At 54.7% G+C, this 57,671-nt stretch carries 52 protein-coding genes (1 of these 52 only partly in view); 27 read left to right on the forward strand and 25 right to left on the reverse strand.

From position 1 onward, the window contains the following. The 8 genes in view from GQF03_RS10685 to GQF03_RS10720 are tightly spaced (at most 44 nt apart) and all read right to left on the reverse strand, a layout consistent with a single transcriptional unit that may run on beyond the window. On the reverse strand, window positions 1-444 hold the start of the coding sequence (locus tag GQF03_RS10685) for an SDR family NAD(P)-dependent oxidoreductase (protein ID WP_161339255.1). 477 nt of this gene lie to the left of the window's left edge; 444 of the gene's 921 nt are visible here — the first part of the coding sequence; the start codon lies at window positions 442-444; its stop codon lies off the left edge, out of view. A gap of 2 nt (window positions 445-446) precedes the next feature. Then, window positions 447-2,591 carry an acetate--CoA ligase family protein gene (locus GQF03_RS10690; RefSeq protein ID WP_161339256.1) on the reverse strand — a complete coding sequence of 715 codons (2,145 nt, stop codon included), beginning with the start codon at window positions 2,589-2,591 and terminating at the stop codon, window positions 447-449. Further along, entirely contained in the window at window positions 2,588-2,995 is a 408-nt protein-coding gene (locus tag GQF03_RS10695) for a Zn-ribbon domain-containing OB-fold protein (protein ID WP_161339257.1), read from the reverse strand. The genes GQF03_RS10690 and GQF03_RS10695 overlap by 4 nt, the downstream gene beginning before the upstream one ends. 2 nt (window positions 2,996-2,997) lie before the next feature. Next, window positions 2,998-4,167, reverse strand: coding sequence for an acetyl-CoA acetyltransferase (locus tag GQF03_RS10700; RefSeq protein ID WP_161339258.1), 1,170 nt, complete (start codon window positions 4,165-4,167; stop codon window positions 2,998-3,000). A gap of 33 nt (window positions 4,168-4,200) precedes the next feature. Further along, entirely contained in the window at window positions 4,201-5,025 is an 825-nt protein-coding gene (locus tag GQF03_RS10705) for an enoyl-CoA hydratase/isomerase family protein (RefSeq protein ID WP_161339259.1), read from the reverse strand. Window positions 5,026-5,039: 14 nt separating this feature from the next. Then, the gene (locus GQF03_RS10710; protein ID WP_161339260.1) at window positions 5,040-5,894 is read right to left on the reverse strand and encodes a MaoC family dehydratase; all 855 of its coding nucleotides are present in this window, start codon (window positions 5,892-5,894) and stop codon (window positions 5,040-5,042) included. Between the two features lie 44 nt (window positions 5,895-5,938). Further along, window positions 5,939-7,096 (reverse strand): acyl-CoA dehydrogenase family protein, encoded by a 1,158-nt coding sequence (locus tag GQF03_RS10715; protein WP_161339261.1) that lies wholly within the window; start codon window positions 7,094-7,096, stop codon window positions 5,939-5,941. Next, on the reverse strand, window positions 7,093-8,235 hold the full coding sequence (locus tag GQF03_RS10720; protein ID WP_161339262.1) for an acyl-CoA dehydrogenase family protein: 1,143 nt from the start codon (window positions 8,233-8,235) through the stop codon (window positions 7,093-7,095). Before GQF03_RS10720 ends, GQF03_RS10715 begins: the two co-directional genes overlap by 4 nt. A 358-nt stretch (window positions 8,236-8,593) precedes the next feature. Between GQF03_RS10720 and GQF03_RS10725 the strand changes: the two genes are divergently transcribed. Then, window positions 8,594-9,421 carry an IclR family transcriptional regulator gene (locus GQF03_RS10725; protein WP_161339263.1) on the forward strand — a complete coding sequence of 276 codons (828 nt, stop codon included), beginning with the start codon at window positions 8,594-8,596 and terminating at the stop codon, window positions 9,419-9,421. Window positions 9,422-9,522: 101 nt separating this feature from the next. On the opposite strand, the gene GQF03_RS10730 is transcribed toward GQF03_RS10725, so the two are convergent. The 3 genes from GQF03_RS10730 to GQF03_RS10740 form a co-directional block, all read right to left on the reverse strand. Continuing rightward, window positions 9,523-10,809, reverse strand: coding sequence for a TRAP transporter large permease (locus GQF03_RS10730; RefSeq protein WP_161339264.1), 1,287 nt, complete (start codon window positions 10,807-10,809; stop codon window positions 9,523-9,525). Then, window positions 10,806-11,324: a TRAP transporter small permease gene (locus tag GQF03_RS10735; RefSeq protein ID WP_161339265.1), complete on the reverse strand. Its 519-nt coding sequence runs from the start codon at window positions 11,322-11,324 to the stop codon at window positions 10,806-10,808. The genes GQF03_RS10730 and GQF03_RS10735 overlap by 4 nt, the downstream gene beginning before the upstream one ends. Window positions 11,325-11,513: 189 nt before the next feature. Further along, window positions 11,514-12,536, reverse strand: a complete 1,023-nt coding sequence (locus tag GQF03_RS10740) for a TRAP transporter substrate-binding protein (protein ID WP_161339266.1) — start codon at window positions 12,534-12,536, stop codon at window positions 11,514-11,516. 367 nt (window positions 12,537-12,903) lie between these two features. Between GQF03_RS10740 and GQF03_RS10745 the strand changes: the two genes are divergently transcribed. The 8 genes from GQF03_RS10745 (at window position 12,904) to GQF03_RS10780 (ending at window position 21,991) form a co-directional block, all read left to right on the forward strand. Beyond that, entirely contained in the window at window positions 12,904-14,070 is a 1,167-nt protein-coding gene (locus GQF03_RS10745; protein ID WP_161339267.1) for an acyl-CoA dehydrogenase family protein, read from the forward strand. Window positions 14,071-14,084: 14 nt separating this feature from the next. Beyond that, a complete protein-coding gene (locus GQF03_RS10750; RefSeq protein WP_161339268.1) occupies window positions 14,085-14,960 on the forward strand; it encodes an HpcH/HpaI aldolase/citrate lyase family protein in 876 nt (291 codons plus the stop codon). A 32-nt stretch (window positions 14,961-14,992) separates the two neighbouring features. After that, window positions 14,993-15,484, forward strand: coding sequence for a MaoC family dehydratase (locus GQF03_RS10755; RefSeq protein ID WP_161339269.1), 492 nt, complete (start codon window positions 14,993-14,995; stop codon window positions 15,482-15,484). Between the two features lie 140 nt (window positions 15,485-15,624). Continuing rightward, the gene (locus GQF03_RS10760; RefSeq protein WP_161339270.1) at window positions 15,625-16,896 is read left to right on the forward strand and encodes an acetyl-CoA hydrolase/transferase C-terminal domain-containing protein; all 1,272 of its coding nucleotides are present in this window, start codon (window positions 15,625-15,627) and stop codon (window positions 16,894-16,896) included. A 22-nt stretch (window positions 16,897-16,918) separates the two neighbouring features. Continuing rightward, a complete protein-coding gene (locus GQF03_RS10765) occupies window positions 16,919-18,097 on the forward strand; it encodes a CaiB/BaiF CoA transferase family protein (protein ID WP_161339271.1) in 1,179 nt (392 codons plus the stop codon). 32 nt (window positions 18,098-18,129) lie between these two features. After that, entirely contained in the window at window positions 18,130-19,125 is a 996-nt protein-coding gene (locus tag GQF03_RS10770) for an NAD(P)H-dependent flavin oxidoreductase (RefSeq protein ID WP_161339272.1), read from the forward strand. 116 nt (window positions 19,126-19,241) lie between these two features. Next, a complete protein-coding gene (locus GQF03_RS10775; RefSeq protein ID WP_161339273.1) occupies window positions 19,242-20,051 on the forward strand; it encodes an enoyl-CoA hydratase/isomerase family protein in 810 nt (269 codons plus the stop codon). 194 nt (window positions 20,052-20,245) lie between these two features. Then, window positions 20,246-21,991 carry a phosphoenolpyruvate hydrolase family protein gene (locus GQF03_RS10780; RefSeq protein WP_161339274.1) on the forward strand — a complete coding sequence of 582 codons (1,746 nt, stop codon included), beginning with the start codon at window positions 20,246-20,248 and terminating at the stop codon, window positions 21,989-21,991. A gap of 3 nt (window positions 21,992-21,994) precedes the next feature. Here GQF03_RS10780 and GQF03_RS10785 read toward each other — a convergent pair whose 3' ends face one another. Both GQF03_RS10785 and GQF03_RS10790 read right to left on the reverse strand, forming a co-directional pair. Further along, window positions 21,995-22,696: a hypothetical protein gene (locus GQF03_RS10785; RefSeq protein WP_161339275.1), complete on the reverse strand. Its 702-nt coding sequence runs from the start codon at window positions 22,694-22,696 to the stop codon at window positions 21,995-21,997. 8 nt (window positions 22,697-22,704) lie between these two features. Further along, window positions 22,705-23,370, reverse strand: coding sequence for a FadR/GntR family transcriptional regulator (locus GQF03_RS10790; protein ID WP_161339276.1), 666 nt, complete (start codon window positions 23,368-23,370; stop codon window positions 22,705-22,707). Between the two features lie 550 nt (window positions 23,371-23,920). Between GQF03_RS10790 and GQF03_RS10795 the strand changes: the two genes are divergently transcribed. From GQF03_RS10795 to GQF03_RS10850, 12 genes are all read left to right on the forward strand, one after another. After that, window positions 23,921-24,934: a branched-chain amino acid ABC transporter permease gene (locus GQF03_RS10795; protein WP_161339277.1), complete on the forward strand. Its 1,014-nt coding sequence runs from the start codon at window positions 23,921-23,923 to the stop codon at window positions 24,932-24,934. Then, window positions 24,935-26,005: a branched-chain amino acid ABC transporter permease gene (locus tag GQF03_RS10800; protein WP_161339278.1), complete on the forward strand. Its 1,071-nt coding sequence runs from the start codon at window positions 24,935-24,937 to the stop codon at window positions 26,003-26,005. 106 nt (window positions 26,006-26,111) lie between these two features. Next, on the forward strand, window positions 26,112-27,275 hold the full coding sequence (locus GQF03_RS10805) for an ABC transporter substrate-binding protein (RefSeq protein ID WP_206376133.1): 1,164 nt from the start codon (window positions 26,112-26,114) through the stop codon (window positions 27,273-27,275). 15 nt (window positions 27,276-27,290) lie between these two features. Next, window positions 27,291-28,085 (forward strand): ABC transporter ATP-binding protein, encoded by a 795-nt coding sequence (locus GQF03_RS10810; protein WP_161339280.1) that lies wholly within the window; start codon window positions 27,291-27,293, stop codon window positions 28,083-28,085. After that, entirely contained in the window at window positions 28,078-30,330 is a 2,253-nt protein-coding gene (locus GQF03_RS10815) for an ABC transporter permease (protein ID WP_161339281.1), read from the forward strand. The genes GQF03_RS10810 and GQF03_RS10815 overlap by 8 nt, the downstream gene beginning before the upstream one ends. After that, window positions 30,317-31,150, forward strand: coding sequence for a phosphoenolpyruvate hydrolase family protein (locus GQF03_RS10820; protein WP_161339282.1), 834 nt, complete (start codon window positions 30,317-30,319; stop codon window positions 31,148-31,150). Before GQF03_RS10815 ends, GQF03_RS10820 begins: the two co-directional genes overlap by 14 nt. Before the next feature lie 14 nt (window positions 31,151-31,164). Continuing rightward, entirely contained in the window at window positions 31,165-33,222 is a 2,058-nt protein-coding gene (locus tag GQF03_RS10825; RefSeq protein WP_161339283.1) for a flotillin family protein, read from the forward strand. Between the two features lie 2 nt (window positions 33,223-33,224). Then, on the forward strand, window positions 33,225-33,662 hold the full coding sequence (locus GQF03_RS10830) for an SRPBCC family protein (RefSeq protein ID WP_161339284.1): 438 nt from the start codon (window positions 33,225-33,227) through the stop codon (window positions 33,660-33,662). Window position 33,663: 1 nt separating this feature from the next. Continuing rightward, window positions 33,664-35,169 (forward strand): SRPBCC family protein, encoded by a 1,506-nt coding sequence (locus tag GQF03_RS10835; protein ID WP_161339285.1) that lies wholly within the window; start codon window positions 33,664-33,666, stop codon window positions 35,167-35,169. Continuing rightward, window positions 35,166-36,032: a fumarylacetoacetate hydrolase family protein gene (locus tag GQF03_RS10840; RefSeq protein WP_161339286.1), complete on the forward strand. Its 867-nt coding sequence runs from the start codon at window positions 35,166-35,168 to the stop codon at window positions 36,030-36,032. The genes GQF03_RS10835 and GQF03_RS10840 overlap by 4 nt, the downstream gene beginning before the upstream one ends. A 3-nt stretch (window positions 36,033-36,035) precedes the next feature. Further along, window positions 36,036-36,806, forward strand: coding sequence for an alpha/beta fold hydrolase (locus tag GQF03_RS10845; protein ID WP_161339287.1), 771 nt, complete (start codon window positions 36,036-36,038; stop codon window positions 36,804-36,806). Window positions 36,807-36,818: 12 nt separating this feature from the next. Then, window positions 36,819-38,156: a metal-dependent hydrolase family protein gene (locus GQF03_RS10850; protein ID WP_161339288.1), complete on the forward strand. Its 1,338-nt coding sequence runs from the start codon at window positions 36,819-36,821 to the stop codon at window positions 38,154-38,156. An 89-nt stretch (window positions 38,157-38,245) separates the two neighbouring features. Here GQF03_RS10850 and GQF03_RS10855 read toward each other — a convergent pair whose 3' ends face one another. Beyond that, window positions 38,246-38,899 carry an oxidase gene (locus GQF03_RS10855; RefSeq protein ID WP_162858464.1) on the reverse strand — a complete coding sequence of 218 codons (654 nt, stop codon included), beginning with the start codon at window positions 38,897-38,899 and terminating at the stop codon, window positions 38,246-38,248. A gap of 264 nt (window positions 38,900-39,163) precedes the next feature. Between GQF03_RS10855 and GQF03_RS10860 the strand changes: the two genes are divergently transcribed. After that, on the forward strand, window positions 39,164-39,415 hold the full coding sequence (locus GQF03_RS10860) for a GlsB/YeaQ/YmgE family stress response membrane protein (protein WP_161339289.1): 252 nt from the start codon (window positions 39,164-39,166) through the stop codon (window positions 39,413-39,415). Window positions 39,416-39,441: 26 nt separating this feature from the next. On the opposite strand, the gene doeB is transcribed toward GQF03_RS10860, so the two are convergent. The 9 genes from doeB to ehuR form a co-directional block, all read right to left on the reverse strand. Further along, window positions 39,442-40,431 carry a N(2)-acetyl-L-2,4-diaminobutanoate deacetylase DoeB gene (gene doeB, locus GQF03_RS10865; protein WP_161339290.1) on the reverse strand — a complete coding sequence of 330 codons (990 nt, stop codon included), beginning with the start codon at window positions 40,429-40,431 and terminating at the stop codon, window positions 39,442-39,444. A gap of 3 nt (window positions 40,432-40,434) precedes the next feature. Beyond that, a complete protein-coding gene (gene doeA / locus GQF03_RS10870) occupies window positions 40,435-41,616 on the reverse strand; it encodes an ectoine hydrolase DoeA (RefSeq protein WP_161339291.1) in 1,182 nt (393 codons plus the stop codon). A 15-nt stretch (window positions 41,617-41,631) separates the two neighbouring features. Further along, a complete protein-coding gene (locus GQF03_RS10875; RefSeq protein WP_161339292.1) occupies window positions 41,632-42,624 on the reverse strand; it encodes a cyclodeaminase in 993 nt (330 codons plus the stop codon). After that, on the reverse strand, window positions 42,617-43,633 hold the full coding sequence (gene eutB, locus GQF03_RS10880; protein WP_161339293.1) for a hydroxyectoine utilization dehydratase EutB: 1,017 nt from the start codon (window positions 43,631-43,633) through the stop codon (window positions 42,617-42,619). The genes GQF03_RS10875 and eutB overlap by 8 nt, the downstream gene beginning before the upstream one ends. Before the next feature lie 111 nt (window positions 43,634-43,744). Continuing rightward, complete coding sequence (locus tag GQF03_RS10885) at window positions 43,745-44,233, reverse strand: universal stress protein (protein WP_161339294.1); 489 nt, start codon at window positions 44,231-44,233, stop codon at window positions 43,745-43,747. A 15-nt stretch (window positions 44,234-44,248) separates the two neighbouring features. Further along, entirely contained in the window at window positions 44,249-45,532 is a 1,284-nt protein-coding gene (locus GQF03_RS10890) for a TRAP transporter large permease (RefSeq protein WP_161339295.1), read from the reverse strand. A gap of 11 nt (window positions 45,533-45,543) precedes the next feature. Then, window positions 45,544-46,125, reverse strand: coding sequence for a TRAP transporter small permease (locus GQF03_RS10895; RefSeq protein WP_161339296.1), 582 nt, complete (start codon window positions 46,123-46,125; stop codon window positions 45,544-45,546). A gap of 79 nt (window positions 46,126-46,204) precedes the next feature. Beyond that, window positions 46,205-47,185: a TRAP transporter substrate-binding protein gene (locus tag GQF03_RS10900; RefSeq protein ID WP_380744190.1), complete on the reverse strand. Its 981-nt coding sequence runs from the start codon at window positions 47,183-47,185 to the stop codon at window positions 46,205-46,207. Between the two features lie 244 nt (window positions 47,186-47,429). After that, window positions 47,430-48,821 carry a MocR-like ectoine utilization transcription factor EhuR gene (gene ehuR / locus GQF03_RS10905; protein ID WP_161339298.1) on the reverse strand — a complete coding sequence of 464 codons (1,392 nt, stop codon included), beginning with the start codon at window positions 48,819-48,821 and terminating at the stop codon, window positions 47,430-47,432. A gap of 76 nt (window positions 48,822-48,897) precedes the next feature. Here ehuR and GQF03_RS10910 point away from each other — a divergent pair, with 76 nt between their 5' ends. The 3 genes from GQF03_RS10910 to GQF03_RS10920 all read left to right on the forward strand — a co-directional run bounded on the left by GQF03_RS10910 (window position 48,898) and on the right by GQF03_RS10920 (window position 52,402). After that, entirely contained in the window at window positions 48,898-49,383 is a 486-nt protein-coding gene (locus GQF03_RS10910; RefSeq protein WP_161339299.1) for an Lrp/AsnC family transcriptional regulator, read from the forward strand. Between the two features lie 130 nt (window positions 49,384-49,513). Continuing rightward, complete coding sequence (locus tag GQF03_RS10915; protein ID WP_161339300.1) at window positions 49,514-51,004, forward strand: NAD-dependent succinate-semialdehyde dehydrogenase; 1,491 nt, start codon at window positions 49,514-49,516, stop codon at window positions 51,002-51,004. Between the two features lie 27 nt (window positions 51,005-51,031). Then, window positions 51,032-52,402 carry an aspartate aminotransferase family protein gene (locus GQF03_RS10920; protein ID WP_161339301.1) on the forward strand — a complete coding sequence of 457 codons (1,371 nt, stop codon included), beginning with the start codon at window positions 51,032-51,034 and terminating at the stop codon, window positions 52,400-52,402. Window positions 52,403-52,558: 156 nt separating this feature from the next. Here the strand turns inward: GQF03_RS10920 and GQF03_RS10925 are convergent, their stop codons facing one another. After that, window positions 52,559-53,806 (reverse strand): acetyl-CoA C-acetyltransferase, encoded by a 1,248-nt coding sequence (locus GQF03_RS10925; RefSeq protein ID WP_161339302.1) that lies wholly within the window; start codon window positions 53,804-53,806, stop codon window positions 52,559-52,561. Between the two features lie 24 nt (window positions 53,807-53,830). After that, window positions 53,831-54,607, reverse strand: coding sequence for an SDR family NAD(P)-dependent oxidoreductase (locus tag GQF03_RS10930; RefSeq protein WP_161339303.1), 777 nt, complete (start codon window positions 54,605-54,607; stop codon window positions 53,831-53,833). A gap of 316 nt (window positions 54,608-54,923) precedes the next feature. On the opposite strand from GQF03_RS10930, the gene GQF03_RS10935 reads away from it, so the two are divergent. Both GQF03_RS10935 and GQF03_RS10940 read left to right on the forward strand, forming a co-directional pair. Further along, complete coding sequence (locus GQF03_RS10935; protein WP_161339304.1) at window positions 54,924-56,204, forward strand: acyl-CoA dehydrogenase family protein; 1,281 nt, start codon at window positions 54,924-54,926, stop codon at window positions 56,202-56,204. A 30-nt stretch (window positions 56,205-56,234) separates the two neighbouring features. After that, entirely contained in the window at window positions 56,235-57,653 is a 1,419-nt protein-coding gene (locus GQF03_RS10940) for a phosphotransferase family protein (RefSeq protein WP_161339305.1), read from the forward strand. Window positions 57,654-57,671: the final 18 nt, after the last annotated feature.

Genomic DNA, 57,671 nt, shown 5'->3' on the forward strand with positions numbered 1-57,671 from the left:
GTAGGATCCGCTATTTTGTTCGCGGAAATACTTGGCGGCGGCACTGCTGACATAGAACGATCCCATCAGGTGGACATTGATTACGGCCTCAAACTCCTCAGCGGACATTTTGTGAAAATACTTGTCTCTCAGGATACCCGCATTGTTAACGACGCAATCAACTCTGCCGAAGGTATCGACGGCTGTCGCCACAATAGCTTCGCCACCGCTCGCGCTCGCGACACTATGTAGTGAAGCAACAGCGTCGCCGCCGGCGGCTTTGATTTCCTTGACGACTTCGTCGGCAGGGCCTCCGTCTGTTCCTTCTCCCGCCACCGAGGCTCCGATATCATTCACGACGACTTTCGCGCCCTCGCTGGCCATCATAAGCGAGATGGCTCGGCCAATACCGCGCCCGCCGCCCGTGACGACAACAACTTTACCTTCTACCATTCCTTCAGACATACTTACTTTCTCCATTTATGAGTTACTTGAGCCGCGTGAGCAGCTGAAACTTGTGCATTTCTGTTTTTCAGTGCGATGACGGCATCGACGGCGACAACGCCTTTTCCTTGCGGCAGAACCAGCAGCGGATTGATATCGACGGAGTCTATCTGCGAGGCATTGGCGACGGCGAAGTCACCCAAAGCGACAATTGCATCGACGAGACCCTCGATATCCGCCGGGGGCTTGCCCCTTACGCCGTGAAGGATTTTTTGTCCGCGTAGCTCCGCAAGCATGCTTTGGGCCTCAGCCTTGGAAACCGGTGCTTTGCGGAAACTCACGTCCTGCATAATCTCAATAAAAATTCCGCCAAGGCCGACCATCAGCATGGGGCCAAATACCGCGTCATTCTGAATCCCCAGAGAAAATTCCAGACCGTCAGAGATCATCGGTGAGACGAGAACGCCGTTGATACGGGCATTCGGTGCGTTTCTGCGTATATTCTCAATGATCCGATCATAGGCCAGTCCAACCTCTTCCGGATCTTCCAACGAGAGTTCAACGCCTCCGATATCAGATTTATGCGGTAAATCAGGACTAACGATTTTCATTGCGACAGGACCCCCGATTTGCGCGGCAGCCTCCATGGCGTCAGTCCGATTTGAGACGAGCGCTTCTTTCGGGATGGGGACGCCCGCATCAGAGATAATTTTCTTGGCGGTCGTTTCGTCCAGGATTATATCGCTCGACGGGTTGGAAAACGGCTCTATCGACGATACTTCCGCAGGATGTGACGTAAAAGATTGTCCAAAGAAGCGTAGAGCAGCGAGAGGACGCATTGGCTCGGACGCATCTTCAAATACTAAATAGCCCAACTTTTCGTACCCTTCCCGGATTTCGGGGGTAGGGGACAGGACCAAGGCAACAATTGCCTCCGGATTCTTCTCGCGGAAGCTTTTCAGAACCGCATAAATCTTTGGCTGGAGCGTCGGCGAGTTGTCGAGCCCGACCAGGTAGCAGGCAAGCATGTCGCAATTGCCGGACGTTGACACAATCTCCATCGATTTTTCGACGAGAGAAAAGTCGTTGAGGAGTTGCGCCGTTGTATCAATCGGATTGCGAACACTCGAAAAGGGCAGGAGTTCGCGAAGGTTGTCCTGGACTTCTTCGGGAAGGGCCGGGACCTTCAAACCGGCGCGGGACGCGGCGTCGGCCATTAATACCCCGAAGCCACCGGATATCGTGTAAACGCAAAGGTTCCCACCTTTTGGCAATGCGGGGGCGTACAAACAGGTATAGGCGACCTGCATGGCCTCCTCCACCGTCTCCGCGCGATAAGCGCCATATTGCTTTAGCACGGCGTCATATAGCGCATCTTCTCCGGCCAATGTTGCTGTGTGCGACGCCGCAGCTATCGCGCCGGCTTCAGAGGACCCGACCTTGACGATCACCACCGGTTTTCCGTTTTCTCGCGCTTTTTTTAGCGCGTTTGCCAGTTTGTTGCCGTCTCTGATACCCTCAAGATATCCCAAAATCACTTTGGTATCTGGATCGGTCGCCAGATACTCCAGACACTCCGAAAAATCGACGTCGCACTGATTACCAAAGGCAATCCAGTGATTTAGTCCTATGTTCCGCTGTTTGAGAAGAGACAGGACAAGGGAGGCAAATCCGCCGCTTTGTGTGATCACACTGAGTTCACCGACGGGCGGCAAATGTTCGGCGCCACCGGCGAAGGTCGCCCATGAGCCAATTTTGTTGTTACCGACGCCGATGCAATTTGGCCCGATAATCCGTATTCCGCCCTCGCGCGCCGTGGCAATGATCTCGTCCTGCAATGCAGTTCCGGCCTCCCCTTCTTCCGCAAATCCGGAACTCATAATGATACAGGCGTCTATGCCCTTTTTTATGCAGTCTTTGAGGGCGTCATTAACAATCGGGGCCGGGAGGGCGATGAGTGCGAGATCGATATCCTTTTCCACGTCCAGCAAAGACGAATAGGCCTTTATTCCCTGGATTTCAGGGCGACTGAGATTAATCGGATAGATCTCACCCGAATAATTGCGTTTGAGAAGGTCAATGGGCCTTCCGCCAATACGCTTCGGATCATTCGACGCCCCGATAACCGCAATTGATCTTGGGTTCAACAAATGATGTAGGGGCGTCATTTCTGCACCTGGAATACTGGAAGTGAAATGGAGTCTGAAACGGTTATAAACTGAACGGCAACGCGCTGGCCGATTGCGACCTCCTCAGGCGCCAGTCCCACGATGTTGGAGAGCATTCTCGGTCCTTCCTCCAGATCGATGAGGGCGACAATATACGGCACGTCATCCTTGAATTCATTGCCTGCCGGGCGACGCTGCACGGTATAGGAATAAATTGTGCCGTTGCCGGAAACCTCCTTGTAGCTGAGGTCTGTCAAATGACAGTGGGGGCATAGTGTGCGCGGGTAGTAATGGAATTTGCCGCAGCTAGAGCAGTGCGGGAGCTTCAACTTCCCCGACAATCCCGAGGCCCAGAAAGGCTCTGAGTCGGAATCTACAACCGGAATAGGCTTGTTGTATTCCATGATTATGCCCTCCCAAGGATACAGGTTGCGCCGCTCGACAAATATCCCCCGGTGCCATGAACCAGCGCCAGGCGGGCGTCATCGACCTGACGGGATCCGCACTCTCCGCGAAGTTGGCGAACGGCTTCTATTATCAGGAAAATGCCGAACATCCCCGGATGCATATTCGATAACCCGCCACCGCCTGTATTGATGGGAAATGCGCCGCCTGGGGCAATTCTTCCGTTTCTGACGAATTGCGCCGCCTCTCCGCGTTTGCAAACACCAATTGCTTCAAGCGTAAGCAAGACAGTGATGGTAAAGGAGTCATATAATTGCATAACGTCGATGTCGGTAAGGGATACCCCCGCCATTTCAATGGCGCGCCGGCTCGACATTTCGGCAGGTAGAAGCCGGCACAGATCCTCCATTTCTGAAACAAGCAGGCTGGCCTGTGCTTCGCCGAAACCAAGGACGTCGATCGGTTGCGATTTCAAGTCTTTCGCGCGCTCACTTGTCGTCACGATTACGGCGCCGGCTCCGTCCGTCACAAGGCAGCAATCTGCCGCGCGGAGCGGGTCGCAGATTTGCGGGCTGTTGAGGACGTCCTCTATCGTTAAATCGTCTCGTTTGAATGCCGCGTCATTGAGTTGTGCCCAACGTCGTGCGGAAACCGCGACTTCCGCCAAATCCTCGGGCCGGGCTCCGGTTTCATGCATATACCGCATTGTGGCGAGCGCATAGGTGCCGACCGGGTTGGCAAGACCATAAGGAACGTCATACTGGAAGTTAAGATCCGTTGGCCTGCCACCGAATGATCTCGCTCGGGCGCTGCGCTGGGCGCTGCCATAAACGATCAACGCAACCTCACACTGTCCGGATTGAATGGCGAGCGATGCATGACCTAACTGGGCCTCGAACACTGATCCGCCAATATTCGTACTGTCCATATAACGTGGCGTGATGCCCAAATATTCACCGACCGTCACGGGCATAAGTATTCCCGGCCCGTTCAATCCCCATACGCCGGAGGTCAGCAGCCCGTCGACATCTGACATTTTGAGCCCGGCATCATCAAGCGCGGCCAATGCGGCCTTCGCCTGTGCTTGCAGAACGTTTTCACCACCGGCAAACTTTCCGTTCTCGAGCGGCAAATCGGCGACACCAACAATTACTGGCGTGTTATTTTTCAATTTATTTCTCCAGATCCCGCATTTTCCACTCTATTAAGTCTTCTTGCGCCAGTTTGAGCGCCCGAAGCCTGAGAAACTAAATGGCTGCTTATTAAGAAAACTGCTGACCGACGATTTATGGTCGTCGGTTCCGACGCAGGCGCCCTGAGCAAAGGCCTCCAATTCGATCATTGCGGCCTGATCCGTGTGGAATGACCGGTTGAGCAGCACTTTTGATAATCCAATCGCGGTCATGGAGGCGCCTTGGAATTTTTGTGCAAGAGTCATCGCCGCGTCGTCAATCTCATCCTCCTCTACGATGTCGTAGACGATGCCATAGGATTTGGCTTCATCCGGTTTCAGGATGCAGGACGAAAAGACGATTTCTTTGGCACGTTGAAGCCCGACAATTCTTGGCAGCAGATAAAGCGCGGCTAGATCGGGGATTAGACCCATGCGCGCAAACACCGAGCAGAACCGCGCATTTGGCGTCGCCAGGATAAAATCAGCTGCCAGGCTCAGACTGAAACCGGCCCCGAACGCGGGACCATTGACGGCAGCAATAACCGGCATTTCCAAATTTACAAGATCGGAAAACCAAGTGTGGGCCTCAGCAATTCGATTGCGGATCATGGCCGTGGTTCTTGATATTGTCATTCCCTTGACATCACCGCCGGCCGAGAAGGCGTCACCCGCTCCTTTGATTATCAGCGCTCGCACATCCAGGTTTTTAGTATCAACCCCTTCGCGCAGCCGGCGTACTACGTCGGCAATTTCAACGCGGATATCATTATCGAGCGCATTTTTTACTTCCGGGCGGTTCAATGTGAGAACGGCTATTTTATCGGATATTTCAAACTGGATTGACGCGTATTTCATTTATAACCATCCCCTCATGCAAATTTTGCGAAGCCATTGTCCAGGACCATCGCGTCGCGTTCCCGTACCCATGCCCTGAACCGCGCCTCGTTATCCGAGCGCCAGATGTCCACAGAGATCGTTTCTCCTGGAAAGACGGGCTTCGTGAACCGGCATTCGAATTGCGACAGGCGGGAAGCATCATAATCGCAGCATGCCTTGACGACAGCATGTGCCGCCATACCCCAGCTGCATAAACCATGAAGGATCGGCGCTGGAAACCCGGCTTGCGCCGCAACGGCAGGATCTGCATGAAGGGGGTTTCTGTCGGCGTTCAACCGATAGTAAAGCGCGGATTGGGGAGTTGACGGCAAGCCGACAACTATATCCGGGGTGCGCTCTGGGGGCGTTTTCGGTTCGGCGGGTTTTCCCGGTTTTCCGCCGAATCCGCCATTTGCGCGACAGAATATAGTAGATGTCAGTTTGGCCAGGAGTTCGTTATTTTGATGATTAGCTATACTTCGCTCTATGACCACCAGTGCGCCGCGGCCTTCCCCTTTATCAATAACATCGACTATCTTGTCGCGGGCACGGATCGTGCCTTCCGCGGGGAGGGGGGAGAATATCGTAAGTCCCTGCTCACCGTGAACGACTTTTGTCCGATCAATGCCGGAGTTAGGATCCGCGGTTATTGGGGTGGAGGTGCCAAGGACGGCCGCCATGGTAGGAAAGCTGACCAGATTATTTTCATAGACATATTGAAGCTGATTAACGTCGGTAGGGATATAACCTAGTCCGATGCTCAAGGCATAGAAAATCGAATTGTCTTTAGTATAGGTCTGAATCACGTCCTCGAAAGGCCAGTTCAATAATGTTTCTTGATTAATCAATTTTCTTCATCCCGTTTATTAGTATTGTTGCTGGGCGGGGAGATTTATTGCGATGGCATTTCCAAAACGGCCTTCGCAAGAATGTTCCGCTGAATTTCATTGCTTCCGGCGTAAATTGTCCCGGGGCGGGAGAAAAAATAATACCCGAGCGGATCAATCGAGGCGTTGCCGAAATTGCTCGGCCCTAAATGAGGTCCTTGCTCGCCGGCCACCTCCAACATTAATTCCGTGACACGTTGATAGAGTTCGGATGATACTATTTTGAGGATCGACATTTCCGGTCCAAGAGAGCCGCCGTGTTTAAGCGCGTCTGCATATCGACGATAGGTTCCCACATGATCGTCAATATCCATCTTCAACTTTATGAAGTCATTGACGAATACGGGATCGTCAAAAAGACCCTTTTCCCTCGCAAGCTCCTTAAGGCTGCCAAACGCTATCATCGCAAATTTAGGGCTGCCAATTGTCAGGCGTTCGAAACCAAGCAGGGTTTTCGCCATCGTCCAGCCTTCGTTGATGTTACCGACAATGTTTTCCTTGGGAATTCGGACATCATCGAAAAACACTTCACAGAATTCTTCCTCACCACCCAAAGTCCGAATTGGCCGAACCGTAATTCCAGGCGTATCCATTCGGGCCAGAAGAAAACTGATGCCCTCCTGTTTTTTTGCAGTTGGGTCAGTGCGAACGAGCATGAATATATCTGTCGCGTCCTGAGCGACCGTAGTCCAGATTTTCTGTCCGTTGACGACCCAGTGGTCCCCGTCCAGTATCGCTTTTGTACGCAACGAGGCGAGATCGGATCCAGAACCAGGCTCGGAATAGCCCTGGCACCAGATGTCTTCGCAGGCCAGAATTCTTGGCAAATAATATTTCTTCTGGGCGTCTGATCCGAACCGGATAAGCAGCATGCCAATCATCACGATGCCCATATCGGGGGCCCTTGAAACACCAGCGGAATCGAAAATGTCATGGTAGGCTACCATCTTTTCGATATCGAGCCCCATGCCTCCGTGCTCAACCGGCCACGCCGGGGCGAGCCATCCTTTTTTCGAAAGTTTGAGCGTCCAGGGTTTGATTTCTTTCCATCTCACCCGACGACCTTGATACCTGAGGCTGGCCGGACATTCCTTTTCGATGAAATTTCGCAGCATGTCGCGAAATTCTTCGTCCGGCATTGCGTTGTAATCTACTTCGGTCATGATTTGCCCTCACTGGAAATGAACAATTTCGCATAACGAGCGCGATGGGCCCGTGCGTTTCCAAGAAAAGTCGCCAGAACGATAGTTCGGTGAACATATAGGCTGAGATCGTATTCATCGGTGTATCCGATCGCGCCATGGAACTGAATTCCCTGCTGGACGACGGATAGCCCGGCTTCGGAGCATCGCCATTTCGCCGCAGAAACAGTCATTGCACGGGCATTTGGGTCTGCTCCCGCCTCTATTGTCTCAACCGCCCGCCAAAGAGCCGTGCGCGCCAGTTCAATCTGAATATAGAGATCTACTGCCTTGTGTTGCAGGACCTGAAACGATCCGATTGACCGGCCGAACTGCTCGCGTTGCCGTAAATAGGTGAGGGACATATCCAGCACTTGCTGCATGTTTCCAAGCAACTCTGCACTTACCGCGACACGAGCGATATCTAATAGGTCGTCGAGCAGGGATGAGCCATGTTCTGGATCTGCAATAACAGACTCAGGGGGCACCGTCAGTCCGTCGAATGTCAGGTTTCCTTGGGACGTCCCGTCTGACAACGCTGCAGAATCAATTGAAACATGCGTCAGGTCGTCCAGAAAAAACAACAGGATGCCGTCTGAACTTCTGGCCGCGACGATATAGGCGTCCACACTATTAGCGAGGGGGACATATCGTGCGGTCCCGGAAATTTGCCAACCGCTGTCGCTGCGGACGGCGACGGGGCCGACATTGGTGGTATCAAGACCCGTGCTTTCCCCCAGCCATGCCAATGTAGCGGTCAGGTTTCCGGAGATTATTCCTGGCAATTTTTCTGTTCTAAGTCGGTCGTTATGGCCTAACGCGACCGCCCGTGCCGCCAGCAGGGCCGTGACGACCAGTGGTTCCCGAATTGAGGCCCGGCCGATTTCTTCATGTAATGCGGCGACTTCGCCAAGACACAGTCCTAATCCTGCGGCCTCTTCCGGAATCAACAACCCGGTCCATCCAAGCTCGGCCATCGACTTCCACCTGTCGCGAGAATATCCTTCAGATGCTTGTGAATTTTTTCTAATCGAATCTGGGGAAGCTTCTTTGCGGACGAAAAGTGCGACACTGTCCCGGAGTTGTCGTCGATCTTCGTTTTCAATTAATTTTTGATACAACCTATTCTCCCAAGCGGATTATCTCTTGCGGCCAATTTACAATTCTGCGGATGATATCGCAACAACATTTTGACTATCGAAATTAAATTTCATTATTATAGAACATAGTTTCATCGATATTGCGTAGGCCGCACAGAGTATTTTATGCGGTTCGATGATGTTGACTGTTCTTATCTATGCACATTAATGGGTTACGGAGTATCGTAAAAATGCTATATCAATTATTAAATCAAAATAATAAACTGCATAATGAAATTAGATTTTTCAATACAACCTGTTTGCTTTTTTTGCGGTGATCCCTTAAATCAGGTTAGTTATGCGTCCATGTTAATGGTGATTACGAAATTGGAGATTGAACTTGGCAAAGCCATTTAGAACAATGCTTGCTCTTCCGGGTCCTGCCGATGAAAAAATTGATAGGCAATTTATTACGGCGCTGGCCAGAGGGCTTGAAGTTCTGAGGGTGTTTGAGCCGGGTGAAAATTTCCTAGGAAATCAGGAAATAGCAGAACGGGCGAATTTACCCAAGCCAACGATTACGCGGATAACCCGGACGTTAACGATGCTCGGCTATCTGGAATATAACGGACGTTTGGAGAAATACTCGCTTGGTACCCCGGTACTTTCCCTTGGCTACGCCTGCCTGGCCAATCTTGGTGTGACACGTGCGGCCCGGCGGCATATGCAGGAGTTGGCGGATTTCGCCGGAGCTTCGGTAACCGTCGCAAGCCAAGACAGGCTGGACATGACCTATATCGAAATCGTTCATGGCGGTAGCGGCGGACATCTGCGGCTGGATGTCGGAGCCAGATTTCCTATTTGGCGCACAGCCATGGGAATGGCGTATTTGCATGCCTTGCCGCAAGACGAACGCGAATTCATGATTGAGCAGATAGAAAAGCAAATTCCCGAAGAAAGTGCAGACTTCCGCGATCGTCTTGATGACGCGTTTCAACAGTTGGATACTAAAGGTTATTATAGTACTTCTGGCATATTTGAGCGGGGGCTAAACGGGGCTGCGACGGCGATTGTGCTGCCAGATAGTGGTACTATCTACAGTATTACGATCCTCGGTCCGGCGTATCAGCTGCCACACGATCGCATCGATGAAGAAATCGGTTATCGCCTGGTTTCAACGGCACGGAATATCGAGTCGGAACTCCATAACCGTCCATTGGCAATTTAGCCCCTTCCGCAATAATCAGGCTTGACGCCCGCCTTGTGAAGACGGACGTCCAGTTCAAACAAACTCCGGATAGAAGGCTCCCCTGTTTTAGAGTAGCCCAGTTAATGCATATTGTTGGGAAGCCAAAGGGTCAGTGCGGGGAACAGCAGCAAAATTCCGATTGCAATTATATGCGTCAGAACATGCGGCAACACGCCAATAAAAATTTCTCTGAGCGGCAGGCCTGAATATTTCGACACAATAAAGCAGTTCAGTCCCATCGGCGGCGTCACCATGCCGAGCTCTGCTGAAATGATGACGATAACACCAAACCAAACCAGGTCAAACCCCAGCGCGTGAACGAGAGGCGCTGCGATAGGGACGGTAAGCACCAATATGGCCAATTGGTCCATAACGCAGCCAAGGACAATATACAACAGAACTAATCCAAGGATCACCATCCATGGTTCAACGTCCAGCGTGCCAATAAAGGTTACGACATGCTGGGTTACGTTGGTAACCGCAAAAAACGTTGAAAAAATGTGAGCGCCTAAAACGATAACAGCAATCATGCAGGATGTCTTTACCGATCGGGAAATCACATCAAACGTCTCAGTTAACGTCCTTTTCTTTCGGGTAAAATAGAATACACCGGCGACAAATGCGCCAAAGGCTGACGCTTCTGTCGGTGTTGCGACGCCAAGATAGATCACGACTGTCACAGCAACAAACAAAACCAGCATCGGTCCAACCAAACGGGTGAGTTTGATTTTCTCCATAAAGGAAACTTTTATCGGAATGGGGGCTCGTTTGGGATCCTGTATCGCGAGAAACATCGTAGTGACAATGATTGTGGTCATGACAACAATGCCGGGTATAACACCAGCGATAAGTAGCTGACCGACATTAACATCAGCGATTAGACCATAGATAACCATTGCCACACTGGGCGGAATAAGCATTGCCAAAGTGCCGGAAATCGCGACTACGCCGGCGGCCATTCTGGGTTCATACCCTCGTTCAATCATCGCCTTCAGAGAGGTCGATGACAAGGTGGCGGCAGACGCTGTTGAAGAACCGCAAATTGCTCCGAAAGCGGCGCCTGCAAAAGCCGTAGCGATCCCTAAGCCGCCTGGCAGTCGACCACACCAGGCAGATGCCGCAGTATATAAATCATCGGCGATGCCTGAGCGCAATACGAACTCCGCCATCAATAGAAACATTGGAATGACAACAAACATATAAACGGCGGCAGAATCATGCGGCGTTGACGAAAATATGGCTATTACAGCCGTCATACCGCCAACCATATACAAACCTAGCGCCCCGCTGATTGTCATTGCAAAACCAACGGGAGTTCCAAAAGCGAGCAGTGTAAATAACAGCACAATAACGATAAAAGGAATCATGTTGATTGCTCACCATCAAAAATAACTTCCGGGTCATTTCCTTTAGTTATCAACGCAATGACGTGGAGGGTAAGCCTGATAATAAGCACACAGGTCCCCACAAATATAGGAACATATGATAGCCACACAGGCCAAGATATTATCCCTTCATAATGTTGATTTTGCACGAAAGTCTCAAAGATGCTTTTCCAGTTTGCGTAGGCGATCAATCCAAATGCAATAATCGATAGTAAGACCCAAGTAATATCAGCAATGAGACGCACGTTTTTGCTCATTCCAAAGCGGAAGAGATCTATCGATATATGCACGCCATCACGGAAAGTTGCTGATATTGCAAAATAAAAGCAAATTACAATCAGGTAATAAGTCGTAAGGTTATAAGCCCATGAAAGAGGAGAATTGAAAACATACCGGAGCAATGTATCCGCGCTAATAACCACAACCATGATTGCAACGCTGATACATGCAATTACCAGTAAGATCTGCTCTGAAATTTTAGTAATCCGGTTTAACATATCTCTATATGTCCTAAGGTAGGCTTGAAGCCGGGTTGAGCTAACCATTCTTATTCATATTGCTTCCAAATTGTGCCAAAGAGTAAACCAACTAATGAACAACGTTTGGATTAGGTGAGTTTACACACAGTTTAGTGCGCCATGGCCCTTATTCTTTTAGAGCCATGGCACAACTTCGATAGCTAGTGCTCAGTTTCCTGAAGCTTTATAGGCTTCAAGCGTTTCCTTGCCCTTGCGGCCGGCGTCCTCCATTTTCTTTACCCAAATATCCCAAACTCCAGAAACGCGGTCCTGCCAAATTTTTTGCTGCTCTTCGGTCAGGGTGACAACATTCATGCCCTCATCGATAACACGCTGACGGCTCTCGGTGTCGCGACGATCCTGATATTCACATAGAAAGCTTTGCGCCTTAGCGCCTTCTTCGGTGAATATATTTTTTGTTTCATCAGAAAGCGAGTTCCAGGCTTTGTCACTGATCACCCAAAGAATAATACCGGAACCAAGCTGACTGCCTTCAACCACGTGATCGAATAGTTCGTTAAGTTTATATCCAAACAAACCACTGTAAGGATATAAAGCTCCGTCGATTACTCCTCGTGTCAAAGCGTCGTATGTTTCAGGTGACGAAACTTTAATAGGTACAGCGCCAAGTGAGCGTGCGGTGTTGCTCATACCTTCACCATTGGCACGCAGCTTCAGGCCCTTTACGTCATCAATCGTTTCAATGGCCTTGTCGGTCGTGAAAATATTGTACGGTGGTAAACCACCCGCAAAAATCACTCTAAATCCTTGGACTTTATATTCGGCGTTGTCTAAAATACCGCCAGGTTTTGCGACGCCCCACATTTTTTCGGTAGACTCGCATGAAGAAGAAAACATACCTGGCAGCTCTGCAACTGAGCTTAGTGGAAATTTATCTGCATGATATGATGTTGAAATCATAGCCGCATCTGCTAATCCTGCCTTCAACGCCGCAATATTATTGCCTAGTTGCCCGGCTGGATAGAGTTCCCATTGTATTTTCCCGTCCGTGCGTTCTGTGACAGCATCGGCAAATACTTTACCTCCGTTTTCCCACAGATAGTGATTTGCCGGGAATAGCCAGGCGACTTTTAGTGTTTTGGCTTCTTCCGCCATCGCCTGATAAGCGTTGGCGGCCGTTAGTGTGAAAGCGGCAAGAGCAACGGTCGCTAATTTTAAGCGCATATGCATTTTATATTCTCCCCCTGTTTGTATTAATTGCTGGCGATGTTAATTGCGTCTGACTGATTTGATACCGCTGAAAGCAGTTCTTGTCCTTCATCAATCTCTCGATTTCGCAAATTCTCAATAATTCATGAAGATCTAAAACATATTTTCATAACAGTAGTCCGTCAAGCAAAATTATAAACCGCACTGCAAAATTAATAATTGACTATGGCCGATTTCTCATCTTAGCTTGTCGTGCAACTTTGGGGTTGAGGGTTGATCGCGACATCAGATGAATGCCGCGTGTTCGGTTGCTCCGTTTTGTCTAGCTGACCTGTATGTCCCTAAGATACTGAAATTAAATAAATAAATGTAAATATGGATCTCTGTTATGGAAAACACCCTAAGTGAACAACAGCTGGAAATCCGCGAGGCAGCGCTGAAATTATGCCGCCAGTTTGACTTGGATTACTGGCTTGAACGAGATAGAGAGGGAGGATTCCCGGAAGAATTTTATCGGGCGGTCGCGGATGCCGGTTGGCTTGGCATTGCTATGCCTGAAGCCTATGGAGGTTCCGGTCTGGGGATTTCCGATGCAGCCGTCTTTTTACAGGCTGTGGCCGAATCCGGTGGCGCGGCTCAGGCATGTTCCGCAATTCATATGAACATTTTCGGCCTTCAACCCGTGGTCATCTTCGGATCTGAAGAGCAAAAGCAACGCATGCTCCCGCCGCTAATTAGAGGTGAGGTCAAGGCCTGTTTCGGTGTTACTGAGCCTGATGCAGGCCTTAATACGACCAAGCTCAAAACGCGCGCTTTACGCGATGGAGATCGCTATGTCGTGAACGGAAAGAAGGTTTGGATTTCGACGGCGCAGGTCGCTGACAATATATTGCTTCTCGCCCGCACCACGCCCATCGAAGAATGCAGAAGCCCGACAGAAGGTTTGAGTATTTTTTATACGAAACTGGACCGGGACTACGTAACGATCCGAGAAATAGACAAAATGGGTCGGAAGGGGGTTGATACCAATGAAATTTTCTTTGAAGACATGCCCATCCCGGCGGAAGACCTGATTGGCGAAGAAGGGCAGGGCTTTAAATACATCCTCCACGGAATGAATGCGGAACGGGTATTCGTCGCGGCTGAAGCCGTCGGCATAGCGCGCGCGGCAAATGAACGCGCAATACAATACGCAAAAGACCGTGTCGTATTCGGTCGCCCGATCGGCATGAACCAGGGCATACAGCATCCGCTGGCGCAAAACTGGGCCAATCTGGAAGCCGCTAATCTTATGATGCTTCATGCGGCCAAGCTATATGACCAAGAATTGCCTTGCGGGTCCGAGGCGAACGCGGCGAAGCTGCTTGCGTCGCAAGCGGCTGTTGAAACCTGTAAAAATGCGATCCTGACGCATGGCGGATATGGCTATGCGAAAGAATACCACGTCGAACGGTTCCTCCGGGAAGTAATGATTCTTTATATCGCCCCCGTCAGTCCGCAACTCATTCTTTGTAACATCGCAGAGAAAAAGCTGGGTCTGCCGAAATCCTACTGAGGGAGGGAACTAAAATGAAGCCGGTAAGGTCGTTTCTCTTTGTTCCAGGCAACAAAGAATCGTGGATCGAAAAATCAGTAAAATCAGGCGCCGATGCCTTGATCCTTGACTTGGAAGATAGCGTTCCTTTCGAGGGAAAAGAAGAAGCCCGAAAAATCGTATCTAAAAAAATCGGTTGGCTCGCGGATCAAGGACAGCGTGTCTATGTCCGTATCAACCGCAGTCCGCATATGTATGACTTCGATGACCTGCTTGCCATCGTGCAAGACGGCCTTGAGGGAATTTTTATCTCAAAGCCGATCGGGCCGGAAGATGTCCATAGCGTCGACATGATGCTATCCGAAGCGGAAATGCGTTATGGCATGGAAATAGGGAAAACACGCGTCATTCCCTTACTTGAAACGGCGCGGGCCAGTCAAATGGCTTTCGAGATCGCGCAGCATCCGCGTGTTCCGGCAATTGTCGGCGCCACCGCGAAAAACGCCGATGTTGCCCGGGCGCTGGGATATCTGTGGTCGCCGGAAGGCACGGAAACACTCTATCTCAAGTCACGCGCGGTGATGGCGGCGCGGGCGGCAGGAAAACTTCCTATTGGCGGGGTCTGGCAACAGGTCGCTGATTTGGAGGGATTGCGAAAGGCCTCCAGGGCGGACCGGGCGCTTGGCATGAGTGGGGAACTCGTACTGCATCCTTCCAATGTAGCAATCGTCAACGAGAGCTACAGCCCGACGGAAGAAGAGATCAACTACTACAAGGGAATGATCGACGCGCTTGAAAAGGCGCAGGAGCAAGGCCGTGCATCGGTGATCTACGATGGAGAGCATATTGATATTGCGCATGTCAAAACGGCCAAGGAGATAATTGCTCTGTCCGAGATGTTGGAAAACTAAACCAGTTAAAGAATAATAAGGAGAATTTGGAAATGCCTGTAAATTATGAAGAACTTACCACCGGTAAATACTACGAAGAACTGGAACCGGGTAATGTCTACAAGCATTCGATCACCAGAACTGTAAGTGAGGCCGATAACCTGTTTTTCAGTGCGTTGACCTACAATTCCGCATGGCTTCATACAGACGAAGAATATTCGAAGACCACCATGTGGGGCACGCGCATTGTAAACAGCATGTTTACCTTGGCGCTTGTTTGTGGCGTCGGGGTCAATGATGTGACTCTCGGTACAACTTTGGGCAATCTCGGATTTACGGAAATCAAATTTCCAAACCCTGTTTTTATTGGAGACACAATCCATGTCGAAACAGAGGTGATTGGCAGACGGGAATCCAAATCACGCCCTGATACCGGTATCGTCGAGTTTGAAACAAGGGGCTACAATCAGCGCGACGAAGTCGTTGTTACATTGCGGCGGACGGGACTAATGCTGAAGCGCAGTTCGCGCTCTGACGCCAGCTAACCATTCAGGCTGGCTCGCTGGCCAGGCCAATAATTTGGTGGATATCTTCGAATAAATACCGATTATTGCCTGGCTCGCGTCCGAACCAGCGGAGATTGTTGCTATAGACATGAGAGTTAGCCTAGTGCGTGGAGATTGATGTGAGCGAATACCAATCCATCAACAATTTGGACTTGGCAAAATATATTCAGTCCGGCGATACAATCGTTGTGGGGCAGGGCGTTGCCGAACCAATTGTACTCACGCAGGCGCTCATCGATCAACGCGACAATCTCGGTCAGGTAAATGTGTTTATCGGCCCCTTGTACCAATCCCCTTTTTCGGCAGAACATGCCGATCACCTTAAATTCCTGACTTACTGCGGCGCGGGCACCAACAAGTCGATTATTGAGGCTGGCGCGGCGGAAGTTATCCTGGCAAATTATTCCGAATTGGCGCCGCTATTTGCCCGAGGGTCATTGCCAAGTGACGTCGTTTTTCTATTGCTCGGTGAGGCGCGAAATGGGCGCTATAATACCGGGTTGGTGAACGATTACATGATTGACGCCGCCCGACGCGCCCGTGTTGTCATCGCCGAAATAAGTGACCGGGTGCCCTGGACATGTGGCGCCGAGTTACCAGAGGACATAGTGCCCGACGTCATCGTCAGAACTTCCCGGGAACCTATTTCTCTCGGGTCTTCGGCGCCTACTGAAGACGATTTAAAGCTCGCTCGCAACGTCGCGGAATTTATCCCTGACGCCGCAACGATTGAGATCGGCATCGGGACCATACCGGATCTGGTTCTGGAGGCCCTTTCCGGGCATAAAAATTTGGCGCTTCACTCGGGTGTTATCGGCGATGTGGCCGTAGAATTGATTAAAAAGGGTGTGATTGACAATTCACTCAAACCGTTTGATCAGGGCGTTTCGATCGCGGGCTTCCTGCTCGGTACCCGAAAACTATTCGATTATGCTCATGAGAATCCTTCAATACGCCTTGCGCCCACGTCCCATACCCATGACATTCGTGTCCTATCTCGGTTGCAGAATTTTTACGCCGTGAATGCCGCCCTGGAAGTAGATTTAACAGGGCAGGTAAATGCCGAAGTAATCGGAAATCGTTACCTGGGTGCCGTTGGCGGTCAGGTTGACTTTTCACGGGGAGCTAATCTTTCGGAAGGCGGTCGCGCGATCATCGCGGTCTCCTCAACTGCGCGTGGCGGCTCTGTCAGCCGAATTGTTAATCGGATCGAGAGCGGAATCGTCACAACACCACGGGTGGATGTTGATATCATTGTTTCAGAGTGGGGTTCCGCTGAACTTCGAGGCACCACTCTCAAACAACGGGCCGAAAGATTATGTGCGATTGCCCACCCCAAATTTCGAGAGGGTCTCGAAAGAGAGGCCCATAAGATGTTTCAAACACTTTGAAGAAAGTCCAGGGAGACGTAAAATGAACGAAAAACCGCTAGCTGGAATTAGGGTGCTTGAACTGGGAGCATATATTTCTGCACCCTATGCTGGCTCCATTCTGTGTGCGCTGGGCGCGGAAGTCGTCAAAATCGAACCGGTCGATGTTGGCGAGGCGTTTCGACGCGGGGTCGATGATCAAAGTCCCTATTTCGTCCAGTATAACAGTGGCAAGAAAAGTCTCGCCCTGAATTTAAAGGACCCCAAGGGCGTAGAGATCGTGAAATCCATGTTGCCGGAATTCGATGTTGTCCTGGAAAACTATCGGGCCGGAAAAATGGCCTCCCTGGGGCTGGGAGCGGACGACTGCCGCGCCGTAAATCCTTCCATTATATATGCGTCTGTTTCCGGGTTCGGGAGCGGCGGGCCGCTTCGTGACCGGCCTGCATACGACTCGATCGGCCAAAGCATGGGCGGGTTATATTCAATTCTGAGTGACGCCGGGAACCCTCAATCCTCGGGAACCTGCCTTGCGGATATGACGACGGCCATCGGCACGGCAATGGGAATTATTGCGGCTCTTTTTGGTAGGGAGCGCGACCCGGAACGTCAGGGGACAAATCTCGAAACCTCGATATTTGAAGCCGTTTCTCTTCTAACCGTCGATGCGGTAACGCAAATGCATGAATTGGGGGACGATCCGACACGCGGCAGCAGACTGCCGCAGGGGCAGAGTTACTGCTTAAAAACTGCGAGTGGTGAGTCCATTACCCTCCATATGTCCTCCTCGCAAAAGTTCTGGAGATCGCTTACGGAAGCAATTGATTTGCCGGAGCTCGCGAATGATCCACTTTACTTAACCTATGACGATAGAATGGAAAATTTTTCGCAGCTTAAAAGTCTGCTTCAAAGCGAATTTTCGAAATACACGCTGAATGAACTCGAAGAACGATTGGGCCGGTCGGATGTTCCTCATGCGCCTGTCCTGACGATATCTCAAATGGTTAGCAGTTCCCAGGCAAATTGGCTTCAGCTTTTCGACAAGCAGACAGATGATTTACCCTTAGTCCGGCTTCCCTGGCGCTTCGATGGCAAGCGCCCGACGCGATCAAATGCCGTGGCAAAGGTCGGCGAGCATTCGCGCGAAATTCTAGAAAATGTTATGGATGAAAAAGAACTCAACAACCTGTTTGAACGCGGCATTACCTCAACACCGCATTAATTTCGATTTCAATAAGGAGAGATGAGGGCACCATGGCGTTGGATGCAAAAATACGGGAATCGATTGTACTCCCCGCCGTTTGTGCGCCGATGTTTCTGGTTAGCGGTCCCGACTTGGTGCGCGAAGCGTGCAAGGCGGGCCTGATCGGAGCGTTGCCGCGCCAGAATGCGCGGACGGTTGAAGAATTCGAAGTCTGGTTAAGGGACATACGACGTGATCTTGAAGCTTATACGGCCCAAACACCCGACCGGATCGGGCCGATTGCCGTAAATCTGACGACGCGCATTCCAGAGACTGAACTACCATTACTTCTGGATATCTGTAAGCGTTATGGAGTTGAGATTATCATAACAGTGGCAGGCGATCCGACAGCTTTGGCACGTCGCGCCCATGACATGGGTATGAAAGTCTTTCATGATGTTACGAATATACGCTTTGCTGAAAAGGCAATTGCCGCGGGTGTTGAAGGGTTGATTTGTATCGGTGCGGGCGGCGGAGGTCACTCCGGCACCATCAGCCATCTCACGTTAATTCGCAAAGTCCGGGCAATTTTTGAAGGAACGATCGTTCTAGCCGGAGCTGTTTCTGACGGAGCGACAATCCGGGCGGCCGAAATTCTCGGAGCGGATCTGGCTTATCTGGGCACCCGCTTTATCGCAACGCAGGAATCTATGGCTCCCGATGAATATAAACAGTTGCTTGTCTCTCAGACGTCGTCTGATCTGACCTATACAAGCAGGGTTGCGGGCGTGCCGGCAAATTGGATGAAAGAATCAATCCGCCGCAACGGCCTCGATCCGGACAGCCTGCCTGAACCGCGGGGTAGAGGTATCGGGCATGACCATCTACCGGTTGGGGCTCAACCCTGGAAGACGATTTGGAGCGCGGGCCAGGGCATAGATCTCATAGAAGATATTCCGACCGTGGCAAATCTCGTAAGGCGCTTGCGGAGGGAATATGTCGCGGCCTGCGAGACGTCAGATATGTCTGATGCTGCGCGGTTGGTCGACGAGGTTTCCTCGTCTTAGACCCGAAAGTGAAATTGCCATTTCTGCAACGCGACCAAATGACAATAACTGAATAGTCAAATATCGTATTAACGATGTCATCGTCACGGTGACTTGATAGAAAAGAAAGAAAGCAAATGACCGACCGCTACTCTGATTACAATAAGTTAAAGTTCGATTATCCCGCTGATCGTGTTTTGAGAATTACCTTTAATAAACCGGAAACTTACAATTCCGTGGATGCTGAAACGCATACTCAAATTACAGATGTGTGGCGAGACATCGACCGTGATCCGGATATCAATGCCGTTATCGTAACGGGGGAGGGGAAGGCATTTTCTGCGGGCGGTGACTTCGGGATGATCGAGAATATGACAGGCAATTTCAATGAGATTATGAAAACCTGGAAGGAAGCCAAGGACCTTGTTTACAACATCATCAACTGCAATAAGCCCATTATTTCTGCCATCAATGGCCCGGCGGCCGGCGCCGGTCTGGTTGTCGGGATTCTTGCGGATATTTCTATTGCCGGAAAACGCGCCAGAATTGTCGATGGCCATCCCAGGCTGGGTGTTGCGGCAGGCGATGTGGCCGCAATCGTCTGGCCGCTCCTGTGCAGCATGGCGAAAGCCAAATATTACTTGCTGACCTGCAAAGCCGTTACAGGTGAGGAAGCTGAGCGTATAGGGCTGGTTTCTTTATGTGTTGAAGACGAAGAATTACAGAAAACGGCCTTAGAAATCGCAATGGACCTTGCCAATGGATCCCAAAGTGCGATCCGTTGGACAAAATATTCACTGAACAACTGGCTTCGTCAGGCAGGCCCAATCTTCGATGCATCGACAGCGCTTGAAATGCTTGGATTCATGGGAGATGACGTAAAGGAAGGCGTCGCGTCCCACCGCGAGAAACGCAAGCCTGAATTTCGGAAAGACTGCCCCCTTTAGGTTGCGGCTCGTTCGGTCCTGTCGTCTCCTACTGGATATGCCAATGATATTGTTGAGGCAAAAAGGTGGCAGTGACCTTGTCGCGATGCCGTCGATTGACGACTCTAAGGATCAACAGCGACAGGACTCTGACACATTTTCCCGCCACTATGGTAAAGTGACAATCCCATTTATGCGAACGGGGGTGAGTGTGAGTGACGACTGACGGTTTGAGCAGGGGATTCCTGATCGGCGCCGCCATTGGTTCGGGCAGCAACGCAGTTGCCGCGGAGCAGGGCGGAGCGGATTTTTTACTGGCGATTAATGCCGGGCGCCTTCGGAACATGGGTGTTCCGTCAATTTCAAGCATGTTGCCCGTCCGTAATGTCGATGCGCTTACGCTCGGATTTGCCCGCGATGAGCTGCTGCCGCTTTGCAAAATTCCTGTTCTGCTTGGCGTCAATGTCTGGGGCGTCGATTTCGATCCCGTAAGGCAGGCGGCGGAAATCGCCCGTTCGGGCTTCGCCGGCGCGGTGAATTTCCCAAGCTGCATGCACTACTCCCGGCCCATGCAGCAGATTTTGTCGAGGGCCGGCCGCGGAATTGAGCAGGAGGTCGCCCAGCTAAAGGCCGTGCAGGATGCCGGGATGATGTCGATGTTCTATTGTGCGTCGCGGACTCAGGCGCGGCTCGCTGCTGATGCCGGTATTGCGCTGATTTGCCTGAATATCGGCTGGAATGCGGGAGGAATACTGGGACATCGGACCCGGTCGTCAATTGAGGAGGTCGCAACGGAGGCGCGCGAGATAGGCCGCCTTGTAAAACGCATCAATCCCAAAACAAGATTTCTTCTTGAGGGCGGTCCCATTGCGACGCCGGAGGATCTGTCCCGTGTTCTGCGGCTTGCGCCGCTTGATGGCTATGTAGGGGGCTCGACGATTGACAGGCTGCCACTTGAATCCTCGGTCGCCAGTCTCATCGACGGCTTCCGTCAGGCCAGTGTCCGTCCCAACCGTCTCGACGCGGAAAACCGGACTCTTTTCGCCTGGTCGGAACAATACGGGTTTGTCGGAACCTCCGACGCTCTTCTTTTATGTTTAAGAAGGCTTCGCGCCCTGGGTGCCGCGCGCGATCCGGTGCTGATCGTATCTGAGCCCGGACAGAATACCGCCCCCGCCATGCGCGCGTTGGCCAACCCTGCGGGTCTAAAGAAGGGATCAGCCAACTTGGTCCGGATCGACGTTGCCGAGCAGGACTTGCCGGCGCGTGCCCGAAATGTGCTGTTCGGACATCGGGATACAACATCGTCGAGGCCACCTTTGTTGGCGGATCCATCGGTGGATATGATTGTCATTCATGCGCCTGAACGCCTGACGAACGCTCTTCAACGCCGTTTGGCGCGGGCGATGCGTGACGGGATTTTTCGGGTCGCCGGGTCCCGCCGGTCCCTCGAGATCAAGCCCCGGATAATCTTTCAATCCGATCTCATCGTCGATGAGGACCGTCTGCATGAAGACCTGACACATGCCGGACTGGAGCCGGAGCTTGTGTCGTTGCTGGCCGGCTGGACGTTGCGTCTTCCGCCTTTGCGCGAACGGGTTGGCGATTTGCCCCTGCTGATTGCTAAATTTCTGGACGATCAAAAAGGCCCGGAATTTTCACCTCTCGCGATGCTCAATTTGCGCGCCCATAAATGGCCGGGAAATGAAGCGGAGCTGCATATGGTTCTGGGGGCGCTGGTGGGGCGGGCGCCGACAAGCACCGTGTCGCCTGAAGAACTGGCGCCCCTGCTTCGGTCGGAAAAGCCGGACAGCCGGAAGCGTGAGGGCCGGTCGGAAAAGGATCTGATCGTAGATACCCTCTGGCGAAACGGTTTCAACCGCTCGAAAACCGCCGAGGCGCTCGGGATATCGCGCAAAACGCTTTATAATAAAATTCGGAAATACGAGCTTTCCGGTTAGCTTCTATCCGAGAATTTGCGGACGGCACACCAGCCCGTCGAGAGGCTCCGGCCATTGCCGCTCATGATCCAGTTCCGTCGCCTCTCCCAGCCCCAGCAAAGCCCCGGTCCAGCCGGTCGCCTCAAGGGCCAGAGATATGTCCAGCGCCATTGACCGCCGTTGACGCAAGGAGGGAAATCCTGCAGCAAAATCGGCGATGCGCGGCAGGATTATCATCGCCTCCGGTTCCAGCGCCGCGGCCGACTTTGCGCTTGCCGCGTCGGCAACGACGATTGCAATTCTGTAGCCATATGATTTGATTTCCGAGAGTTTTTTCAACTCCCGGGAAAAATCCAATCCGACGTCGGTTAGCTGCTGCTCAAAGTCCGTATCCTGCTGGCCAACGCTTGGCAAGTTGGTTGCCCAGCGGATCTTAGTATCTGCAAGCCGGGCAAGCTCCAGCGGCAAATTGAGGAAAGGGTCTGCGAGAAACAGGCCGAGCATGCCATCCGGATGTAAATGAGCCTTGTCGATTACCGCGTCGATGAGGCGCTTTATCCCGGCATTCGTGGGCAACAACAAGCTGACCTCGTTCGGCATATTGCCGTGCTGAAACCGTGGCGCTTCCGTCAAAATGAACTCGGGAAATTGCTTTTGCGCGGTGTCAACAGCAGCGCGCAGCCCGATCCGCCATCCCATCAATTCGATCGTTGTTCCGGTTTCCATTTCCGAAATCAAATATTCAGCATGTCGTCGCGGACGGCTGCCAAATGTTCGCGCATCAGCCGCTGACAATCGACGGCGTCCCGGCGCTCGATGGCCCGGACGAGATTTTTGTGCTGCATCGAATAGCGCCGTCGCCGCTGGTCATTCAGCGTCGCCTCCTTGAGCTGTCCCCAGACCGCATGTTCTCGTATGGCGTTAACCGCGCTGAAAAGCGCCAGCAATAAAGTGTTGCGCGCGGCCTCGGCAATGGCGCGATGCAGCGCCCCATCCCACATTTCATAGGTTGCGGTATCCTTGGCAGCTTCGCCTTTTTCAAGGCATTGCTTCATGAAGGATATATCGTTGATCGTCGCCCGCCGGGCGGCCATATCGGCGATCTGGGGCTCCAGGATCAGCCGGACCTCCATGACTTCCGTCGGATTGGTAAGGTCGGCGGGAAGCGGAAAAACCTCTCGCCCTTCCGGTGGCCGTTTGCCGACAAAGGTTCCCTTGCCAACATGTCGCCAGACTTCCCCTTCGGCCTCGAGCGCCCCCATGGCCGAGCGCAATGTCGAGCGGGATACCCGGAGCTGCGCCGCAAGATCCCGTTCAGAGGGAAGTTTTGATTGTGGCGGGAACTGAGAGGTGCGTATCAGATTTCTGAGTTCGTCCACGGTCGCGGTTTTCGACGACATTTTTTCTCGATTCTTTTCTGGAAGCCGTATTTTGTACTTTATAGCATACCAATTTTCAAATTGGTATGAATTTATTTGTAAAGTATAATATTGATTTTATTCATAAAAATAACTTTTAGCCAAAAAATTTGACGCCAATTATATTTATTGGATTGTTATTGGTTGGAGGGTGGACGTGAGTCCGCCATGTAAGAGAGATTATCAGCGCCCATTGCAATGATCTGGAGGTCAAAAGGGGAAATTGTGGGAAAAAATGGAAATGGCGGAGAACATAAGAAAACTGTGATTCGTATTTTAACCAAAAAAATTACCCAAACTTACCCAAATCTAAAAAACTATCATATTGCGCAGTTCACGCGGTATGGGGCAGGGTTAAGTCATCAGCGTTGAAAAATCAGCAGATACGGTCGGCCAAAAAGGCGGACCGAGAAAAATAAAAAACAGAGAATAACGTCCGGGTCGGTTCGGACGCTTTGCGGAATTACAGTTTGATGAACAGATTTCAAAGATTGCTTTGTAATCAGCGGGCAAATTTTGCATGGAGGAATCCATGAAAAATTTTGCCGAACGTCATACTTTCTGGGCAATCGTTATTCTCCTGATTGCGGCGATCTTCCTGTGGATGATTTTCACGGTTTGGCCGGACTGGCTGGTTGACGCCATGGGCCGGAAGAAAACCTTCGTAAACACGCTGCTGAACGGCATTACCCTGGGCGGCCTGTATTTTCTCGTTGCCAGCGGCTTCACGCTGATTTTCGGCCTTATGCGAAACGTCAATCTGGCCCACGGATCGATGTACCTGCTTGGCGCCTATATCGGCTATGAGGTCGCCGACCGGACGGGTAACTGGTTTCTGGGGCTGGCGGTCGCCTTCATTGCGGTGGCCATCAGTGGTATCCTGCTTCAGATACTGATTTTCCGCCGCATGGCCGGCGACGATCTGCGCCAGACTTTGGTGACCATCGGCATTTCGATTATCGCCGCGGACGCAATGCTGGCCATCTGGACCGGCACGACCTATCAGTTTTCACCGCCGGACTGGCTGTTCGGCGCGACGAGCCTGCCGATTATTTCCGTCATCAGGTCATCGGGTACAGCGGTTTATATCACCTATCCCGTTTACCGGTTGGTCGTGCTCGCCGTCGCCGTTGCTGTTGGCGTTGGCCTCTGGATCTTTCTCAACCGGACGCGCATCGGCATGATGATCCGCGCCGGTGTCAACGACCGGGACATGCTCGCCGCGACGGGTGTGAATGTGCAACTGGTTTTCGTTCTGGTCTTCGCCATTGGCGCGGGACTGGCGGGATTTGCCGGCGTCATCGGCGGAACGGCGCTCTCTGTCGCACCGGGCGAAGACGTCCGTTATCTGCTTGCATCACTGGTGGTGGTCATCGTTGGCGGGCTCGGGTCAATTGTCGGCGCGGCGATTGGCGCGCTGATCATCGGGCTCGCAGAACAGTTCGGGCTTGCGTATTTCCCGACCTACGGCGTCGTGCTGACCTTCCTGATCATGGTGGTTGTCCTCGCGGTACGGCCGCAGGGTTTGATGGGAGGACGGCAATAAATGAACGGACGACGTCTCTTTTCCGGTTCTTTCTCGATTTCCGATATTCATCCGGCAGTGATTGTCACCGCCGTCTTTTTGCTCGCCTATCCCAGCTTCGCATCGGACTTCTTCATCTTTCAGATCGGGGCCTATTCGCTCATTCTCGGAACCATCGCTTTGTCGCTGATGATGCTGGCCGGCTATGGTGGCATGGTGAGCCTCGCACAGCTCACCGTCGCCGGTTTCGCGGCCTATCTGGTCGCGATCCTCGGAGACAACAGCATGGGGGTGATGGGGCTTGGCTGGCCCTGGTGGCTGACAGTCATCGTTGCGGTGTTGAGCGCCGCGCTATTCAGTACCTTCATCGGTGCCGTTTCCGTGCGGACGGAAGGTATCTACACGATCATGATCACCCTCGCCGTCGCCGTCGCCTTTTTCTATTTTGTGCGGCAGAATTATGTGCTGTTCAATGGCTTCTCCGGGTTCGCCGGGGTCGAGCCGCCAACGCTTTTCGGTATTTACTGGCGGGACCCGATGCCGTTTTACTATCTCACGCTCGCGATTGCTGTCGGCTTTTTCGGCGCGGTTTATTACGGCTCGCGCTCGACATTCGGGCTAGCCCTGCAGGCGATCCGTGACAATCCGCGGCGCATGCGGGCGCTCGGATTTAATGTCACGCTGCATCGGATCGTCGCCTATTTCTTCGCCGGAATTATCGCGGGCTTTGCCGGCATCCTGCTTGTCTGGTTCAATGGCCGGGTTTCGCCCGGAACCATTGGCGTCGACGTGGCGATCGATATCCTTGTCATTGCCGTTGTCGGTGGCATGCGCCATCCGATCGGCCCATTCCTTGGGGCTGTCGCCTTTGTATTGCTTGAGAATTTCGCCATCGACCTGATCGACAGGGAGCGGTTCAATATGGTGATCGGAATCGCATTCCTGCTCGTCGTTTTGTTTTCGCCTGATGGCTTACTTGGACTTTGGAACCGTTTCCGTAACAAGGTGCGGTTCAGAGGAAACGCGCTGCTGGGAGCGGAACGCGTAAACACAGACGATCCGGCCAGCACTGGATCGTTGAAGAAAAACTGAATAACAGGAGGTAGTTACAGCTATGGGAAAATTAAGGCATTTATTGGCGGCGACTATAGCGTTGTCACTAACCGGCCCTGCGATCGCGTCAGCGGATGACATCAAAATGGGAGCGTTAGCGACACTGGAAGGTGCGTTTGCTGTTCTTGGTGAAGATGGCATACGCGGCGTCAAGCTGGCACTGGAAGAATTCAATTATACAGCGGGTGGAAAGAAGATCGAGCTGATTACCGGATCTTCCGACGCCTCGCCTGACAGTGCCATCCGCGCGGTCCGTAAACTGGTAGAGCAGGACGGCGTACAGCTTGTCATTGGCCCGCTTTCCGGCTCCGAAGGTCTGGCGGTGAAGGATTACGCCAAGACCCAGCCGAACGTCACTTTCCTGAACGGCTCTTCCGCCGCTCAGGATACAACACTGCGCAGCCCCGCGGAAAACTTCTTCCGTTTCAGCACGGAAGGGGCGCAATGGATGGCCGGTCTTGGCGAATATGCCTATAATGAAAAAGGCTATCGCAACGTTGCGGTTCTCGCGGAAGACTATTCCTTCCCCTATACCCAGGTGTTCGGATTCCTGGAGCCTTTCTGCCGTCTTGGCGGAAAATCAGCGATTGATGCCCGTTTCTGGGTACCGATCGGCAACAAGGATTATTCTTCCGTGATTGCGGCATTGCCGGATGACGTGGATGCTATCTTCGTTGCCCTTGGCGGCGCGGATGCGGTTAACTTCCTGACCCAGTATGAGCAGTCAGGCGGCGATCTTCCGCTGATCGGTGGCTCCATCACCGTGGACCAGAGTGTTCTGGGCTCCAAGGGTAAGGCACGGAAATTTGTCGTTGGCACGCCGTCCGCCGGTCCGGTTTCGGATACGTGGGACGACCCGCGCTGGAAAGAATTCGTGGCCGCCTATCAGAAGGCGTTCCCCGACGGCTTTCCGTCACCGTCCCTTTTCGCTCATGCCTATTACATCAATACAAAGGCAGCACTGTTGGCCCTCAATGAAGTCAATGGGGATCTGTCCGATGGCGAAAAGAAGTTCCGCGAAGCGCTTTCCAAACTGTCATTTGAAACACCGACAGGGATGGTCAGCGTAGACGAACGGCGCAATGCGATTGCTGATATCTTCCTCACGGAAGTGATCGAAGGGCCGGACGGCAACTTGCTGAACAAGACCATCAAGGTGATCCCGCAGGTCAATCAGACCCTGGGTGTTTCATACGAAGAGTTCCTGAAGTATGGGCAAGTTGGGCGTGAAAACCCGGCTTGTAACTAAGGAAAGCTGAGGACTATGCCCGGAACCGACGCTCTCTCCCGCCTTCAAAGCACCGGCCAGTACGCGCTGGAGCTTGAAGCCGTCAGCCGCCATTTCGGCGCGCTGGTGGCTCTGGCGGATGTCAATCTGACTGTCAAGGCAGGAGAGCGGCGCGCGGTTCTGGGATCGAATGGCGCCGGGAAAACGACGTTGTTCAACGCGATAACGGGAGACTTCCCGACGACAACCGGCCGCGTCCGGTTGTTTGGCGAGGATGTGACGGATATGCCAAGTCATGAGCGGATCCGTCGCGGCCTTCGTCGTACTTATCAAATTTCTTTGCTGTTCAACGGTTTGAGTGTTCTGGACAATACCTTTCTTGCTTGCCGGGGAGTGACTCGCGGGCGATTTTCATTGCGACGCCCGAAACGGGATGACAGCTCGTTAGAGCTTGCGGAATCCCTGCTTGAGGCGGTGCATCTCGATGATGTGAAAGACAAACCGGTCGCGGAACTAAGCTATGGGCAGCAACGCCAACTTGAAATCGCGCTCGCGCTTTCCGGGGCGCCAAGATTGATCCTGTTTGATGAACCGGCGGCCGGTTTATCCCCAACAGAGCGGACTCTGCTTGTTGATATCCTGCAAAGCCTGCCCGAGCATATCGGCTATATCATTATCGAGCATGATATGGACGTCGCTCTGAAAGTCGCCGAAAGCGTGACCATGATGCATAACGGCCGGATTTTCAAGGAGGGCACGCCCGAGGAGATCGAGAACGACAGCGAAGTCCAGGAACTCTATCTGGGTCACGGAGGCGACGGCCATGGCTGAACGAAACAGCAGGCGACAGGCCTCCGCTGCCGTGTTGCAGGTCAAGGATCTGCATGTCTATTACGGGCAGTCGCATGCCCTGCAGGGGGTGAACCTGAGTCTTGAACATGGCGTTCATGCTGTTGTCGGTCGCAACGGCATGGGCAAGACAACTCTCTGCAACGCGATCATGGGGCTATTGCCGGTGCGGCGCGGTTCCATCCGCTTTCAGGGAGAGGATATCACCGGAGCGCCGCCCTACCGAATTGCATCAAAGGGCATCGGCTATACGCCGCAGGGGCGACGTCTCTGGACGTCGCTCAGCGTGCATGATCATTTGAAGCTATGCGAAGGCGGAGGCGCCTGGACGATCGACCGCATTTACGAAACCTTTCCCCGGCTTTTTGAACGCCGGCGCAATGGCGCGGGTCAACTTTCCGGCGGTGAACAGCAAATGCTGGCCATATCGCGCGCCCTTCTGCAGGACCCGCAGCTGCTGATCCTGGACGAGCCGACGGAAGGATTGGCGCCCGTCATCGTCAATCAGGTCGAAAAACTGCTGGCGGAGCTGGCGGCGGAGGCAGACGTCTCCATCCTCCTGATCGAACAGAATATTTCCGTGGCGACCGCCATTTCCAAGGATGTGGCGATCATGGCGAATGGCCGGATCAGCAGGGTGATGCCGGCGCGCGAGCTCGCATCCGACCGGGCGTTGCAGGAACGTCTCCTCGGCGTTGGGCGGCATTCTCATGACGAGACGGAGATGTTGGCGCCCTCGCATTCGCCGGCCCCTTCCGAGGCACCGGATCCGGACGCCGGACCGGCGGAAGATACGCCTCCGCCGTCTCCGGAGACACCGCAAGAGCCGCGAAAGACTGCCGTTTACACCCCGCCGACGCGCTGGTCGCGGATCGCGTGGGAGGAGAGGGCGGCGCCGCCCGCGGAGGGCACTCAAGCGACACGCCCGTTTGATGCGGTCCCCGAACCCTTGTTCAAGGAACCCGCCGTCAATCTTGAAACCCTGCTTGGCGAAGATGTCTATGTGGCTGGTACTTTCGATACCAAAGGGGTTGAGCTTAATTTTATTCGCGACCAGATTGCGTCTCATGGCTTGCGGGTCCGGACAGTCGATCTTTCGACGACACAGAAACCCTCTTCCGCCGACGTACCGCCGCATATGGTCGCCGCCTATCATCGGGGCGGGGCCGGGGCCGTCTTTACCGGCGATCGCGGCAAGTCGGTCCGCGCGATGGCGGAGGCGTTCGAAAACTGGATCATTCGCCAGCGGGGTATCGGCGGGATTATCTCCGCCGGCGGGTCCGGTGGCACGGCTCTTGTGACGCCCGCCATGCGGCGGCTGCCGGTTGGGGTGCCGAAATTGATGATTTCCACGGTCGCCTCCGGCGAGGTCGGGCAGTATGTCGGGCCAACGGATATCATGATGATGTATTCGGTCACAGACGTACAGGGGCTCAACCGGATCTCCCGCCGCGTCCTTGCCAACGGCGCCAGCGCCATTTCGGGTATGGTGAAGGACGCGCAGAAGAACGCGGTGCGGTCCAATGCCGGAACCGCGAAGCCCGCTCTCGGCCTCACCATGTTCGGCGTGACGACACCGGCCGTCCAGCAATTGACGGCGGAATTGCATGATGACTATGACTGCATGGTCTTCCATGCGACCGGAACCGGCGGACGTTCAATGGAAAAACTGGTCGATAGCGGCCTTCTCGAAGCCGCCATCGACCTTACGACAACGGAAATCTGCGATATGATGATGGGCGGGTTTTTCGCGGCAACCGAAGAACGCTTCGATGCCTTCATCCGCACGCGCATTCCCTATGTCGGATCGGTCGGCGCCCTCGATATGGTCAATTTCGGTGCGAAGGAGACCGTGCCGGAGCGGTATCGCGGCCGCACATTCGTCGAGCATAATCCGCAGATCACCCTGATGCGCACGACGCCAGCGGAAAACACGCGTATGGGGGAATGGATCGCGGCCAAACTGAACCGGATGACGGGGCCAGTGCGGTTCCTGATCCCGGAAGGTGGCGTTTCGGCGCTCGATGCGCCGGGACAGCCCTTCTATTCCCCCGAGGCCAATCGCGCGCTATTCGAAGCGCTGGCCGCTAATTTTCGGGAAACCCCCCAACGCCGCCTGATCCGAACGCCCTATCATATCAATGATCCGGCGTTCACCCAGGCTGTCATTCACGCATTGGAAGAAATTCATCCAACCGCAAGGAGTAAGCGTCATGCCGCGTATTGAACGGATGGAACTGGTCAAGAAATTTCAGGATATGAAAAAACGTCGACTTCCGATTATCGGGGGCGGGGCGGGTACTGGCCTGTCGGCCAAATGTGAGGAGGCAGGCGGGATTGACCTGATCGTGATTTACAATTCCGGCCGTTACCGCATGGCGGGTCGCGGATCATTGTCAGGGTTGCTCGCCTATGGCAATGCGAACGAGATCGTGATGGAAATGGCGCGTGAGGTTCTGCCCGTCGTCAAGCAGACCCCCGTACTCGCGGGCGTCAATGGCACGGACCCCTTCTGTCAGTTTGACAATTATCTCGACCAGGTAAAAGCGATCGGTTTCTCCGGAATCCAGAACTTTCCGACCGTCGGCCTGATCGACGGGACGTTCCGCGCCAATCTTGAGGAAACGGGAATGTCCTATTCACAGGAGGTGGACCTGATCCGCCTCGCGCATGAAAAAGATATGTTCACGACACCCTACGTCTTCTGCGAAGAGGACGCTGCCGCCATGGCGGCGGCGGGCGCGGATATTATTGTCTGCCATCTCGGGCTCACGACCGGAGGTTCCATCGGCGCGGATACGGCGCTCAAACTGGAGGATTGCCCGGCATTGGTTGACCGCTGGGCGGCGGCGGCCCTCGATGTCAATCCCGAGGCCATCGTGCTGGTCCATGGCGGACCGGTGTCGATGCCGGCGGATGCGCAGTATATACTCGACAACGCGAAATCATGCCACGGCTTCTACGGCGCGTCCTCCATGGAACGGTTGCCGACGGAAGTGGCGCTGACGAAGCAGACACAAGCCTTCAAGGCATTGAGCTTAGGTTAAGGGAGGTTGAAAGAATGACAACCAGCGTAATTGGCTCGACAATTCTCTGGCTTATCATAGCGATCATTGTCATCGCCGTGGTCGCCTATCTTCTTCACTGGCTTTACCATCGAACAACGAAGGAAGTCGCATTCGTGCGGACAGGGTTCGGCGGTGAAACCGTTGTGATAAACGGCGGCGCGCTGGTGCTGCCAATTATTCATGAGGTGACGCCGGTCAATCTGAATGTGGTTCGCATTCCTGTGACCCGGACGAAGGAAGACGCGGTCATCACCAAGGACCGTATGCGCGTGGATATCGAGGCTGAATTCTTCGTCCGTGTTATCCAGGAGAAAAAGGCGGTCGCGGCGGCGGCCTCGACTTTGGGCAGGAAGACCATGTCGCCAGAAGCCCTGACCGACCTCCTTTCGGGCAAGTTCGTTGGCGCGCTGCGGTCTGTCGCCGCGGAAATGACCCTCGATGAAATGCATGAAAAGCGCGGCGATTTTGTAACCCGCGTCGATGAACGGGCGGCCGATGTGCTGGCGCGCAACGGCCTCGAACTCGAAGCCGTGGCGATTACCGACCTTGATCAGACGGCACTTGAATTCTTTAACCCGGCGAACCGTTTCGATGCGGAAGGCCTTACCCAGTTGATCGAGACGATCGAAACCCGCCGCAAGCTGCGCAATGATATCGAGCAGTCCTCCGTCGTTGCAATCCGCGCCCGCAATCTCGAGGCGGAAAAGGAAACTCTTAAGCTGGAGCAGGAGAGCGAAAGCTCCCGCCTCAATCAGGAGAGGGAACTGGAGGCCATGCGGGCCTTGCAACGGGCGGAAATTACGCATACCCGCTCCGAGAAGGAGGCCGAGGCAGAAAAATCTCGCATCCTGAACGAGCAGAAAACACGCGAAATTGAAATCGCGCGGCAGAAGGCTTTGCAGGCGGCGGAAATCAAGGCGCAGGAAGAAATCGAGAAGATGCGCGTTTCGCAGGAGCAGGAGCTGGAGGCTGTCCGCATCGACCGCGACAGGATGATCCGGGAAAAGCAGATACAGCAGCGTCATGAAATTGACTCGGCCGAAATTTCCGCGAATGAGGATGTCGAACGCGCGCGTATTGTTTCCGGACGCCTGCTGCAGGAAGCCCGGATCATGGCGGAAGAGGAGACGGAAAACCGGGATATCGCACGCGGCCAGCAGATCGAGACCGCCAGGATAGCGGCGCAAAAGGCGATCGAGACCGCGCGGATCGCCCAGGAACAGGTTCTCGACAAGGCCCGCATCGAACGCGACCGGGTGCTGCGCGCGCAACAGATTTCCCTGCGCCAGCAGATCGAGGAAAATGAAATCTCGGCGCAGGAGGAACTCGAGCGGGCGCGGATCGCGTCGGATCGCGGCCTTGACGAAGCGCGTATCCTGAAAGAGCGGGATCTGAGACGGCTGGAGATCGAGCGGGACCAGGCGCTGGAGCTCGCAGAAATCGAGCGCCAGATCCTGATCTTGAAGGAGCAGACGGCGGTCGCCGATGCTCGTGTCCTGACCGAAGCGGCGGAAGCCAAGGCCGTCGAAGCCACCGAGAAGGTCTCAACGATCCGCGAAACGGTGATTGCGGAGCGGATCGCCGCCGTCGATAGATTGCTGGCCGAGAAGGACGCGGATACGGCCAGAATTGCGGCGGAAACCGACAAGATTACCGCCGCTGTCCAGGCGGAAGCGCAACGGTTGCAGAATGAAGCAGAAAACATCCTTAGCGAAGATGCGCGGGCTGGACGTCTGCGGTCCAAGATGCTGGACCGGCTGGAAGGCATCGTGCGCGAGAGCGTCAAGCCGATGGAGAATATCGATGGCATCAAGATCCTCCATGTCGATGGGTTGGGCGGCAGCGCTGGCAGTGGTCACCGTTCTCCCACGGACGAAGTGATTGAAAGTGCGCTCCGTTACCGGGCCCAGGCGCCGCTGATCGACGAGATGATGCGGGAAATCGGCGTTGAAAACCCGGGTGTGACCAAGATGGGTGATATTTTCCGCTCCGCCAAGGATGCGCAAAGCCTTGCCAAGGCGGCCAAGTCGGACAAGAGCGAGGACGATTAAGGATGGCAAGGGTCTACACCTCCACCGTCATCGCGGCACCGGCGGACCGGGTCTGGTCCGTCGTCCGCGATTTCAACGCCTTGCCTGCCTGGACGGACTTTGTCGTCGACAGCCGCATCGAGGAAGGCCTGCCATCCGACAAGATCGGCTGTGTCCGTGCCTTCCGGCTTGAAGACGGCGGTTTTATCCGGGAAAAGCTGCTGGCGCTCTCCGATTTTGACTACAGCTGTTCCTATGCGATCCTGGAAAGCCCGATGGGTGTCGAAAACTATATTGCGACCCTCCGTCTCATTCCGGTTACCGACGGCGGTCAGACTTTCGCGGAATGGTCGGCGGAATTTGACTGCGCGCCGGAGCGGGAGGACGAGTTGGTCGAGCAAATCGCCACGAATGTCTTTCTGGGTGGGCTGACATCGCTAAAGAGCCGGTTGGGAGGCTGATTTGGTTTCAGTCCGTCGCAGTACTGTCATTGATGCTCCGATCGAGGCGGTCTGGGAAATTCTGCGCGATTTCAACGGCCATGACCGCTGGCATCCGGCTGTCCGGCGAAGCCGTCTGGACGGCGGCAAGCGCACCGACCAGGTAAGCGCCGTCCGTAATTTCGAGCTTACCGAAGGTGCGCATCTGCGCGAACAACTCCTGTCCATGTCCGACGAGGATCACAGCTTCCGTTATGCGATTGTGGAAAGCGAAATACCGCTTCACAATTATATCGCCGAGGTTTCCCTGAAACCGGTGACCGATGGAAATGGCACCTTCTGGTCCTGGTCATCGCGCTTCGATACGCCAAAGGGGCGGGAGAAGGAGCTTGAGCAGCTTGTCGCCGAAGGGGTTTATCAAGCGGGGTTTGAGGCCGTGCGGACGCGATTGGAACGACAGAGGTCGGGATCGCTGTCGTCAGACCGGCCATTAACGAGATCGACCGCGACCGCCAGTAATGCCGGCCTGCCGGGCATGGCCATGGGGATCAACCGGTATGGCGGACCAGAGGAACTGCAGTCCGTGGAGGTTGTTGCGCCGCCGCCGGGGCCCGGCGAAGTTCGTCTCCGTCAGAGCGCAATCGGCGTCAATTATATCGATGTCTATTGCCGCTCCGGATATTTCAATCTCCTGAAGCCGCCCGGCGTCCCCGGAATGGAGGCGGTGGGGGTTGTCGAGAGCGTTGGCTCCGGCGTCCGCCATTTGTCCGCTGGGCAACGGGTCGGCTATGCCTGCCCACCGGTCGGCGCCTATGCCACCGTGCGCACAATGCCTGCCGCGCTGGTCGTTCCCCTACCTGACCGGATTGATGATGTCACGGCGGCGGCAGCCTTGCTGAAAGGCATGTCGGCGGAATTTCTCCTGCATCGGGTGCATCCCGTCAAAAAGGGCGATGTCGTTCTTGTTTATGCGCCGGCGGGCGGGGTGGGCCGCATTCTCTGTCAATGGGCGAACCATCTCGGTGCGACGGTTATCGGCGCAACATCCAGCGAGGAAAAGGCGCGCATCGCCCGGGCGGCGGGTGCGCATCATGTCCTCTTGCCGGGTGCGGCAAGTCTGGAAGATCAGGTGAAGGCGCTCACACGGGGGCATGGCGCGGATGTCATCTATGATGCGGTGGGCCGGGACAGCTTCGATCACTCGGTGGCGGCGCTCGCGACCTGTGGTCATCTTGTGAGTTTCGGCCAAGCCTCCGGTGATATCGGCGCGCGTGATATTAGTTCACTCGCGTCGAAATCCGCAACAATTTCCCGGCCGAACTTCGGCCATTACACGGACACGCCACAGAAGGTCGCGGCGATCACGAAACGCCTGTTCGACGCGATTGACCGGCATATCATTTCGATAGAGATCGGCCAGCGGTTTCCTCTATCGCGGGCCGCAGACGCCCACCGCGCACTGGAGGCCCGCGAGACAACCGGATCGACCGTGCTTATTCCCGACGACAATCAGAAAGGTAAAATATGAAATTCGCCGTTTTTAACTGGAAGGGAAGGGCTTATGTCGGCCGTGTCATCAACAACGGGAGCGCTATGGAATGCCTGGACTTACCCGGAGACAGTGCCGCCAGAGAAGGGGTTGTCTCGCTGATCGGTCGGCCGTTGCCGTCGGTTCTTGAAACGGTAGCAATGGAAGAGGTCGAGTTGCTGGCGCCTGTTCCGCGTCCGGCCCGCAATATCTTCTGCGTCGGCAAGAATTATCATGAACATGCGCATGAATTCGCCGCCTCCGGCTTCGATAGCTCCGCCGCCAAAGGCGCGGTGCCGGAAGCGCCGATCGTATTCTCGAAACTGCCCGAGACGGTTGTCAGTCCCGGTGCGGCGATCCGCCTTGATGCCTCGGTATCGACCGCCATTGATTACGAAGCGGAACTCGCGGTGATTATTGGTACGTCCGGGCGGAATATTGCGAAGAAAAATGCGCTCGATCATGTCTGGGGCTACACCATCGTCAATGACGTTACCGCGCGGGATTTGCAGGGTTATCACAGTCAATGGCTGATCGGAAAATCCCAGGATACCTTCTGTCCGATGGGGCCCTGGGCCGTTACCGCCGACGAGATCGATCTTGCGGATACGTCGGTGAAATGCTGGGTTAATGATGAGCTGCGGCAGGACTCCAACACGGGCTTGCTCATTTTCGATATCCCGACGATCATCGCCGCAATCTCGAACGGCATCACTTTGCAGCCGGGTGATGTTATTGCCACCGGCACGCCGGCCGGCGTCGGCATCGGTTTCAATCCGCCGAAATACCTGCAACCGGACGATAAGGTGCGGATCGAAATCGGCGGGATCGGGACGCTTGAAAATCCGGTGGAGGCCTACTAGAAAATGACGGATTTTTCGGTCGGCAGCATGAAAGTCGAGGATCAGGGTGAGGGGAGCGCCGTGGTGATGATCCATGGGCTTGGTGGTACGTCCAACAGTTTTCAGACCCTGATGCAATCGATGGACGGGTACCGTGTGCTGCGCCCCGATCTGCCGGGGGCCGGACGCTCGCCCTTGCGGCCGGGACGGCCGGGTATCAGGGGGTTGGTCGCGGCAGTGCTGGATTGCCTGAAGGCGGCGGATATTGCGACGGCGCATTTCGTCGGTCATTCGATGGGCACGATTATCTGCCAGTATCTGGCGATGGAGCACCCGGACCGGGTGCAAAGCCTGACGTTGTTTGGCCCGATTTCAGAACCCCCGGCAGCCGCGCGTGCGGGTCTGTTGGAGCGGGCCGCGACCGCGCGGCGCGAGGGAATGGCCGGCATCGCCGACGTGATCCAAAAGGCAAGCGTTTCGGCGGGCAAGCCCGTGGCGTCGGCATTTGTGCGCGAAAGCCTGCTCCGGCAAGACCCTGCCGGCTATGCCGCGCATTGTCGGGCATTGAGTGACGTCACCGCAGCAGATTTGAAGAAAATCGGATGTTCGACACTCCTTATTGCCGGGGAAGCCGATCCGGTGGCACCCGTCGCCATGGCACAGCAAATGATGCAGCAATTACCCTCGGGAAAACTCGAGATACTGCCCGGCGTGGCCCATTGGATGATGATGGAGGCCCCGGAGACCGCTGCCCGATTACTTCGTTCCCATCTCGACGCCAACAGCAATAGTTAGGGAGACTATATCATGGCCGAAAACATCTTCACGGACTGGAGCGGCACAAGCAGCCGTAACAACGGTAGTTCAGAAATCATCTTCAGCAATGTCCGCATTCTTGATGGCACGGGGGAGGCACCCTATACCGGCGAGGTAACGGTATCGGGCAATCGTATTAAAGCCATCAACCGCTCGGGGATGGGCACAAGCTGGAACAGCAACGGCGGACAGCGCATCGACGGGCGCGGAATGACCCTGATGCCGGGTCTGATCGATTCCCATTTGCATTTGAGCTGGAACAACGCGCCGGGGGTCGATCCGATCCAGATGATGCCCCTAGAAGAACATGTGCTGGTCTGCGTTGAAATGGCGAAAATCGTACTCGACGCCGGTTTTACGGCGGGGCGGGGCGCCGCGGCGGCGAAACCAAGACTGGATGTTGTAATCCGCGATGCAATCAACGCGGGGCGGTTTCCCGGACCGCGCTATACGGCCGCCAGCCCGGAAATCACGACAACCGGTGGTCTCGGCGATGCGTCCCCGCCGCATATCCAGCATGAAGGTTTGAACCTCGGCATCGTCGTTTCCGGGCCGGAAGAAGTCCGCAGAAGGGTCCGGGAGATGATCAAATGGGGCAACGATACGATCAAGCTCAATCTTTCGGGTGAAGAAGTCGCCGGCATGGGTGCGGAAGAGAACCAGATGTCGGATGAGGAAATCGCCATGGCGGTTTCCGAAACCCGTCGGCGCGGCCGCTCGCTTGCGGCGCATGCGCGGTCCGCCGAGTCGATCAAGCTCTGCGTGAAACACGGCATTGAAACCATATATCATGCGTCCTTCACGGATGAGGAAGCGCTGGATATGCTGGAGGCGGCCAAGGACAAACATATTGTCGCCCCGGGGCTTGCCTGGCTGATCAATACGGCCCGCAATGCGGGCGATTACGGCATTAAACCCGGAAGCCCTCTGACCATCGCCTATGAGCGCGAGTTGGAGAACGCCATCGAGAGCATGAAGAAAATGCATAAACGCGGTATTCGTATTGCGATCGGCGGGGACTATGGATTTGCCTGGACGCCGATGGGCACGAACGCCAAGGATCTGGAATATTTCGTCGATATGCTTGGCTTTACCCCCATGGAGGCCATCCTTGCGGGAACCAAGATCGGCGGCCAGATGATGAAGATGGGCGATGAACTCGGGATGATACGCGAAGGCTATCTTGCGGATATGCTGCTCGTCGACGGCGATCCGTCGCGGGACGTGAAAGTTTTGAAGGACAAGAAGCGGCTGGTCGCCATCATGAAGGACGGGAAATTCCACAAGGCGCCCGAAAATCTCGGCTCCGGACTGAGAATTAGCGCGTAACCTCTGTCTGAACCCCGGGGGTTGCATCGTCAAAAATTGACCACGCAGCAAGACGCCGCGATTGGCAGGCCATTTCTATGGCGTTCTAATTAGCGGCTCTTCTCCGTTACAGCGCGCTTTGAATCCGCTGCAATGCGGAAGCTGAAATAAAGCCAGGCGGCCGCTCCCATGAATTTGAAGCCTTCTTCGAAAACCTGGGAATAGGAATATCGCAGTGTAATATGATCTTGAATAAGGTCGGTCATGATGGATGACGCAAGAAGTGAGCCGGCGGCCAGGAAGGCAAATCCGTCGATTTCAGCGATTGTCCGGTAATGACGTGCCATCAGAGCCAGGGCGAGAAATGCATATACAGCATAGCACAAATATTCATTGATATATCGATCATGGATCAGGAAGAGGTCGTCGACCGCCAGCAATAGCGAAAAGGTTCCCACCAGTAAAAGAAGCTCTTTGCGTTTGCTGTTTGATTTAGTGTCTCTAACCGTGGCGGCGGCGAAAAAACAGATTGCGGCTGAAGAGACCCAAATCCAGACGCCAATGTTTGATAAAAACCCCAGAAAACTGGATTTTTCGCTTTGTTGCGCCGGATCTCTCAATATCTCGACAAGATTAAAACCAGCGCCCTTGAGCGTCAGGATAGACACGATATAAAACAGGGCGGCGGGAAGTAAAGCGAGAAGAATAAACCGAAAAATAGTCTTAACGTTTAAGATCTGCGCCAATAGATCGAAAATACTCATTCTTTACCCTTAAATTACCGTAACTTATACCCAGTTTCCTAAGATCAGATTAACCGTGGAACTGGATATCACCAAGAGCTTATTCCAGGTAATTATATTCATAACTCAATGAGGCGGGGTAGCCATCACGCGTCGTTTTCGTCAGCTTCCGAAGGATTTTTCCGCCTGACACCTTTGGGCAGCAGGAAAATTGCCAAATTTGCACATTTGTGACACCTTGTTCGTTTAAGTGACGTCAGATATCCCTAAACGAGGAGGCTGAGAATGAGCGGAGCAGGAGTAGGCTGGATAGCAGCAATTATCATCGGGGGCGTGGCGGGCTGGATCGCGTCGGCGCTCATGAAAGCAAATACGGGAATATTCTTCAATATCATATTGGGAGTTATAGGGGCAGCGGTTGCCAGTTTCCTTTTCGGCCTATTGGGAGTGTCCTTCGGCGGTTGGATCGGTTACCTCATTGCCGGTGTCATAGGTGCCTGCATCCTTGTTGGCATTGTCCGGGCAATTCAAAAATAACCCTTGTCGGCCGGGTTTCCTACCCATCAACATTTTTTGGCGATCACGGCGATAATGTCGCCAAGGCTGATCAGGCCCGGAAAATGTCGACCGGCGAATACCCCGTCCATCGGGCAGCGGTAAAGAACCGGATCAACACCGGTTCTTTCGATGTCGTAAATGCGCGCTATGATCTGCCCTTCCTCGACCTCGTCACCGAGCTCCGCGCAGATTTCGAGGAGACCGGTTGTCTCGCTGGAAACGAAACAACGGCTGTCGGGCATGTCGAGATTTATCGAGTCCGCACGCTCCTGTTCGCCGGCGAGTATCCCGGCTGATTTGAGGGCGTTTCTTATTCCCTTTCTGGCAATGGCGATTGTCTTCGCCCCCGCGCTTCCCCCGCCGCCCAGTTCCGTAGAGATAAAGACTTTCCCCATTTCCTCCGCCGCGCTGTCGTACATTCCCGTCGCATCGACCTCGAGCAGCATAAGCGAATAGGGCGCATTGAACGCCTGCATTAGCTCGACGCATTTCGACTGCTGCGCCTTGTCATGCAGGATATGAGCAGCGCAGAAGGGGAGGAAGTCGAGCGTTTTGCCGCCTGAATGGATGTCGATCACGAAATCAGCCATCGGAAGCAGTTTTCGCTGAAAATAATCGGCAATTTTTTCGGTAACGCTTCCCTTTGGATTCCCCGGAAAACTGCGATTGAGGTTGCCGGAATCGATGGGCGAGGTGCGCCTGCCCGCCCGGAAAGCCGGATAGTTCATCGCCGGAATAATAATAATCCGCCCGCTGATTTCGTTGATATCCAGCTCCGTCGTCAGACCGAACAGCGCGATCGGGCCTTCATATTCGTCGCCATGATTGCCGCCGGTCAGGAGGGCGGTCGGTCCGTCGCCATTCTTGAAAACCGTCAGTGGCGTCATGATCGACCCCCATGCTGAGCCGTCATGGGAGTAGGGGAGCTTCAGATAGCCGTGCTGAACGCCATCTAGCTCAAAATCGACAGTTGGGGAAATCGGATAACCAGTCATCGCCTAGTCTTTCACAATGAGTTCGCGCGGGACCGATGCGAGGCATTCAGGCCCGTTGTCCGTAATAATGATGCTTTCGGTAGTCTCGAGCCCCCAATTGTCCTGCCAAAGACCCGTCATGAAGTGAAAGGTCATGCCGGATTCCAGAACCGTCTTGTCCCCGGGACGTAGGCTCATGGTTCGCTCACCCCAGTCGGGTGGATAGCTTATTCCGATGGGATAACCGGTCCTGTTGTCTTTTACTATTCCGTATTTTTTAAGGACGGCGAAGAAGGCATTGGCGATGTCCTCACAGAGAAATCCGGGCCGGGCTTTTTCAAGGCCGGCTTCCATGCCTTCCTGTACGGCCTTGTCCGCATCCAGAAATTCCTGCGGTGGTTTGCCGAGGAAAATGGTTCGCGACAAGGGCGCATGGTAGCGGCGGTAACATCCCGCAATTTCAAAGAAAGTGCCTTCGCCCGTCTTGAACGGTTTGTCATCCCAGGTGAGGTGCGGCGCCGCCGCATCGGAACCGGAGGGGAGGAGCGGCACAATCGCAGGATAATCGCCGCCATAGCCGTCCGCCCCCCGGATAGCGGTTGCAAATATCTCGGCGACGAGGTTGTTTTTCTTCATCCCGGGCTCAATTTGCTCGGCGATGCGTTTATGCATCTCCTCGACAATCCGCCCGGCCCGGCGCATATAGACCAGTTCCTGTTCGGATTTTACGGCGCGGCACCAGTTTACGAGCCCGGTCGCATTTTCAAATTTCGCGTTCGGCAGATGGTGTTCAAGCGAGCGGTAGGCGGCGGCAGAGAAATAGTAATTGTCCATTTCAACGCCTATTCTGAGACTTCCCCATCCCTTTCCGTCGATGATCTCGCTGAGATAATCCATCGGGTGGCGTTCCGTCGACTGCACATAATGATCGGCATAGAAGAGGATATTTTCCTCCTTCATGAAGACGGTCCTAAGGGCGCCGTTGGCATCCTGCTTTCGTCCATACCAGATCGGCTCGCCGTCCAGCCTCAGCAGAACGCATTGATGGGTATAGAACGACCAGCCGTCATAGCCGGTCAGCCAGGCCATGTTCGACGGATCCGTAACGATCAGCAGATCGAGATTCTTGTCCGCCATTTTTTGCCGCGCTTTGGCGAGGCGGTCCGAATATTCCGATCTTGAAAAGGGAAGAATGACGTCTGGCATGTGATCCTCAAATATCTAGCTAAGGAAAATGGTGCCAGTTTGGCTGGCGTTGGAACGTTTCATGGCCTGCGCGGCAATTGCTGTATCCTGAATGCCCATACCGGTCAGATCGCAGATCGTGATTTCGGTTTCGGACCGTCGGCCGGGGGCGCGGCCCGCGACAATTTCGCCAAGTTCGGGAAGGACAGTGTCTTCTGTTATCAGGCCAGCCTCTATGGCGCCCCGCAACTCCCCCTGCTTTCGGCATTGCGCGAGCCGATCACAGATATAACGATCTGCGCCCATCAGGAATTCAGGCGCGAGTTCCGTTTTGTAATCAGCGTCCGACCCCATCGCCGTGACATGGAGACCGGCATGCAGATGTTCGGCATTCAGGATGGGTACCGTCGACGGCGTTGTCGTGACGATGATGTCGCTCGCCGCGGCAAGTTCATCAACGGATGAGGTGGCAACGGTCTCTATCCCGAGTTGTTGATCACAATCGGCAGCGCAAGCGTCCGCCTTATCCTGATCACGGCCCCAGATGATGGCGCGTTCGATATTACGGACAAGAAGCAGAGCCTCAAGTTGCAGGCGTGCCTGGGTTCCCGTGCCGATAATACCGGCAACCGTTGCATTCTGACGCGACAGATATTTCGCCGCGACCGCACCCGCGGCGGCCGTTCGAACATCCGTTAGATAACCGTTATCGAGCAGCACGGCTTCGACGAGACCTGTCTTCGCCGAAAAGACGACCATCAGGCCGTTGACGCTGGGAAAGCCAAGCTTGGGGTTATCGAAAAAGCCCGGGCTCATCTTGACAGCAAAGGAGGGAATACCCGGGACATAGGCCGTTTTCACATCCAGCTCGCCATTTTGTTCCGGGATATGCATGCTGAGGATTGGCGGCATGGCGACATCCCTGGTCGCGAGCAACTCGAAGGCATTTTCGATGCAGTTGACCGCGTCTGCATCCAGCTGGACTGCGTGCCGAAGATCGCCCTCGTTCAATATCTTGATGTCAGGCATGGGCGCGCTCCGTCATTGACGCATCACGCGCAACATCGACATCTTCCCCGTCGATAATGCGTTTATGAAGCGACATGTCGATGTTGCACCCGCTTAACAGGACGATGCATTTTCCGGGGTTGCGAACCTTCCCCGCGAGAAGGGCGGCGATGCCGACGCTTCCGGAACCTTCAATGATCTGTTTTTCCTGCCAATAGGCATGGCGGATCGCCGCCGCAATCTCTTCCTCGTTTACGGTAATAAGTTCGTCGACATGGTCGCGGACGATATCGAACGTATATCGGTTTTCAAGACCGACGCCGCCGCCGAGAGAATCCGCAAGCGTCGGCAATTCTACAACTTCGACCGGCTGTCCGGCCCTCTGGCTCGCGACCATGGCGGCGCCGCGCTCCATCGAGACGCCAATGACGCGGATATTCCTGTTCAGGGATTTAAGCGCAAGGGCAATCCCAGAGATAAGGCCGCCGCCCGATAGCGGAACGAGGACCGTCTCCAGGTCCGGCATCTCGTCATGAATTTCTAACCCGAGCGTTCCCTGTCCGGCGATAATATCCGGATGATCAAAGGGCGGCAGCATCACCATTTCCTCTTCGCGGACACGCCGGTCTACTTCCTGCTGGGCTTCGTCCTGCGACCGGCCGGTGATACAGACCTCTGCTCCTTCGGTCTTGATCGCGTTCACCTTATTGGCGGGGACCAACTGCGACATACAGATAACGCATTTTGCACCGGATTTTCGCGCCGCGAAGGCGAGCCCGCGTCCATGATTGCCGGTGGAGACACCGACGACGCCCTTGGCGCGCTGATCCTCCGACAGGGAGAGCACCGCGTTCGTCGCCCCCCGCACCTTGAAACTGCCGGTGACCTGGAGATGCTCGCATTTGAGCCAGACGCCCGATCCTGATAATTCGGAAAGGGACTCGGACATCATCAGGGGCGTTGGTCGGATCGTGCCGGCGATCCTCGCGCGGGCGTCACGAATATCTAGCAGGGAAATTGAAGGTACCATTTGCGTAACCTGAAACGTTATGTTGGAACAAACGGCCGTAGCCGAAGAAGGTGCATAAAGCTGTCGTTTTGCCGGTCCTGATATCAGTTTTCCCTGACTACATGGGGGCCATCATACCGGCGTCCTTTCGGCGGTTTTTCCTCCTGTATCCGTTGCCAATGGTTTCACCACCATGACCGGGCAGTTTGCGAGGCTGGTGACCTTATGTGAAACACTTCCCAGCAAGAAGCCTTCCAAATCGCCCTGCCCACGGCTGCCGAGGACAATCAGATCGGCATTATGGTCATTGGCGAAAGCGACGATGGTTCGTGCCGGTTGTCCGCTCTTCACGAAGGCGCGGACGTTCGTGCTTCCCAGATCCTGGGCAAATTTCTTGGCTGCTTCCGCAACTTCCCTGGCATATTCGCGAAGAATGTCATCCATATTTTCCGGCTGTTCCGGCCGCACCATGGACATCGAAGCTTCCAGCAGGCTGTGGTGGCGAAACACCGTCACGATGATCAGCTCGCTGCCGCAAATTTTTTGCAGTTCAACCGCCTTGCGGAGGGCTTCATCGGATCCCTTTGATCCGTCCGAGGGGACAAGTATTATACTGAACATTCTTACACCTCCGCCTTATCGAAACGCCAGGTCGCGCAGGAACAGGGCGATCTGCGGAAAGAATATGAGCGCCGCAGAGACAAACAGCAAAATCACGGTAAAGGGAAAGATACCCCGTATCACATCCATGTAGGGCCGCCGGAAGACAGCGATTGCCGTAAAAATGTCACAGCCGAATGGCGGTGTTGCAGAGCCGATGGCGACCTGTAACGTGATGATCGTGCCGACAAGCACCGGATCCAGATTGACGGCCTCCACGACGGGGACGAAAATCGGGACCAGGACGAGGATCACAACAATCGGATCAACAAACATGCAGCCGATAAAGAATGCGATGGAAATGACCGCCAGCACGCCCTTCGGGCCCATGTCGTCAATACCGACGCTACTCAGGATTTCCTGCGGGATATTTGCGAAGGAGATAACCCAGGAGAAGGCGGCCCCGGCGCCGACAAGAATGAACACGACCGCCGTGATCAGGCCCGTGGATTTGGCGATGGAATAGATATCCGCCATCTTAAGCGATTTGAATACGATGATCTCCAGGATCAGCGCATAAAGAACGCAGGCCGCCGCCGCTTCGGTCGGACTGAAAATGCCGCCATAGATACCGCCGACGATAATCACCGGGAAACCCAATGGCCAAATTGCCTTGCGTGCCGACATCCACCGCTCTTTCCAGGTTGCTTTTGGTTCCGTCGGAACGCCCTTGATCGTCGCATAGACGATGCTGTAGGTGGAGAAGCATACGAGCAGAAGAAGACCCGGTCCGACGCCGGCGATGAACAGCTCTGAAATCGACGTGCTTGAAATGACCCCGTAAATGATCATCCCGATGCTTGGTGGAATGAGGAAGGCGATATCGCTTGCATTGATGATCAGCGCGAGAACGAAGGAATCCTTATACCCGGCTTCCAGCATCCGCGGGCGCAACGGGGAGCCGACCGCCACCACGGTGGCCTGCGTGGAGCCGGAGACCGCGCCGAACAAGGTGCAGGCGGTAGCCGTGCTGACCGCGAGGCCGCCTTTAATATGACCGATAAATTTCATAACGAGATCAATAAGGCGGTTTGCCGATTGGCCGCGGGTCATGATCTCGGCCGCCAGAATAAACATCGGGACCGCGATAAGCGAGGCGGGACGGATGCCGGCCAGCATTTGCTGGACCATAAACTCCATTTTTCCGAACCCGTTGAACAGATCGTAAAATCCGTAGAACGCCCCGAGCAGCAGCGGCACCATCATCGGAAAGCCGGCCAGAAGCAGAACGATCATAATTGTTGCAATTTTTACAGCCATGATACGCTACCTCACACTTCAAGCTCATCGTCGTCATATCCCTCGAGCACATGGGTCGAGAGATAGATATCCTTCTCCGTGATGTTCTTGACGGCTGTCAGTGCGTATTGGATGCCGGTGACGAAGAACCCAACGGGAACCCAAAGAAAAATAGTAAAGACGGGGATTTGCAGGGACGGGAGAATGCGCCCCGAACTGGCGACTTTAATGATGTAGCCAATCGAGAAATAACAAAGCGCAAACATGGTAATCGCCGTAATTATCGCAATGGCGATCATCAGGATTTTGCGCAATCGCGGCGAGAGGATGTCGAAAATGGCCGACATGCGGATATGACGGCCGTATCTCGCCGCATAGCCGATCCCGGCGAACGTAATCAGAATGATGAGAATGCGGTTCAACTCTTCGGTAAAGAAGATGCTGTATTGAAAAATGAACCTGCAGACAACATTGATGACGGTATTTGCCGCCATCAAAATGACGCCGCCCGCAAGAATTAGCGCCTCGAAACGGCTGATAAACGTGTCGAGCGTGCCCAGAAACCCCGGCAAGGTCGATCTATACTGCTTCTTCTCTCCCTCGGATGACGCCATAACTCTCTCCTTGCACTGGGAAGGCACCGCCCGCCGTCACCTTAAGGGACGGGCGGGCAGTGAAATGGGAGGGCGATGATCACTTCATCGCGGCCTTGAGATCGGCTTTCATCTGTTCGAGGATTGCCTTGCCGCTATCACCGGTCATTTCGATGAATTTTTCTTCAACCGTTGCCGCGGCGGCCTTGAAAGGCGCGCGTTCTTCTTCGCTCAACACGACGACCTTCATGTCCGGCTTGGCTTTCTTGATATTCTCAATCGCCTGTTCGCTCAATCCTTTCTGATAATCGAGAATATATTCGAACGCAGCGTCTGTTGCGGCCTGGATGGCTTTCTTATCTTCATCACTCAGTCCGTCATAAAACTCCTTGTTCGCCATGACGGCCGTGGTGAAATTGTTATGACCGGCATAGGTGATGACATCCGTTACCTCATACATTTTTGTTGAATCAACGAAAAACAGAGGATTTTCCTGGCCCTGGATGATGTTTGTTTGCAGTCCGCCATACACTTCGCCCCAGGGAAGCGGAGTTGGGGTCGCCCCGAAAGCCTTGTAGGATTCCACAAGAAGCGGGTTCGTCATAACACGAAACTTCACTTCATCCAGATCGCTGGGGCTGCGAACTTCTTCTTTCGTGGTCATGACCACTTCGCCTTCGGGGAACATGGTCAGAAGCTCAAGGTTCTGCTGCGCGTAGAGGTCCTTGAAATTTTCATTGATGGCCTTGCTGTTGCGGAAGAAGGAGTTGAGCTCCTTCGTGTCGGAGGGAAGCAGATAGGGGACGAAAAAGACTTGCGCTTCCGGGATCAGTGAGCCGGTAAAACCCGGTGATTGGTCGACGAATTGCAGAATGCCGGCCTGGGCCTGCTCCATAATATCCGCGGATTCACCCAATGTGCCATAGGGATATAGCTGGACCTCGTGGTCAGTATTTTTCTCCAGTTCTTCCTTGAACTTGGTTGCAAAGACACCCTGAACATCCGTGATCGCTTCCTCAAACGCATATTTCCAGGTATCGGCCTTGGCGGTCGACATACCTGCGGCGAATACCGCCGCCATGGCAATGCCACCCAGGTATTTTTGATTGAAAAATTTCATGACAGATTCTCTCCCTAATCGAAGTTCATTCGAATTTTAGCCTGCATATTTTATACTGACCGGGTCGCAAGCAGCCCCGTTAGACATGGAAATCGCGTTGATATGGAGAATAGCCGGACAAGCAACACCCCCGTATCAGCCGCCGTTGTCGCGAGAATGAGCTATTATTGTATTGCTAGTCAATAAAAGTATTGTAGCAGTACAATTACAGAGTGTGGGTGATTGGTTCTGGCGGGCGGCGCAGAAGATTGCGGATCGCCGACAGGCCGCGGCGGAACCTTTTCGGATCCCGTGTACCGGCGACGGCGATGCGGACGGCGTTCGTTGCCGGAGAATTCGGCGTCAGAAACGGTTGCGTCGGCGCAACGGCGATGCCGAGCGAACGGGCGTGATTCACGTAGGTTGCCGTGTCCCATCCTGCCGGGAGGTCAAGCCAGAAATGCAGGGAATTGGGATGGCCGCGCCAATTGAGCCCTCCCATTTCCTCTTCAACGATCTTATACCGTTCGGATAGGGCGTCCTGTTGCCAGCGGACAAGCTGGTCGGCGGTTCCATCCATTATCCAGCGGCTGGCCAGTTCCGATATGAGGGGCGTAGCCATCCAGCTGAACGCCACCAATCGCCCGGTAATTGCCGGAATCAGGCTGTCCGGGGCAACGAGATATCCGGTGCGAAGTCCCGGGACGGTACATTTCGTGAAGGAGGTGAGATATATCGTCCGTTCCGGCGCGAGCGTGGCGATAGGGTCTGGGCGATCCTTGATCAGCGGACCCCAGGCCTCATCCTCGATAATAAGGACGTCATATTTACGGGCGATTCGGACGAGCTCCTTGCGCCTTTCCATCGACATCATTGTCGTCAGCGGATTGGCGATGGTCGGTACGCTGAAATAGACTTTTACCTCGTGATTTCTGCAGGCGTCTTCAAATGCGTCCGGACGGACGCCTTCTTCGTCATATTCAAGGCCTTGAAGCCTGAGTCCGAGGTAGGAACAGAGCGACACCATCAGATGATGGACGATTGATTCGGCGACGACAATTTCCCCCGGTCGCGTAATGGCCGCAAGGGCAATCGCCATGCCATGGGTCACCCCGTTGGTCATGATGACTGAATCCGCCCCAACCTCGAGATGGCAGCCGGCAAGCCAGTTGGCCCCCGCTTCGCGGTGCTTGCGCAGTCCGACATTTGGGCGGCAGGCAAGATAGGTATCGTGGTCGAGGGCGTCAGGGAGCGATTTCAGGGCGGATTCCATCGTCTCGATATGGACGCTGTTGAAGAGCGGACGGGATATGGAAAGATCGATAATTTCTCCGTCGCCCCTTTCCATCAGATAGGGTTGGCTGGACGAAAGATTGGGGTCCAGCACATAGGTGCCCCGGCCGACATGGCCGTCAATCAGGCGTTGCCGCTTGAGTTCGTCATAGGCCTTGCCCACCGTATGGACGCTGATTCCGAGCTTATGGGCTAGCGTGCGATGCGGGAGCAATTGCGTGCCGACGGCAAGCCGCCCGTCAGCGATCGCATCCTTCATGGCGGAAACGAGACTGGTGTGGATCGGGCGGGATAACTCGTCACGGTTTGGTATCCAAATTGTCATGCATCAATATAATGATTGACCGAATTTTATTGCAAGACAATTCTAGGTATTCTTCACGATGACACTGGAATGAAAAATGGCGCTTCGACTCGACGAGCGGGATTTGAAAATACTGGCCGTTTTGCAGGCCAACGGTCGGATCACCAAGACGGAACTCGCCGAAAAGGTCAATCTGTCCCCGACACCCTGCTGGGAACGGTTGCGGCGGCTGGAGGAATCCGGAATTATTGAAGGCTACGGTGCCCGGATCTCCCTTAAAATACTCGGCTCCTTTTCGGTTATTTTCATGGAAGCCGAAATCAATAGCCACCGCGCCAGTGATTTCGAGAAGTTTGAAAATGCCCTTCAGGACATACCCGAAATAGCGGAATGCTGGGCCGTCGGTGGCGGGATCGACTATATCGTCAAATTTATCTGTAAAGACGTCGATACCTATCAACGGCTTGTCGACAGGTTGCTGCATTCGGATATCGGATTGCGGCGCTACTATTCCTATGTGGTAACGAAACCGGTAAAGGCGCGCGCCGTTCCGGCCCTCGAGCTTTATGAACCCAATAAATAATCCAGGAGACTTTTTCTGCCAGGACGCTCTTTAGGGGAGAGTTTCTCCGACTTTGCGCGGAAATATAAAAGCACCTTCTGAGCGAGAAAAGCTAGGGTTTCGCTTGAAACGCAGGAAAGGAGAGTTTGGCATGAACGCGGAACATAAGAAGCTGGAGTATGTCGAAGAGATCAATCTTCTCTCGGATCCATCGCTGCTCCGGGAGTTTGCCTATATCGGTGGAAAATGGGTGGCCGCAGAGGACGGCAATACCCTGAGCGTGTTAAATCCCGCAGATGGCAGGCGGATCGCCACAGTTGCGAGCCTCTCAGCCCGTGAAAGCGAAGCCGCGGTTGACGCTGCCGACGCGGCATTTCCCGATTGGGCCGCTAGGCTGCCGCAGGAAAGAGCGTCGGTGATCAATCGCTGGGGCAGACTGATGATGGAGCATCAGGAGGATCTTGCCCTGATCATGACTCTGGAGCAGGGAAAGCCGATTTCCGAGGCCCGCGGAGAAATCAGCTACGGCGCGTCCTTTGCCGAGTTTTTTGCCGAAGAGGCAAAGCGCACGGACATCATCGGCGTGACATCTCACCTTCCCAACGCGGAAATTGAAGTCTGGCTTGAACCGATCGGCGTGGCGGCGCTTGTTACGCCCTGGAATTTTCCAAATGCCATGATAACGCGAAAGGCCGCCGCGGCGCTCGCTATCGGATGCGCGGTCGTCGTGCATCCGTCCAAAGAGACACCGCTTTCCGCGCTGGCATTGGCGGAGCTTGCGCACCGGGCCGGCATTCCAGCGGGCGTCTTCAATGTCGTCACGGGCGAACCCGCTGATATTGTCGGGGCTTGGACAGCGGATCACCGGGTGCGCGCTCTTTCCTTCACCGGCTCCACTGAGATCGGGCGGCTGCTCTATTCCCAATGCGCGCCGACGATTAAACGGCTCAGCCTGGAGTTGGGCGGACATGCTCCCTTTATCGTTTTTGCTGACGCGGATATTCCAAAAGCGGTCGAGGAGGCGATCACCGCGAAATTTGCGACGTCGGGGCAGGACTGCCTTGGTGCCAACCGGTTTTTGATCGAACGGCCCGTTTACGAACAGTTCTGTGACGAATTTACCCGCCGAACGAAGAGCCTCACGGTCGACAAGGGTGTGAATGACCCTGACATCGGGCCGCTGATGAACGAGGGAGCTGTCGCCAAGCAACAAAGCCATGTGGAGGATGCCATTGCCAAGGGCGCCCGGCTTGCCTGCGGCGGTAATACTCTTAAAAATGGCCCACTTTTTTATGCGCCGACCGTCCTCACCGATGTGTCGGACGACGCGCTGATCATGCGGGAGGAAACTTTCGGACCTGTCGCGGCTATTGCCCCATTCGATAGCGAAGACGACGTTATCCGGCAGGCGAACGCGACGGAATATGGCCTGATGGCCTATCTGCATACAAAGGATCCGTCGCGCATCTACCGGATGAGCCGGGCGTTGGAATTTGGCATGGTGGGTGTAAACCGCACCAAGGTGACCGGTGCGCCGATTCCTTTTGGTGGGATGAAACAATCCGGCCTCGGGCGAGAGGGCTCGCGTCACGGCATCGAGGCTTTTTCCGATATCAAGTATGTTTGCCGCGATTGGGCCTAGGCCCCGAATTTAACTCAGGAGAGACAAATGCTTACAAACGATCAACTCAGCCTCTGGGACCGCGAAAACTTTTTCCACCCCTCCACGCACCTCGCACAATTCGCGCGCGGCGAAATGCCGAGCCGCATTATCAAAACCGGTGAAGGGGTTTATATTACCGACCGCGACGGAAACAGGCTCCTCGATGCGTTCGCCGGTCTTTATTGCGTCAATATCGGATATGGCCGCCAGGAAGTTGCCGAGGCGATCGCCGCACAGGCGCGCGAACTTGCCTACTATCATTCCTATGTCGGGCATGGCACAGAGGCGTCGATAACCCTTTCGAAAATGATCATCGACCGCGCCCCGAAGAACATGAGCAAGGTTTACTTCGGCCTTTCCGGGTCGGACGCCAACGAGACGAATATCAAGCTCATCTGGTACTATAACAATATCCTCGGGCGGCCGGAGAAAAAGAAAATCATCTCGCGCTGGCGGGGCTATCATGGTTCTGGGTTGATGACCGGCTCGCTTACCGGGTTAGAGCTGTTTCACAAGAAATTCGATCTGCCGCTTGCGCAGGTGATCCATACGGAAGCGCCCTATTATTTCCGGCGCGAGGACCAGTCGCTTTCGGAGGAGGAATTCTCCGCCTACTGCGCGAACGAACTTGAAAAATTAATCCTGGAGGAGGGGCCGGATACCATTGCCGCCTTTATCGGTGAGCCGGTGCTCGGCACGGGTGGCCTGGTGCCGCCGCCGGCTGGTTACTGGACCGCGGTCCAGGACGTACTGAAAAAATACGATATCCTGCTGATCGCGGATGAGGTGGTGACCGGCTTTGGGCGCTTGGGAAGCATGTTCGGATCTGACCATTACGGGATCGAGGCGGATATCATAACCTCTGCCAAGGGATTGACTTCGGCCTATGCGCCGCTCTCTGCCTCGATCGTGTCTGATAAAGTCTGGAAAGTGTTGGAACAGGGGACGGATCAGCTCGGGCCGATAGGGCATGGCTGGACCTATTCCGCGCATCCCATCGGCGCCGCGGCAGGTGTTGCCAATCTGAAGCTTATTGATGAATTGGGTGTCGTTGAAAATGCGGGCACGGTCGGAAGCTATTTCAAGAAAGCCATGACCGAGGCACTTGGCGATCATCCGAACGTTGGCGATATCCGCGGCGAGGGACTGATGCTCGCCGTCGAATTTGTTGAGGATCGAAATGCGCGACGGTTTTTCGAACCGTCCCTTGCGACAGGCGGCAAGGTGGCCGGCGCGCTATTGAAACGCGGGGTCATCGCGCGGGCCATGCCGCAAGGCGATATCATCGGGTTTGCGCCGCCTCTCTGCCTGAGCAACGCCGAGGCCGACGCAATTGTCGATGCGATGAAAGGGGCGGTCGGCGAGGTTTTCTCTTAAGGTAAGGCTTTCGGAAAAAAACGCCAAACGGCAATTCCGGCAGGCTCCGGTGCCGACATTCCACCTTGCGAAACCAAGTTAGAAAAAGCGAACCCGATATTCCAACGGGTTCGCCTATCTCATATCGGCGCCGGAGATTTTCCCATAAGCGGATTTTTAGCTGTCGAGACGTTCGATAATAATGGCTGGTGCCATGCCGCCGGCGGCGCACATCGTCACCAGACCGAGCTTTTTGTCCTGCCGTTCCAGCTCGTCGAGCAAGGTGCCGATGAGGACCGATCCGGTCGCGCCGATGGGATGACCAAGCGCCATTGCCCCGCCATTGACATTGACCTTGTCCCGGTCGAGCTTCAGATCGCGGATGAATTTTTCGGCGACGACGGCGAAGGCCTCGTTGATCTCCCACAGATCGATATCGTCAGGCGTCAGACCGGCGCGGGCGAGAGCTTTTCTCGCCGCCGGGACCGGCGCGTTCAGCATCAGCGTCGGGCAGTCGCCCATATTCGCCGTGGCGACGATGCGGGCGCGGGGTTTGAGGTTATGCTTCTTCGCATAATCCTCCGATGCGAGCAGCAGCGCCGCCGCGCCGTCGACAACGCCCGAAGAATTGCCCGCATGATGGACATGGTTGAATTCCTTGATTTCAGGATATTTCCGTGTGATCAGGCTGCCATATGTCTCGCCGGTCTCATCGACAGCGATATCGCGGAACATATCGAAGACGGTCCGAAGGTTCGAAAGGCTCTCCATTGTCGTTCCGGGACGCGGAAATTCTTCTCTGTCGAGGGCAATGGAACCATCGGGATTCTTCACGGGTACGAGCGACCTGTCGAACCGGCCTTCCTTTATCGCCCGGTCGGCGCGTTTCTGGCTTTCGACGGCGAGTTCGTCGACGGCTTTACGGTCAATGCCTTCAAGGGTGGCAATCGCATCCGCACAGACCCCCTGTTGCGACTGTGGATGAATTTCCCGCAGTTCGAGATTGCCCTTGTCGAGCATCGACGGCGTGTTGGGATCGGCGATGGAGGCTGTATAGCTCATCATTTCGGTGCCGCCCGCGATCAGCAGATCTTCCATGCCCGACATGATCTGCGCGGCGGCAAGATTGACCGTGGTAATGCCGGAGCCGCAGAAACGGTCCAGTGTCAGGCCGGAGGCCTTGATATCGTAGCCGGCGGCGAGGGCTGACATGCGGCCAAGATCGCTCGACTGTTTGCCAACCTGGGTTGAGGTGCCCCAGATGATGTCGTCGACTTGCGATGTATCGAGGCTGTTCCGCTCGGCGAGAGCCTTGAGAACCGTGGCGCCGAGATGCTGCGGGTGCAGATGGGCGAGGGCGCCCTTGCCAACCTTGCCGATGCCGCGCGGCGTTCGGCAGGTGTCGATGATATATGCGTCGGTCATTTTCCTGATCCTTTGTTGATTGATTTAGCGGGGTGCCATGCGGATTGCGCCGTCAAGGCGGACGTCTTCGCCGTTGAAATATCCGTTCCGGCACATCTCGATCGCGAGAGATGCGTATTCGTCCGGATTGCCGAGGCGGGAAGGGTTCGGAACCTGAGCGGCAAGCGCGGCCTTCACCTTTTCGGGTGCGCCCTGCAACAGGGGTGTATCGAAGATGCCGGGCAAAATCGTGTTGACGCGGATAAGCTCCTGCGCGAGGTCGCGGGCGATGGGCAATGTCATGCCAACAACGCCGCCCTTGGATGCGGAGTAGGAGGCCTGACCGACCTGGCCGTCCTCCGCGGCGACAGAGGCTGTGTTGATGATAACCCCGCGTTCGCCGTCGATCGGATCAAGGGTCATCATTCCGGCGGCCGATTTCGCGATGCAGCGGAAGGTGCCGATGAGGTTGATCTGAATGATCAGCTCGAACTTGTCGAGCGGGAAGTGCTTGATTTCACCAGTTTCGCGGTCACGGCTCGCGGTCTTGATGGCATTGCCGGTGCCGGCGCAGTTGACGAGGATCCGCTCCTGTCCGAGTTTGGCGCGTATCGCGGCAAAGCCGGCATCAACATCTTCTTCGGAGGTGACATTCACCTTGGCGAAGGCGCCGCCGATTTCCTTGGCGAGCGCCATACCCTTTTCTTCATTGAGATCGAAAATGCCGACTTTTACACCGTTTTTCGCGAGTTTCCGCGCTGTCGCCGCGCCAAGACCCGATGCGCCGCCGGTGACAACAGCTGTGATACCATCAAGATTCATTTTTTGCCTCTCCGCTTATTCTGATTTTTTATTCAGGGACAAATTCGTTTTGTTTTTCTTGTTTCTTCTCTTCCGGGTTTCAACCGGTATCCGGCCCCTCTCCATAGTTCCGGACAATTGCCGCCGTCGCATGCGACGTCTGGCGAAGCTGCCATGATAATGAACACTATGCGTGATGCGCAATAGATTTGGCAAAGGCTATTAAATGATGGAGCGGTGGCACGCGATGTGAATATTTCCGTCATTGATTTACACGGCGTTCCGGTTAAGCTGAATTACGTTCAAAAAACTCAACTAAAAAAAGGACGGCAGGGCGATGTCAGGCGAGACGAATTTCAATTTACCGGAAGAACTTGTTCGTTACCTCAAAACGCTCGATGACTTTATCGAGAAGGAAATCAAGCCGCTGGAAGAGCAGGACGACAACATCCGCTTTTTCGATCACCGCCGGGAGGATGCCCGTACGGATTGGGACCGCGACGGCCTGCCAAACGCGGACTGGGAGGCACTGTTATATGAAGCGAAGCGGCGCGCCGACAAGGCGGGCCATTTCCGGTATCCGCTGCCGCGCGAATATGGCGGGCAGGAAGGCACCAATCTCGGCATGGCCGTTATTCGGGAGCATTTCGCGACAAAAGGCCTTGGTCTTCACAATGACCTGCAGAACGAGCATTCGATCGTCGGGAATAATGTAGGCGTCCTGCTTATGCTGGCCTACGGATCACCGCAGCAAAAGGACGAATGGATCGAGGATTTGCTGCAGGGACGGCGGCGGTTTGCCTTCGGCATCACCGAGCCCAATCACGGATCTGACGCCACGCATATGGAGACGACCGCCGTTCGCGACGGCGACGACTGGATCATTAACGGGGAGAAAACCTGGAACACCGGCATTCATACCGCCAGCCATGACCTTATTTTTGCGCGTACGTCAGGAAATGCGGGCGACGGGTACGGGATTACCTGCTTTCTGGTACCGACGGACACGGAAGGTTTCAAGGTGGAGGAATTCCTCTGGACGTTCAACATGCCGACGGATCACGCGCATATCTCACTCACTCAAGTGAGGGTACCGCATAGCTCGATCCTGGGTGAAGAGGGGCGCGGCCTTCAGGTGGTGCAGCATTTTTTCAATGAAAACCGCATCCGGCAAGCGGCGTCGAGCCTTGGCGCTGCGCAATATTGCATCAACGAGGCAGTGGCTTACGCGAAGGAACGCAAACCCTTCGGTAAGGCGTTAGCGACCAATCAGGGGATACAGTTCCCTCTGGTTGAGCTTCAGACGCAATGCGAGATGCTCCGGGCATTGATCCACAAGACCGCCTGGATGATGGACGAATATGGCGCGTTCAGTGTCTCTGACAAGGTGTCCATGTGCAATTACTGGGCGAACCGTCTCTGTTGCAATGCCGCCGATCAGGCGATGCAGGTCCATGGCGGCATGGGCTATTCCCGCTACAAGGCGTTTGAGCATATCTACCGTCATCATCGCCGCTACCGCATCACCGAGGGGGCGGAGGAAATCCAGATGCGCCGCGTCGCCGGCTATATGTTCGGTTTTATGAAGCAAAGCGCGCCCAAGGGCGTGCAGGAATAATCCGTTGATATACCGCATCGGATGAAGGATATGCCGACAGCAGAGGAGAGTTTCGACAAACGGCTCGAGAAAGTATTGGCGGCGCATGTCGGCGGTTTCCTGCGCCTCCATTCCTGCGAACGGCTTTCCGGTGGCGCGAGCCAGGAAACCTACCGCATGATCGTCGAGACGGCCGGCGGCGAGGTCTGGCTCGCCATGCGCCGCGCACCGGAAGGCGTCGGTGAATCCGACATCGGCCCCGGTCTCGAAGTGGAGGCGCGGCTCATGACGGAAGCGGGCAGGGTGAGCGTGCCGGGCCCCGAAGTCCACTATGTTCTGACAGAACAGGACGGCCTCGGGGCGGGCTTTATCATGGAATGGATCGACGGTGAGACGCTGGGGGCGAAAATCGCGCGGGGCGAGGATTTCGCGAAAGTCCGGCCTCAACTGGCGTATCAGTGCGGGCAGATACTCGCCCGAATTCATAACATAGACCTGGATACGACAGGCTTGCGCGAGAAGCTTGAGGTTCTGACGCCGGAGAAATTCGTCCATCAGATGTGGGATAATTACAAGTCTTTTGAGACGCCCCAGCCGATGATCGATTTTACGGCGCGCTGGCTGCTTGAAAATCTTCCGACGCGCCATGATGTCTGTCTTGTGCATAACGACTATCGCAATGGCAATCTCATCATCACGCCCGATGACGGGGTTGTTGCCGTCCTCGACTGGGAGGTCGCGCATATCGGCGATCCGATGCGTGATCTTGGCTGGATCTGCACGAATTCCTGGCGGTTCGGGCGCAGTGAGTTTCCGGTCGGCGGTTTCGGGATGCGTGAGGATCTGTTCGCCGGATATGAGGCGGAGAGCGGAAAGAAGATCGATCCCGCGCATGTGCGTTTCTGGGAGATATTCGGATCTTTCTGGTGGGCGGTCGGCTGCCTTAGAATGGGGGAGAGATATCGCCGGGAACCCACAGTCGGCGTTGAATATCCGGCGATCGGGCGGCGCAGTTCCGAATGTCAGGTTGATTGCGTAAATCTTCTGATTCCGGGGCCGGTGACACTTCCGGAGGCGGCCTCCATTAGCCTTTCTTCCGATATGCCCGGAACCGGTGAGCTCCTTGCAAGTGTGCGGAATTTTTTGCGCGAACAGGTCATGAGCGCGACGACGGGGCGGAACCGTTTCCTCGCCCGCGTAGGGGCCAATTCGCTTGATATTGTGCTTCGCGAGCTTGAATATGGGGCCGGACACCATGCCGCCCAAACAGAGTTCCTGCAGAAGTTTTTCCAAAGTGACGAAGATTTTTGCTCGTTACAATGGCGACTTGTCGACAAGCTTCGCGATGGATCGATACCCCTTGACGCTCCGGGTCTCGCCGAGTACCTCCGACAGAGCGTCGTCACGCAGGTTGCCGTCGACCAACCGTCCTATTCCGGATTTCAAACGGCAATTGCCTATGCGGAATAGAGGTTTGCCATTTGGTGA

The organism is Sneathiella chungangensis, assembly GCF_009882935.1.
GTDB lineage: Bacteria > Pseudomonadota > Alphaproteobacteria > Sneathiellales > Sneathiellaceae > Sneathiella > Sneathiella chungangensis.

What these genes read in the sequence shown, in the direction of transcription:
- GQF03_RS10690 (WP_161339256.1), bottom strand. Translation starts at nt 2,591, where the DNA reads ATGACGCCCCTACATCATTTGTTGAACCCAAGATCAATTGCGGTTATC.
- GQF03_RS10695 (WP_161339257.1), bottom strand. Translation starts at nt 2,995, where the DNA reads ATGGAATACAACAAGCCTATTCCGGTTGTAGATTCCGACTCAGAGCCT.
- GQF03_RS10705 (WP_161339259.1), bottom strand. Translation starts at nt 5,025, where the DNA reads ATGAAATACGCGTCAATCCAGTTTGAAATATCCGATAAAATAGCCGTT.
- GQF03_RS10715 (WP_161339261.1), bottom strand. Translation starts at nt 7,096, where the DNA reads ATGACCGAAGTAGATTACAACGCAATGCCGGACGAAGAATTTCGCGAC.
- GQF03_RS10730 (WP_161339264.1), bottom strand. Translation starts at nt 10,809, where the DNA reads ATGATTCCTTTTATCGTTATTGTGCTGTTATTTACACTGCTCGCTTTT.
- GQF03_RS10735 (WP_161339265.1), bottom strand. Translation starts at nt 11,324, where the DNA reads ATGTTAAACCGGATTACTAAAATTTCAGAGCAGATCTTACTGGTAATT.
- GQF03_RS10740 (WP_161339266.1), bottom strand. Translation starts at nt 12,536, where the DNA reads ATGCATATGCGCTTAAAATTAGCGACCGTTGCTCTTGCCGCTTTCACA.
- GQF03_RS10745 (WP_161339267.1), top strand. Translation starts at nt 12,904, where the DNA reads ATGGAAAACACCCTAAGTGAACAACAGCTGGAAATCCGCGAGGCAGCG.
- GQF03_RS10750 (WP_161339268.1), top strand. Translation starts at nt 14,085, where the DNA reads ATGAAGCCGGTAAGGTCGTTTCTCTTTGTTCCAGGCAACAAAGAATCG.
- GQF03_RS10755 (WP_161339269.1), top strand. Translation starts at nt 14,993, where the DNA reads ATGCCTGTAAATTATGAAGAACTTACCACCGGTAAATACTACGAAGAA.
- GQF03_RS10765 (WP_161339271.1), top strand. Translation starts at nt 16,919, where the DNA reads ATGAACGAAAAACCGCTAGCTGGAATTAGGGTGCTTGAACTGGGAGCA.
- GQF03_RS10770 (WP_161339272.1), top strand. Translation starts at nt 18,130, where the DNA reads ATGGCGTTGGATGCAAAAATACGGGAATCGATTGTACTCCCCGCCGTT.
- GQF03_RS10775 (WP_161339273.1), top strand. Translation starts at nt 19,242, where the DNA reads ATGACCGACCGCTACTCTGATTACAATAAGTTAAAGTTCGATTATCCC.
- GQF03_RS10785 (WP_161339275.1), bottom strand. Translation starts at nt 22,696, where the DNA reads ATGGAAACCGGAACAACGATCGAATTGATGGGATGGCGGATCGGGCTG.
- GQF03_RS10790 (WP_161339276.1), bottom strand. Translation starts at nt 23,370, where the DNA reads ATGTCGTCGAAAACCGCGACCGTGGACGAACTCAGAAATCTGATACGC.
- GQF03_RS10795 (WP_161339277.1), top strand. Translation starts at nt 23,921, where the DNA reads ATGAAAAATTTTGCCGAACGTCATACTTTCTGGGCAATCGTTATTCTC.
- GQF03_RS10800 (WP_161339278.1), top strand. Translation starts at nt 24,935, where the DNA reads ATGAACGGACGACGTCTCTTTTCCGGTTCTTTCTCGATTTCCGATATT.
- GQF03_RS10805 (WP_206376133.1), top strand. Translation starts at nt 26,112, where the DNA reads ATGGGAGCGTTAGCGACACTGGAAGGTGCGTTTGCTGTTCTTGGTGAA.
- GQF03_RS10810 (WP_161339280.1), top strand. Translation starts at nt 27,291, where the DNA reads ATGCCCGGAACCGACGCTCTCTCCCGCCTTCAAAGCACCGGCCAGTAC.
- GQF03_RS10815 (WP_161339281.1), top strand. Translation starts at nt 28,078, where the DNA reads ATGGCTGAACGAAACAGCAGGCGACAGGCCTCCGCTGCCGTGTTGCAG.
- GQF03_RS10820 (WP_161339282.1), top strand. Translation starts at nt 30,317, where the DNA reads ATGCCGCGTATTGAACGGATGGAACTGGTCAAGAAATTTCAGGATATG.
- GQF03_RS10825 (WP_161339283.1), top strand. Translation starts at nt 31,165, where the DNA reads ATGACAACCAGCGTAATTGGCTCGACAATTCTCTGGCTTATCATAGCG.
- GQF03_RS10830 (WP_161339284.1), top strand. Translation starts at nt 33,225, where the DNA reads ATGGCAAGGGTCTACACCTCCACCGTCATCGCGGCACCGGCGGACCGG.
- GQF03_RS10840 (WP_161339286.1), top strand. Translation starts at nt 35,166, where the DNA reads ATGAAATTCGCCGTTTTTAACTGGAAGGGAAGGGCTTATGTCGGCCGT.
- GQF03_RS10845 (WP_161339287.1), top strand. Translation starts at nt 36,036, where the DNA reads ATGACGGATTTTTCGGTCGGCAGCATGAAAGTCGAGGATCAGGGTGAG.
- GQF03_RS10850 (WP_161339288.1), top strand. Translation starts at nt 36,819, where the DNA reads ATGGCCGAAAACATCTTCACGGACTGGAGCGGCACAAGCAGCCGTAAC.
- GQF03_RS10855 (WP_162858464.1), bottom strand. Translation starts at nt 38,899, where the DNA reads ATGAGTATTTTCGATCTATTGGCGCAGATCTTAAACGTTAAGACTATT.
- GQF03_RS10860 (WP_161339289.1), top strand. Translation starts at nt 39,164, where the DNA reads ATGAGCGGAGCAGGAGTAGGCTGGATAGCAGCAATTATCATCGGGGGC.
- doeB (WP_161339290.1), bottom strand. Translation starts at nt 40,431, where the DNA reads ATGACTGGTTATCCGATTTCCCCAACTGTCGATTTTGAGCTAGATGGC.
- doeA (WP_161339291.1), bottom strand. Translation starts at nt 41,616, where the DNA reads ATGCCAGACGTCATTCTTCCCTTTTCAAGATCGGAATATTCGGACCGC.
- GQF03_RS10875 (WP_161339292.1), bottom strand. Translation starts at nt 42,624, where the DNA reads ATGCCTGACATCAAGATATTGAACGAGGGCGATCTTCGGCACGCAGTC.
- eutB (WP_161339293.1), bottom strand. Translation starts at nt 43,633, where the DNA reads ATGGTACCTTCAATTTCCCTGCTAGATATTCGTGACGCCCGCGCGAGG.
- GQF03_RS10885 (WP_161339294.1), bottom strand. Translation starts at nt 44,233, where the DNA reads ATGTTCAGTATAATACTTGTCCCCTCGGACGGATCAAAGGGATCCGAT.
- GQF03_RS10890 (WP_161339295.1), bottom strand. Translation starts at nt 45,532, where the DNA reads ATGGCTGTAAAAATTGCAACAATTATGATCGTTCTGCTTCTGGCCGGC.
- GQF03_RS10895 (WP_161339296.1), bottom strand. Translation starts at nt 46,125, where the DNA reads ATGGCGTCATCCGAGGGAGAGAAGAAGCAGTATAGATCGACCTTGCCG.
- GQF03_RS10900 (WP_380744190.1), bottom strand. Translation starts at nt 47,185, where the DNA reads ATGGCGGCGGTATTCGCCGCAGGTATGTCGACCGCCAAGGCCGATACC.
- ehuR (WP_161339298.1), bottom strand. Translation starts at nt 48,821, where the DNA reads ATGACAATTTGGATACCAAACCGTGACGAGTTATCCCGCCCGATCCAC.
- GQF03_RS10910 (WP_161339299.1), top strand. Translation starts at nt 48,898, where the DNA reads ATGGCGCTTCGACTCGACGAGCGGGATTTGAAAATACTGGCCGTTTTG.
- GQF03_RS10915 (WP_161339300.1), top strand. Translation starts at nt 49,514, where the DNA reads ATGAACGCGGAACATAAGAAGCTGGAGTATGTCGAAGAGATCAATCTT.
- GQF03_RS10920 (WP_161339301.1), top strand. Translation starts at nt 51,032, where the DNA reads ATGCTTACAAACGATCAACTCAGCCTCTGGGACCGCGAAAACTTTTTC.
- GQF03_RS10925 (WP_161339302.1), bottom strand. Translation starts at nt 53,806, where the DNA reads ATGACCGACGCATATATCATCGACACCTGCCGAACGCCGCGCGGCATC.
- GQF03_RS10930 (WP_161339303.1), bottom strand. Translation starts at nt 54,607, where the DNA reads ATGAATCTTGATGGTATCACAGCTGTTGTCACCGGCGGCGCATCGGGT.
- GQF03_RS10935 (WP_161339304.1), top strand. Translation starts at nt 54,924, where the DNA reads ATGTCAGGCGAGACGAATTTCAATTTACCGGAAGAACTTGTTCGTTAC.
- GQF03_RS10940 (WP_161339305.1), top strand. Translation starts at nt 56,235, where the DNA reads ATGCCGACAGCAGAGGAGAGTTTCGACAAACGGCTCGAGAAAGTATTG.